The 57,338-nt window shown below is 72.1% G+C and carries 48 protein-coding genes (1 of these 48 running past the window's edge); 30 read left to right on the forward strand and 18 right to left on the reverse strand.

Going from position 1 to position 57,338, the window contains the following annotated elements; genetic code table 11:
• From ACIRVH_RS41205 to ACIRVH_RS41245, 9 genes are all read left to right on the forward strand, one after another.
• The coding region (locus ACIRVH_RS41205) for an alpha-glucosidase C-terminal domain-containing protein (protein WP_403964880.1) at positions 1-318 on the forward strand (318 nt) is incomplete at its 5' end.
• Between the two features lie 30 nt (positions 319-348).
• Positions 349-1,710, forward strand: coding sequence for a maltokinase (locus ACIRVH_RS41210; protein ID WP_403964882.1), 1,362 nt, complete (start codon positions 349-351; stop codon positions 1,708-1,710).
• Between the two features lie 4 nt (positions 1,711-1,714).
• Entirely contained in the window at positions 1,715-3,922 is a 2,208-nt protein-coding gene (gene glgB, locus ACIRVH_RS41215; protein ID WP_403964884.1) for a 1,4-alpha-glucan branching enzyme, read from the forward strand.
• A 90-nt stretch (positions 3,923-4,012) separates the two neighbouring features.
• Positions 4,013-5,101 (forward strand): glutamate--cysteine ligase, encoded by a 1,089-nt coding sequence (locus tag ACIRVH_RS41220; protein WP_403964886.1) that lies wholly within the window; start codon positions 4,013-4,015, stop codon positions 5,099-5,101.
• Between the two features lie 189 nt (positions 5,102-5,290).
• The gene (locus tag ACIRVH_RS41225; protein ID WP_403964888.1) at positions 5,291-7,195 is read left to right on the forward strand and encodes an AMP-dependent synthetase/ligase; all 1,905 of its coding nucleotides are present in this window, start codon (positions 5,291-5,293) and stop codon (positions 7,193-7,195) included.
• A 148-nt stretch (positions 7,196-7,343) separates the two neighbouring features.
• Positions 7,344-7,778 carry an ATP-binding protein gene (locus ACIRVH_RS41230; RefSeq protein ID WP_403964890.1) on the forward strand — a complete coding sequence of 145 codons (435 nt, stop codon included), beginning with the start codon at positions 7,344-7,346 and terminating at the stop codon, positions 7,776-7,778.
• A 219-nt stretch (positions 7,779-7,997) separates the two neighbouring features.
• Entirely contained in the window at positions 7,998-9,374 is a 1,377-nt protein-coding gene (locus ACIRVH_RS41235; protein WP_403964892.1) for an NAD(P)/FAD-dependent oxidoreductase, read from the forward strand.
• A gap of 96 nt (positions 9,375-9,470) precedes the next feature.
• Complete coding sequence (locus tag ACIRVH_RS41240; RefSeq protein WP_403964894.1) at positions 9,471-9,680, forward strand: DUF4287 domain-containing protein; 210 nt, start codon at positions 9,471-9,473, stop codon at positions 9,678-9,680.
• Positions 9,681-9,798: 118 nt separating this feature from the next.
• Entirely contained in the window at positions 9,799-12,015 is a 2,217-nt protein-coding gene (locus ACIRVH_RS41245; protein ID WP_403964896.1) for an FUSC family protein, read from the forward strand.
• A gap of 7 nt (positions 12,016-12,022) precedes the next feature.
• On the opposite strand, the gene ACIRVH_RS41250 is transcribed toward ACIRVH_RS41245, so the two are convergent.
• Positions 12,023-12,841 carry a SigB/SigF/SigG family RNA polymerase sigma factor gene (locus ACIRVH_RS41250; protein WP_403964898.1) on the reverse strand — a complete coding sequence of 273 codons (819 nt, stop codon included), beginning with the start codon at positions 12,839-12,841 and terminating at the stop codon, positions 12,023-12,025.
• 395 nt (positions 12,842-13,236) lie between these two features.
• Between ACIRVH_RS41250 and ACIRVH_RS41255 the strand changes: the two genes are divergently transcribed.
• Entirely contained in the window at positions 13,237-13,695 is a 459-nt protein-coding gene (locus ACIRVH_RS41255; RefSeq protein WP_386578654.1) for a cyclic nucleotide-binding domain-containing protein, read from the forward strand.
• A gap of 4 nt (positions 13,696-13,699) precedes the next feature.
• Here ACIRVH_RS41255 and ACIRVH_RS41260 read toward each other — a convergent pair whose 3' ends face one another.
• Positions 13,700-15,010: an MFS transporter gene (locus ACIRVH_RS41260; RefSeq protein ID WP_403964901.1), complete on the reverse strand. Its 1,311-nt coding sequence runs from the start codon at positions 15,008-15,010 to the stop codon at positions 13,700-13,702.
• A gap of 111 nt (positions 15,011-15,121) precedes the next feature.
• Positions 15,122-15,736 carry a LysE/ArgO family amino acid transporter gene (locus tag ACIRVH_RS41265; RefSeq protein WP_403964903.1) on the reverse strand — a complete coding sequence of 205 codons (615 nt, stop codon included), beginning with the start codon at positions 15,734-15,736 and terminating at the stop codon, positions 15,122-15,124.
• Positions 15,737-15,802: 66 nt separating this feature from the next.
• On the opposite strand from ACIRVH_RS41265, the gene ACIRVH_RS41270 reads away from it, so the two are divergent.
• Complete coding sequence (locus ACIRVH_RS41270; RefSeq protein ID WP_403964905.1) at positions 15,803-16,687, forward strand: LysR family transcriptional regulator ArgP; 885 nt, start codon at positions 15,803-15,805, stop codon at positions 16,685-16,687.
• A gap of 9 nt (positions 16,688-16,696) precedes the next feature.
• On the opposite strand, the gene ACIRVH_RS41275 is transcribed toward ACIRVH_RS41270, so the two are convergent.
• Positions 16,697-17,404 carry a TetR/AcrR family transcriptional regulator gene (locus tag ACIRVH_RS41275; protein ID WP_403964907.1) on the reverse strand — a complete coding sequence of 236 codons (708 nt, stop codon included), beginning with the start codon at positions 17,402-17,404 and terminating at the stop codon, positions 16,697-16,699.
• A gap of 127 nt (positions 17,405-17,531) precedes the next feature.
• Between ACIRVH_RS41275 and ACIRVH_RS41280 the strand changes: the two genes are divergently transcribed.
• Positions 17,532-18,752 (forward strand): saccharopine dehydrogenase family protein, encoded by a 1,221-nt coding sequence (locus ACIRVH_RS41280; RefSeq protein WP_403964909.1) that lies wholly within the window; start codon positions 17,532-17,534, stop codon positions 18,750-18,752.
• Positions 18,753-18,852: 100 nt separating this feature from the next.
• On the forward strand, positions 18,853-19,101 hold the full coding sequence (locus ACIRVH_RS41285; protein ID WP_403964911.1) for a WhiB family transcriptional regulator: 249 nt from the start codon (positions 18,853-18,855) through the stop codon (positions 19,099-19,101).
• Positions 19,102-19,277: 176 nt separating this feature from the next.
• On the opposite strand, the gene ACIRVH_RS41290 is transcribed toward ACIRVH_RS41285, so the two are convergent.
• Genes ACIRVH_RS41290 through ACIRVH_RS41305 form a run of 4 tightly spaced genes read right to left on the reverse strand, consistent with a single transcriptional unit; the run spans position 19,278 to position 24,089 of the window.
• The gene (locus tag ACIRVH_RS41290; protein WP_403964913.1) at positions 19,278-21,113 is read right to left on the reverse strand and encodes a sensor histidine kinase; all 1,836 of its coding nucleotides are present in this window, start codon (positions 21,111-21,113) and stop codon (positions 19,278-19,280) included.
• Positions 21,110-21,814: a response regulator transcription factor gene (locus ACIRVH_RS41295; RefSeq protein WP_403964915.1), complete on the reverse strand. Its 705-nt coding sequence runs from the start codon at positions 21,812-21,814 to the stop codon at positions 21,110-21,112. The genes ACIRVH_RS41290 and ACIRVH_RS41295 overlap by 4 nt, the downstream gene beginning before the upstream one ends.
• A 20-nt stretch (positions 21,815-21,834) precedes the next feature.
• Positions 21,835-22,605 (reverse strand): L,D-transpeptidase family protein, encoded by a 771-nt coding sequence (locus tag ACIRVH_RS41300; protein WP_403964917.1) that lies wholly within the window; start codon positions 22,603-22,605, stop codon positions 21,835-21,837.
• Between the two features lie 56 nt (positions 22,606-22,661).
• Positions 22,662-24,089 (reverse strand): M1 family metallopeptidase, encoded by a 1,428-nt coding sequence (locus tag ACIRVH_RS41305; protein WP_403964919.1) that lies wholly within the window; start codon positions 24,087-24,089, stop codon positions 22,662-22,664.
• 164 nt (positions 24,090-24,253) lie between these two features.
• Between ACIRVH_RS41305 and ACIRVH_RS41310 the strand changes: the two genes are divergently transcribed.
• Positions 24,254-24,604: a DUF488 domain-containing protein gene (locus ACIRVH_RS41310; protein ID WP_403964921.1), complete on the forward strand. Its 351-nt coding sequence runs from the start codon at positions 24,254-24,256 to the stop codon at positions 24,602-24,604.
• A 2-nt stretch (positions 24,605-24,606) separates the two neighbouring features.
• On the opposite strand, the gene ACIRVH_RS41315 is transcribed toward ACIRVH_RS41310, so the two are convergent.
• Positions 24,607-26,280, reverse strand: coding sequence for an FAD-binding dehydrogenase (locus ACIRVH_RS41315; RefSeq protein ID WP_403964923.1), 1,674 nt, complete (start codon positions 26,278-26,280; stop codon positions 24,607-24,609).
• 55 nt (positions 26,281-26,335) lie between these two features.
• Positions 26,336-26,962 (reverse strand): TetR/AcrR family transcriptional regulator, encoded by a 627-nt coding sequence (locus tag ACIRVH_RS41320; protein WP_403964925.1) that lies wholly within the window; start codon positions 26,960-26,962, stop codon positions 26,336-26,338.
• 113 nt (positions 26,963-27,075) lie between these two features.
• On the opposite strand from ACIRVH_RS41320, the gene ACIRVH_RS41325 reads away from it, so the two are divergent.
• The 3 genes from ACIRVH_RS41325 to ACIRVH_RS41335 all read left to right on the forward strand — a co-directional run bounded on the left by ACIRVH_RS41325 (position 27,076) and on the right by ACIRVH_RS41335 (position 29,849).
• Positions 27,076-27,705 carry an alpha-ketoglutarate-dependent dioxygenase AlkB gene (locus ACIRVH_RS41325; protein WP_403964928.1) on the forward strand — a complete coding sequence of 210 codons (630 nt, stop codon included), beginning with the start codon at positions 27,076-27,078 and terminating at the stop codon, positions 27,703-27,705.
• A gap of 91 nt (positions 27,706-27,796) precedes the next feature.
• Positions 27,797-28,543 (forward strand): MBL fold metallo-hydrolase, encoded by a 747-nt coding sequence (locus ACIRVH_RS41330; RefSeq protein WP_403964930.1) that lies wholly within the window; start codon positions 27,797-27,799, stop codon positions 28,541-28,543.
• 31 nt (positions 28,544-28,574) lie between these two features.
• Entirely contained in the window at positions 28,575-29,849 is a 1,275-nt protein-coding gene (locus ACIRVH_RS41335; RefSeq protein ID WP_403964932.1) for a DUF4032 domain-containing protein, read from the forward strand.
• A 27-nt stretch (positions 29,850-29,876) separates the two neighbouring features.
• On the opposite strand, the gene ACIRVH_RS41340 is transcribed toward ACIRVH_RS41335, so the two are convergent.
• Positions 29,877-30,743: a universal stress protein gene (locus ACIRVH_RS41340; protein WP_403964935.1), complete on the reverse strand. Its 867-nt coding sequence runs from the start codon at positions 30,741-30,743 to the stop codon at positions 29,877-29,879.
• Between the two features lie 199 nt (positions 30,744-30,942).
• Between ACIRVH_RS41340 and ACIRVH_RS41345 the strand changes: the two genes are divergently transcribed.
• The 3 genes from ACIRVH_RS41345 to ACIRVH_RS41355 are packed head-to-tail and all read left to right on the forward strand — an operon-like array spanning position 30,943 to position 34,444.
• Entirely contained in the window at positions 30,943-32,619 is a 1,677-nt protein-coding gene (locus ACIRVH_RS41345; RefSeq protein ID WP_403964937.1) for an FAD-dependent oxidoreductase, read from the forward strand.
• On the forward strand, positions 32,616-34,097 hold the full coding sequence (locus tag ACIRVH_RS41350) for an ATP-binding protein (RefSeq protein ID WP_403964939.1): 1,482 nt from the start codon (positions 32,616-32,618) through the stop codon (positions 34,095-34,097). Before ACIRVH_RS41345 ends, ACIRVH_RS41350 begins: the two co-directional genes overlap by 4 nt.
• The gene (locus ACIRVH_RS41355) at positions 34,094-34,444 is read left to right on the forward strand and encodes a UBP-type zinc finger domain-containing protein (RefSeq protein WP_403964941.1); all 351 of its coding nucleotides are present in this window, start codon (positions 34,094-34,096) and stop codon (positions 34,442-34,444) included. Before ACIRVH_RS41350 ends, ACIRVH_RS41355 begins: the two co-directional genes overlap by 4 nt.
• 72 nt (positions 34,445-34,516) lie before the next feature.
• Here ACIRVH_RS41355 and ACIRVH_RS41360 read toward each other — a convergent pair whose 3' ends face one another.
• The 5 genes from ACIRVH_RS41360 to ACIRVH_RS41380 form a co-directional block, all read right to left on the reverse strand.
• Entirely contained in the window at positions 34,517-35,737 is a 1,221-nt protein-coding gene (locus tag ACIRVH_RS41360) for an SGNH/GDSL hydrolase family protein (protein WP_403964944.1), read from the reverse strand.
• Complete coding sequence (locus ACIRVH_RS41365) at positions 35,734-38,085, reverse strand: glycosyl hydrolase family 95 catalytic domain-containing protein (protein ID WP_403964946.1); 2,352 nt, start codon at positions 38,083-38,085, stop codon at positions 35,734-35,736. Before ACIRVH_RS41365 ends, ACIRVH_RS41360 begins: the two co-directional genes overlap by 4 nt.
• A gap of 12 nt (positions 38,086-38,097) precedes the next feature.
• The gene (locus ACIRVH_RS41370) at positions 38,098-39,900 is read right to left on the reverse strand and encodes an alpha-galactosidase D (protein ID WP_403964948.1); all 1,803 of its coding nucleotides are present in this window, start codon (positions 39,898-39,900) and stop codon (positions 38,098-38,100) included.
• A 36-nt stretch (positions 39,901-39,936) separates the two neighbouring features.
• Positions 39,937-41,124: an ROK family protein gene (locus ACIRVH_RS41375; RefSeq protein ID WP_403964950.1), complete on the reverse strand. Its 1,188-nt coding sequence runs from the start codon at positions 41,122-41,124 to the stop codon at positions 39,937-39,939.
• 155 nt (positions 41,125-41,279) lie between these two features.
• The gene (locus tag ACIRVH_RS41380) at positions 41,280-43,040 is read right to left on the reverse strand and encodes a M4 family metallopeptidase (protein WP_403964952.1); all 1,761 of its coding nucleotides are present in this window, start codon (positions 43,038-43,040) and stop codon (positions 41,280-41,282) included.
• A gap of 335 nt (positions 43,041-43,375) precedes the next feature.
• Here ACIRVH_RS41380 and ACIRVH_RS41385 point away from each other — a divergent pair, with 335 nt between their 5' ends.
• The 8 genes from ACIRVH_RS41385 (at position 43,376) to ACIRVH_RS41420 (ending at position 52,601) form a co-directional block, all read left to right on the forward strand.
• The gene (locus ACIRVH_RS41385; RefSeq protein WP_403964954.1) at positions 43,376-44,569 is read left to right on the forward strand and encodes a serine hydrolase domain-containing protein; all 1,194 of its coding nucleotides are present in this window, start codon (positions 43,376-43,378) and stop codon (positions 44,567-44,569) included.
• Between the two features lie 51 nt (positions 44,570-44,620).
• Entirely contained in the window at positions 44,621-45,898 is a 1,278-nt protein-coding gene (locus ACIRVH_RS41390) for a CAP domain-containing protein (RefSeq protein ID WP_403964956.1), read from the forward strand.
• Positions 45,899-45,954: 56 nt separating this feature from the next.
• A complete protein-coding gene (locus ACIRVH_RS41395) occupies positions 45,955-46,632 on the forward strand; it encodes an AIM24 family protein (RefSeq protein WP_403964958.1) in 678 nt (225 codons plus the stop codon).
• A gap of 153 nt (positions 46,633-46,785) precedes the next feature.
• Complete coding sequence (locus ACIRVH_RS41400; RefSeq protein WP_403964960.1) at positions 46,786-47,826, forward strand: tetratricopeptide repeat protein; 1,041 nt, start codon at positions 46,786-46,788, stop codon at positions 47,824-47,826.
• A complete protein-coding gene (locus tag ACIRVH_RS41405) occupies positions 47,823-48,848 on the forward strand; it encodes a polyprenyl synthetase family protein (protein WP_403964962.1) in 1,026 nt (341 codons plus the stop codon). The genes ACIRVH_RS41400 and ACIRVH_RS41405 overlap by 4 nt, the downstream gene beginning before the upstream one ends.
• Before the next feature lie 226 nt (positions 48,849-49,074).
• The gene (locus ACIRVH_RS41410) at positions 49,075-50,682 is read left to right on the forward strand and encodes a protein kinase (protein ID WP_403964964.1); all 1,608 of its coding nucleotides are present in this window, start codon (positions 49,075-49,077) and stop codon (positions 50,680-50,682) included.
• Between the two features lie 123 nt (positions 50,683-50,805).
• Positions 50,806-51,840 (forward strand): hypothetical protein, encoded by a 1,035-nt coding sequence (locus ACIRVH_RS41415; RefSeq protein ID WP_403964966.1) that lies wholly within the window; start codon positions 50,806-50,808, stop codon positions 51,838-51,840.
• A gap of 107 nt (positions 51,841-51,947) precedes the next feature.
• Entirely contained in the window at positions 51,948-52,601 is a 654-nt protein-coding gene (locus tag ACIRVH_RS41420) for a DUF2238 domain-containing protein (protein ID WP_403964968.1), read from the forward strand.
• A gap of 16 nt (positions 52,602-52,617) precedes the next feature.
• Here the strand turns inward: ACIRVH_RS41420 and ACIRVH_RS41425 are convergent, their stop codons facing one another.
• Positions 52,618-53,601 carry an aldo/keto reductase gene (locus tag ACIRVH_RS41425; RefSeq protein ID WP_403964970.1) on the reverse strand — a complete coding sequence of 328 codons (984 nt, stop codon included), beginning with the start codon at positions 53,599-53,601 and terminating at the stop codon, positions 52,618-52,620.
• Positions 53,602-53,738: 137 nt separating this feature from the next.
• On the opposite strand from ACIRVH_RS41425, the gene ACIRVH_RS41430 reads away from it, so the two are divergent.
• Positions 53,739-55,472: a cholesterol oxidase substrate-binding domain-containing protein gene (locus ACIRVH_RS41430; RefSeq protein WP_403964972.1), complete on the forward strand. Its 1,734-nt coding sequence runs from the start codon at positions 53,739-53,741 to the stop codon at positions 55,470-55,472.
• Between the two features lie 20 nt (positions 55,473-55,492).
• Here the strand turns inward: ACIRVH_RS41430 and ACIRVH_RS41435 are convergent, their stop codons facing one another.
• Complete coding sequence (locus tag ACIRVH_RS41435; RefSeq protein ID WP_403964974.1) at positions 55,493-56,380, reverse strand: SDR family oxidoreductase; 888 nt, start codon at positions 56,378-56,380, stop codon at positions 55,493-55,495.
• Positions 56,381-56,547: 167 nt separating this feature from the next.
• Here ACIRVH_RS41435 and ACIRVH_RS41440 point away from each other — a divergent pair, with 167 nt between their 5' ends.
• Positions 56,548-57,338, forward strand: partial view of a LysR substrate-binding domain-containing protein gene (locus tag ACIRVH_RS41440; protein ID WP_403964976.1) — the 5' portion only. It continues 109 nt past the right edge of the window; 791 of the gene's 900 nt are visible here — the first part of the coding sequence; the start codon lies at positions 56,548-56,550; the stop codon falls past the right edge of the window.

Raw genomic sequence — 57,338 nt, forward strand, 5'->3', positions numbered from 1 at the left:
ATGATCGAGATCCGCAAACAGAACCCCGCCTTCGGACTCGGCACCTACACCGAACTCCAGTCCTCCAACCCCGCCGTCCTCGCCTTCCTCCGCGAATACGGCGACGACCTGGTGCTCTGCGTCCACAACTTCTCCCGGTTCGCACAGCCCACGGAACTCGATCTGCGGGTCTACGACGGACGGCACCCCGTCGAGCTGATCGGCGGCGTGCGCTTCCCCGCCATCGGTGAACTGCCCTACCTGCTGACCCTCGCGGGCCACGGTTTCTACTGGTTCCGGCTCACCCGAGTCGCATCCCGCATCGGCCGCCGCCGCTGAGCGTCGGCGCCGAGGAAAGGACGCGTCACCATGCCGAAGACCATCACTCCCCGGCCGAGGGCCGCGACCACCGACCGGCCCCTGGCCTCGCTGAGCGGGCTGCTGCGCGAATGGCTGCCCCTGCAGCGCTGGTTCGCGGGCAAGGACCGGCCTGTCACCGATCTGTCGCTGCTGTCCATGAGCGAGCTGTTCCCGGGATGTCTGCACCTGCTGGTCCACGCCTCGCACGCGCCCGTGCCCACTCCCGGCGGCACGCCGCCGCCCGGCGACTGCTACCAACTGCTCCTGGGCGTGCGCGAGCACCTCGCACCACGGCTGGAACGGGCGTACGTCGGCCGTGTCGAGGAGGGTCCGTTCGCCGGCCTCGCCGTGTACGACGCGCTGCAGGACCCGCGCTCTGCCCATCTGCTCCTGGAGCGGCTGCGGCAGCCCGGCACCTCGGGTCCACTGTGCTTCGAGAAGGCCCCGGGCGTCCATCTGTCCGGCGGGCTCCCGCCGCGGCTGCTGGACGCCGAGCAGTCCAACTCGTCGATCATCTACGGCGACGCGTACATCCTGAAGCTCTTCCGGCGCATCCAGCCGGGCGTCAACCCCGACCTCGAGGTGCCGGGTGCGCTGGCCGCGCAGGGGTGTGAGCGGGTGCCGGCGCCGGTCGCCTGGTTCAGCACAAGTGCTCCGAGCCCGGCCACGCTGGGCGTCCTGCAGCCGTTCCTGCCGGACGCCACCGACGGCTGGACGCTGGCGCTGCGCGCGCTCGCCACGGGTGACGACTTCACCACCGAGGCCCGGGAGCTGGGCCGGGCCATGGCCGAGGTGCACCTCGCGCTGGCCGACGCCTTCCCGCCGGCCGGGCCGGGCGAGAACGGCCGTACCGCGGAGGCGATGTGCGCGCGGCTGGACGCGGCCACGCACGCGGTGCCCGCGCTGCGGCCCTTCGTGCCGGGCCTGCGGGCCGCGTTCGGCGCGCTGGCCACGTGCGACACCGGGCCGCCGGCCCAGCGCATCCACGGCGATCTGCACCTCGGGCAGGTGCTGCAGGCGGGGCGCGACTGGTTCGTCATCGACTTCGAGGGCGAGCCGTCCCGGCCGCTGGCCGAGCGGCGGGCCGCGCAGTCCCCGGTGCGTGACGTGGCCGGGATGCTGCGCTCCTTCGACTATGCGGCCCGGCAGCGCCGCCCCTGGCGTCCGGAGTGGGCGCGCCGCTGCCGCGAGGCGTTCTGCGCGGGCTACGCGGCCCGCGCCGGGTGGGATCCACGCAAGAAGCACGCGCTGCTGCGCGCGCACGAGACCGACAGGGCGGTGTACGAGGTGCTGTACGAGGCGAGACACCGTCCGGACTGGCTTCCGGTTCCGATGGCCGCGATCCAGCGGCTCGCGGTGTGGGGAGGCTGACGTCATGACACGGAACGACACCGCACTCCCCCGGCCCGCGGGACCCGCTCCGTCCGCGGCCGCCCCGCTCGACCAGGGCGACCGCGACCGTCTGCTGGGCGGTGCGCACCACGACCCGCACGCGCTGCTGGGCGCCCACCCGGTGGCGGGCGGCACGCTGTTCCGGGCGCTGCGCCCGAACGCCCGCAAGGTCAGCGTCGTCGTCGACGGGACGCACAGCGCGCTGGCATCGGAGGGCGGCGGTCTGTTCGCCGCCGTGCTGCCGTACGACGAGATCCCGTCGTACACGCTGCATGTCGCGTACGACGACGGTGAGCAGGAGGCGGAGGATCCGTACCGCTTCCTGCCCGCCCTCGGCGAGCTGGACCTGCACCTGATCCGCGAGGGCCGGCACGAGCAGCTGTGGCGGGCGCTCGGTGCCGAGCCCATGACGCATCAGGGGGTCGCCGGAACCCGTTTCACCGTGTGGGCGCCGAACGCCCAAGGGGTGCGGGTCGCGGGCGACTTCACGTACTGGGACGGCACGCAGTACCCGATGCGCTCGCTCGGCGCCTCGGGCGTGTGGGAGCTGTTCGTGCCGGGCATCGGCGAGGGCGCGCGGTACAAGTTCGAGATCACCTCCCGCCACGGCGACCGGTTCCTGAAGGCGGACCCGATGGCCCGCCGTACCGAGGTCCCGTCCGCGACCGCGTCCGTCGTCACGGTCTCGCGGTACGAGTGGGGCGACGTGGAGTGGATGGCCCACCGGGGCGACACGCCCGTCCACGAGGCGCCGCTCTCCGTGTACGAGGTCCATCTGCCCTCCTGGCACCCGGGGCTGACGTACCGCCAGCTGGCGGACGAACTGCCCGCCTACGTCCAGGAGATGGGCTTCACTCATGTCGAGCTGATGCCGGTCGCCGGGCATCCCTTCAGTGGCTCCTGGGGCTACCAGGTCACCTCCTACTACGCACCCACGCCCCGCCTCGGCTCCCCCGACGACTTCAAGTACCTGGTGGACGCGCTGCACCGGGCCGGCATCGGCGTGATCATGGACTGGGTGCCGGCCCACTTCCCCAAGGACGACTGGGCGCTGGCCCGGTTCGACGGTGAGCCGCTGTACGAGCCCGGGGACTGGCGGCGGGCCGAGCATCCGGACTGGGGCACGTACGAGTTCGACTACGGGCGGACCGAGGTGCGCAACTTCCTCGTCGCCAACGCCGTGTACTGGTGCGAGGAGTTCCACATCGACGGGCTGCGGGTGGACGCCGTCGCCTCCATGCTCTACCTCGACTACTCGCGGGACTCCGGGCAGTGGGCGCCGAACGTCTTCGGCGGGCGGGAGGACCTGGACGCGGTGGCCTTCCTGCAGGAGATGAACGCCACCGTCTACCGGCGCTGCCCGGGCGTGGTCACCATCGCCGAGGAGTCCACCGCCTGGGACGGGGTGACCCGGCCGACGGACAGCGGCGGTCTCGGCTTCGGGCTGAAGTGGAACATGGGCTGGATGCACGACTCGCTGGAGTACATCCAGCACGAGCCGGTGCACCGCAAGTACCACCACAACGAGATGACCTTCTCGATGGTGTACGCCTACACCGAGAACTACGTCCTGCCGATCTCCCACGACGAGGTCGTGCACGGCAAGCAGGCCCTGGTGTCGAAGATGCCGGGCGACTGGTGGCAGCGGCGGGCCAACCACCGCGCCTACCTCGGCTTCATGTGGGCCCACCCCGGCAAACAACTGCTCTTCATGGGGCAGGAGTTCGCCCAGGGCGCCGAGTGGTCCGAGGCGCACGGTCCCGAGTGGTGGCTGCTGGACGAGGACTACCACTCCGCAGGGGACCACCGGGGCGTACAGCATCTCGTGCGGGACCTGAACGCGCTGTACCGGGCCACCCCCGCGCTGTGGCAGCGGGACACGGATCCGGGCGGTTTCCGGTGGGTGCAGTGTGACGCGGCGGACGACAATGTCTTCGCGTTCCTGCGGTTCGACACCGAGGGATCTCCTCTGCTGGCGGTGTCCAACCTCTCGCCCGTGGTCCGTGGCGACTACCGTCTCTGGGTCCCTGACGAGGTCCCCGCCTGGCAGGAGGCGCTGAACTCGGACGACGCGCGCTACGGCGGCAGCGGTGTCGGCGTCGGCGCTCCGGGAGCGATCAAGCCCGAGGACGGGTTCCTCCGGCTCACGCTGCCGCCGCTCGCCACTGTCTGGTTGACGCCCGTGCGCTGAACCCACAGGTGTCGGCTGCCCGCTCCGGGGGGCAGTCAGGGTCGTACAGACCTACGACTGCTCCTCGTCACCAACAGAAGGGCGGCCCGCGTGCGCACTGTCGGAGTGGAGGAGGAACTCCTTCTGGTCGACCCGGACAGCGGGGAGCCGAAGCCGCTGTCGGCCGTGTTCCTCGCCCGTGCCACCCAGGACGATCCCGGACAGGACGTCTTCCAGAAGGAGTTGTTCGGGCAGATGCTGGAGTTCGCCACGCATCCGCAGGCGGACATGGCGGACCTCGGCGCCGAGATCGTGCGCTGCCGCAAGGAGGCGTCCCGGCTGGCCGGCGAGATCGGCTGCGCGGTCGCCGCGCTCGCCACGTACCCGATGCCGGTGACCCCCTCGCTCACCGTGCACGAGCGCTACCAGTGGATGGCCGGGCGGTACGGGATGACCGCCCAGGAGCAGCTCGTGTGCGGCTGCCATGCGCATGTTTCGGTGGAGTCCGACGAGGAGGGCGTCGCCGTCCTCGACCGCATCCGGCCGTGGCTTGCGGTGCTCCTGGCGCTGAGCGCCAACTCGCCCTTCTGGCAGGGCCGGGACACCGGCTACGTCAGCTACCGCGGCCGGGTGGTGCGGCGTTGGCCGCAGGCGGGGCCGAACGAGCTGTTCGGCTCGGCCGAGCGGTACCACCGGCTGGTGCGGGACATGGTGGCCAGCAGGGTCATCCTCGACCGGGGGATGCTGTACTTCGACGCACGCCTGTCCGCGAGTTACCCGACGGTGGAGATCCGGGTGGCGGACGTGTGCCTGCGCGCGGACACCACCGTCCTGATCGCCACGCTGACCCGTGCCCTGGTGGAGACGGCGGCCCGCGAGTGGCGGGCGGGCCGGCCGCCACTCGACCACAGTGTGAGCATGCTGAGGCTCGCCGCCTGGCAGGCCGCCCAGTCCGGCCTGGACGAGGACCTGTTGGACCCCGTGACCATGCTGCCCCGGCCCGCGGCGGAGGTGCTGTACGCGCTGCTGGAGCACACCGGGGACGCGCTCACCGACAGTGGTGACGCGGCCGGCGTCGAGGAGGCCGTCGCCAGGGTGCTGCGCCGGGGCAACGGCGCTCGCGAGCAGCGGCTGCTCATGGAGCGGACGGGCAGCCTGCGGGACGTCGTGACCGCCTGTGTGCGGCACACCCAGGACTGAGGGGCGGTCCGCCGGGGGCCTGGTTCAGGTGACTCGTGTGCTCAACGGCCGCTGGACACGCACAGATCATCAGCGGATCACGACTTGCCTGTTCCTGGCCCCGAAACCGCTTGCCTGGGCTACATTCGAGCACCGCCGGCAACTGAGCCGACCGGCGGAGTCACCCTCCGTACACCTCGGGAGCAGCGCATGCGCGACGACGCCCTCGCTCCACCAGCCGTTCCGTCGATGACCGGCGGGCTCGCCGACAGCATCTTCGAGACCGCGGACCGCAATCCGACGCTGCCCCTCCTCGCGCGGCGCACGGACGCGGCGCCCGGCGTGTGGGAGGAGGTGACGGCGGTCGAGTTGCGGGACGAAGTGGTCGACCTGGCCAAGGGCCTGATCGCCTCGGGGATCTCCCCGGGCCACCGGGTGGCCGTGATGGCGAGGACCCGTTACGAGTGGACGGTGTTCGCCCACGCGCTGTGGACCGTCGGCGCGGAGGTCGTCCCGATCCACCCGTCGTCCTCGCGGGACCAGGTGGAATGGATCCTGCGGGACGCCAACTGCGTGGCCGTGGTGGTGGAGGACGAGCAGGGCATCATGACGGTCGGCACCGTGTGTGCGGGGCTGCCGCGGCTGAAGCACGTATGGCAGCTGGACGCGGACGCGTCGGCCCGGCTGGCCGAGCAGGGTGCGCTCGTTCCGCTGACCACGGTGGAGTCGCTGCGCCGGATCGTGCTGCCGGACGCGACGGCGGTCATCGCCTACACCTCGGGCACCACCGGCCGGCCGCTGGGCTGCGCACTGAGCCACCGCGGTCTGGCCCACCCGTGCGACATCCTGCTCGCCGGCTGGGGGCACACCGCGGCGCCCCCGGGCGAACAACCGTCGGTGCTCGCCTTCCTGCCCTTCTCCCATGTCTACGGGCTCATGATCCAGGTGATCTGCGTGCGCGGCGGGGTCCTGATGGCGCACGAGCCGGAGATGACGGCGGAGGCCCTCGCCTCGGCGCTGCGCACGTTCCGGCCGACGTACCTGTACGGCGTGCCGTCGGTGTTCGAGAAGCTGTACAAGACCTTCCTGAGGACCGCTCAGCAGGCGGGCCGGGGTGCGCTGTTCGAGCGGGCGGCCCAGACCGCGCGGGACTTCGCCGAGGCGGAGGAGCGCCGGCGGCTGGGCCTCGGGCCGGGTCCCGGGTTCGATCTGCGGCTGCAACACGCCCTGTACGAGCGGACGGTGTACCGCAGGCTGCGGGTCGCGCTCGGCGGGCGCGCCGTACGGGGCACCTCGGGCGGCTCGTCACTCAGCCGGGAACTGTCCCTGTTCTACGAGGGCATCGGGCTGTACCTGCACGACGGTTACGGGCTGACGGAGACCTCCGGCGGGATCACCATGCAGCCGCTGGGCCGGGAGAAGTCCGGGACCGTGGGCCGGCCGCTGCCGGGCACCGAGGTCCAGGTGGCCGACGACGGCGAGATCCTGGTGCGCGGCCCGTCGGTGTTCCAGGGCTATGTCGGCGACGAGGCGCGGACGCGGGCCACGCTGTACGGCGGCTGGCTGGCCACCGGGGACATCGGACGGCTGGACTCCGAGGGCTATCTGACGATCACCGGCCGGAAGAAGGACGTGATCGTCACCAGCAGCGGCAAGAGCGTGGCGCCGGCCCCGCTGGAGCAGCGGCTGCGCATGCATCCGCTGGTGCACCAGGCGGTGGTCGTCGGCGACGACCGGCCCTGCGTGGGGGCCCTGATCACGCTGGACCCGGAGTTCCTCGCGCACTGGCGGGCCGGCCTGGCCCTGCAGGGCGAGTCGCCGAGCCGGGAGGCCCGGGAGGAGAACGCGCTCAGGGAGGAGATCGCGCGGGCGGTCGCCTCGGCCAACAGTGCGGTGTCCCGCTCGGAGTCCATCAGGGTCTACCGCGTCCTCGCGGAGCCGTTCGCACCGGACAACGGGCTGCTGACGCCGTCGATGAAGCTGCGCCGGGACGCCATAGCGCGCCACTACGCCGCCGAGATCGACGCCATGTACGAGGCCCGGTCGCGCGCGGCCCGGCGGCCGGGTCCCGAGGAGCCGGCCGACTGGGACGAGTCGGACAACGTCTTCCGCTAGAAGGTGCAGGCAGGGAGCCCCGGTGGCCGGGCGGACGGGTAACCCGGCCCGGCTGGGGGAACCCGCAGCAGTGGAGCGATCAGCAACGACGACCGCCCTGGCCGCGAGGGGCCGCCGGCCCCGACCGGACGGGGCCGGGGAATGCGAGATGGCGACGGAGCCGCGAGGGGACGACACACCGCCCTCGGAGGAGTGGGCCGAGCGGGCGTTCTCCTTCCCGGGCGAGCTGCGCAATGTGACGGGGGCGCGGCTCGCTGCGGAGGAGTTCCTGTGCGCCCTCGCCCGGGACGCGCCGCCCGGCACGCCCGAGTACTGGGACGACATCCTGCTGGTCGTCACGGAACTGGCTGCCAACGCCGTTCAGTACGCCCCCGGGCCCTTCGGTCTGCGGATGCGCCGCACCTTCGACGGGGTGCACGTGACGATGCACGACACCAGCACCACCCGGCCCGAGCCACGGCCCTTCCAGCCGAGTGCGGGCGGCGGCGGCATCGGCTGGCACCTGGTGCACACGCTGTGCAGTCAGGTGAGCGTCGTCGTCGAGGACCAGGGCAAGGACATCCACGTGTTCCTGCCCTGGTGACGGGGAGCGCCGCACACGTGGTGTCCATGAGTACGACGTGTATCTGTGCGAGATCGGGTTACTACTGGCCTCAGCAGGGGCATGCTGGTGCCCACGCGTTCGTCTGCCTGCCGCACCCAGCTGGCGGAACGGCTCGGGGCACGGTGGGATCGGTGTGGCCGCAGCGATCCCGGGCACGCGAACGGCGTCGAGTCGGACCGCCTGGAGCCGCAGAGAGGGATGAACACCGTGACACGACCCAGGATCCTGGTGGTTGGCGCAGGCTTCGCCGGAGTCGAGTGCGTCCGCCGCCTGGAGCGGAAGCTCACCCCGGACGAGGCCGACGTCACGCTGGTGACGCCGTACGCCTACCAGCTCTACCTCCCCCTACTGCCCCAGGTCGCCTCCGGTGTGCTGACACCGCAGTCGATCGCCGTCTCGCTGCGCCGCAGCAAGAAGTACCGCACCCGGATCATCCCGGGCGGTGCCATCGGCGTGGACCTGAAGTCCAAGGTCTGTGTCGTCCGCACCATCACCGACGACGTCGTCAACGAGCGGTACGACTACATCGTCCTGGCGCCGGGCAGCGTGACCCGCACCTTCGACATCCCGGGGCTCACCGAGCACGCCTTCGGGCTGAAGACCCTCGCCGAGGCCGCCTACCTCCGCGACCACGTCATCTCGCAGCTGGACCTCGCGGACGCCAGCGACGACCCGGCCGAGCGGGCCGCGCGGCTCCAGTTCGTGGTGGTCGGCGGCGGTTACGCGGGCACCGAGACCGCGGCCTGTCTGCAACGCCTCACACACGCGGCCGTGCAGCGCTATCCGCGTCTCGACCCGAACCTGATCAGGTGGCACCTCATCGACATCGCGCCCAAGCTCATGCCGGAGCTGGGCGACAAGCTGGGCCGCAGCGCGCAGGAGATCCTGCGGCGGCGCGGCATCGACGTCTCGCTGGGCGTGTCGATCGACAAGGCGGGAGCCGAGGAGGTCACCTTCACCGACGGCCGGGTGGTGCCGACGCACACCCTGATCTGGACGGCCGGTGTGGTGGCGAGCCCGCTGATCGCCACGCTCGGCGCGGAGACGGTCCGCGGCAGGCTCGCGGTCACCACCGAGATGACCCTGCCCGGTCACGACGGGGTGTTCGCGCTCGGCGACGCGGCCGCCGTGCCCGACAAGGTCAAGGCCGAGGAGACCGCGGTCTGCCCGCCCACCGCCCAGCACGCCATGCGCCAGGGCCGGAAGGTCGCCGACAACGTCATCGCGACGCTGCGGGGCGAGCCGCTGCTGCCGTACGTGCACAAGGACCTGGGCCTCGTCGTCGACCTCGGCGGCAAGGACGCCGTGTCCAAGCCGCTGGGCATCGAGCTGCGGGGCGTGCCCGCGCAGGCGGTGGCCCGCGGCTATCACTGGTCGGCGCTGCGCACCAACGTCGCCAAGACCCGTGTCATGACCAACTGGCTGCTGAACGCGGTCGCCGGCGACGACTTCGTCCGCACCGGTTTCCAGTCCCGCAAACCGGCCCGACTGAAGGACTTCGAGTACACGGACACCTATCTGACACCGGAACAGGTCCGCGCCCGGGCGGAGGGTGGCGACGCCGCGAGTTCGTGATGTGACCCAGACCACCGGAGATCGCTGATCACTTCCCGGTCGGTCGGCGGTCTTACCCGGTGATCAGCACACGACACACGGATGGGACACACCGCCATGACCGAGAAGACCGTGAAGGGCCCGGCGAGCTACTTCCCCTCGATCGAGAAGAAGTACGGCCGTCCGGTCGCCGAATGGCAGGAGCTGATCCGTTCCTCGCCGCTGACCAAGCACATGGAGCTGGTGGCCTGGCTCAAGTCCGAGCACGGCCTGGGACACGGCCACGCCAACGCGCTCGTCGCGTACACGCTGGCGGAGGGCGAGTAGCAGGTCGGCCGAGGGCGGTCGGGCCGGGCCGCCGTGCCATGCTGGGGCGGAGATCAAGTTCTGGCACGGGAGAGAGCACGGCGGCGTGAGGGCAGCGGTTCGGTCGGGGTGGGCACGGATGCGGGACCGGCTCGCGGCGTCCGATCCCGGGCTGCTGCGGCTCACCGCGGGTCTGCGCACGGTGGCCGCCATCGTCCTCACCCTTGCCGTGCTGGCCCTGCTGCGGGTCCCGGTCCCGCAGCTCGTCGCGGGCGCCATGGCGTCGATGGTCGCGACCTTCGCCCTCCGCGAGAAGCAGCGCTCCCAGCAGGCCGTCACCCTCGCGCTGGGCCTGCCGGTGGCGCTCGCCTCGGTGTCCCTCGGGGCGCTGCTGAACCAACGGGTCGTCGTGGGCGACCTGTTCTTCGTCGCCCTCATCTTCTGTGCCGTCTACGGCCGCCGGTTCGGCGACCGCGGCACGGCGCTGGGCCTCATCGGCTTCCAGATCTACTTCCTCTCCCTGTTCGTGCACGCGACCACCGCCACGCTGCCCGCCCTGTACGGCGTGATCACCGTGGCGTTCATGTGCAGTGCCGCAGCCCGCTTCGTCCTGCTGCCCGAGACCCCGGCGGGCACCCTCGACCGGCTGCGCCAGGCCTTCAGGGCCCGGCTCGGGCAGCTGATCGCGGCCCAGATCGAGCTGCTGGACGCCGGTCCCGACGAGGTCGAGAAGGTGCTGGCGCACCTGCGCACCGGCACCGCCCGGCTGCACGAGACGGCGCTGATGATCCAGGGCCGGCTGGAGGAGGGCACCGCCGACGAGGCGACGGCACGCTTGCTGCAGCGCCGGGTCGCCGACGCCGAGATCGCCGCCGAGCGGCTCGGTCTGCTGCTGCTCACCGCCCGCAGCGCCGAACGGACGGACACGCTCACCCTGCATCTGCCCGGCGCACCCCTGCCGTCCGGCGGCGAGCTGCCGGTGCGCGACGAGGCGACGGTGGTGCTGCGCCGGGACCTGGAGGCGCTGCGCCTGCTGGTGCTGCGCCCGGTCGGCGAGGCCTCGGGGACCGCGCTGGCGCAGGTGCGCAACCGGCTGCTCGGCTATCGCGAGGAGGAGAACCTGCCCAAGGCGTCCCCTGCCGTACAGGACGTCTTCCGGGGGCTCGGCGAGGCCGCGCGGGCCGTCCTCGGGCTGCGGGTTGCCATGGACGGGCCGCAGGACGAGTCCGACGACACACCGGCGACGGCCCGGTCCCGCGAGGAGCTGGACGCCGAGGACGCGGCCATCGAGAGCGGCGAGGAGGCCGAGCCCGCGAAGCCGGAGCCGACCGGGCTCGGGCGGCCCACCACCCGGGCCGCGGTGCAGGTGGCCGTCGGTTCGGCCCTGGCCATCGCGGGCGGTGAGCTGCTGTCCAGCCAGCGCTGGTACTGGGCGGTGCTGACCTGCTGGATCGTTTTCCTGAACACCGCGTCCACCGGCGAGATCCTGGTGAAGGGCTACCGGCGGCTGGTCGGCACGGTCCTCGGCGTGGTGGCGGGCATCGGGCTCGCGGGACTGGTCGGGCACCACACCTGGACGGCGTTCGCGCTGGTGCTGGTGTGCATCTTCGCCATGTTCTTCACCGCGCCCCTGTCCTACACGCTGATGTCGTTCTTCGTGACGGCGATGCTGGGGCTGCTGTACACGCTGCTGAGCACCTACAGCGTGTCGGTGCTGGTGCTGCGCGTGGAGGAGACGGCGCTCGGCGCAGCCTGCGGGATGATCGCGGCGGCCGTGGTCCTGCCGGTCCACACCGACCGGCGCACCAACGACCTGCTCGTCGACGTCCTCGACAAGCTGGCGGACGTCACCCGGGCCGCCATGGACCAGCTGAGCGGCGCGCCGCCGGCCGACCTGGTGGACCAGGCCCGCGACCTGGACCAGGCGCTGGCCGACCTGCGCGCCGCCACCCAGCCGCTCACCCACCCGATCGCCCCGCAGCGCGGCCGCCGGGACACCGCCCGGTACGTGGTGGCCCTGCTGGAGACCTGCGCCTACCACGCACGGTCGCTGGCGGCCACGGCCGAACTCCTGCCGACGCACCCGTCGATCGCGGCGGATCCGCGGCTGCGCGGGGCCGGCCGGCGCATCGTGCACAACATCGAGGCGATCGCCGCGCACGTCGCCGACCCCCGCTCGACGGCGGGGATCGAGACCGGCCCCAGCATCGCGTCGATGCTGGAACCCGGCACCCTGCGCACCCCGCGCTACGGCCGGGTGACCGACCGGGTGCTGCGGCATCTGCAGCGCCTGGACGAGGCGGTGTCCGGTCTGGCCCGGCCGCTGGGCATCGCGCGGGAGCGGTCCGGGAAGTGACGGCCGGTCACCCGGCGGTCCGGCCGCACTGCCGCTGCCCCAGTGCCACGGCACGTACGCGCGCGCAGCTGCGGTTGATGAGCCGGGAGACGTGCATCTGGGAGATGCCGAGCCGGTCGGCGATGCGGCTCTGCGTCATGTCCTCGAAGAAGCGCATGTAGAGGATGGCCCGCTCCCGTTCGGGCAGCCGGCGCAGCCCCTCCTTGGCGGCCTCGCGGTCGACGACGACGTCGTACGAGGAGTCCGTGGCGCCCAGCGTGTCGGCCAGGCTGTGGCCGTCTTCGCCGGGGGACGGCTCGGCGTCCAGCGAGAGGGTGCTGAAGCTCTCCAGCGCCTCCACGCCCTCGGCGACCTGGTCCTCGGTGAGGCCGGTGTGCGCGGCGATGTCGGCGGCGGTGGGTTCGGGCGCGCCGGGGTGCTGGGTGAGTTCGCGGCGGGCCAGGCGCACCCGGTTGCGCAGCTCCTGCACCCGGCGCGGCACCCGCACGGCCCACATCCGGTCCCGGAAGTGCCGCTTCACCTCGCCGGTGATGGTCGGGACGGCGTAGCTCTCGAAGGCTCCCCTGGAGGGGTCGTACCGGTCGATGGCCTTGACCAGGCCGAGCGCGGCCACCTGGCGCAGATCCTCGGTGGACTCCCCACGGTCGCGGAACCGGCCGGCGATCCGGTGGGCCATGGGCAGCCACTCGGTCGCCAGTTCGTCGCGTACGGCGTCCCGTTCGGGGCCGTCGTCCAGTTCGACGAGCCGCGCGAAGAGGGCCGCGGTATCGGGGGCGTCGTCATGGGTCCGCCGCGCTGCGGCGACGGATACGGTGTCGGTCAGCATGCGCAATCGCTCCTGAACAGTCGTTTTCAGGTCCTGGACGGAAGCAGGGTGCGCCTGCCCGCCCGCGCAGGCGGCAAACACGGCGTGCGAGCACTTCGGCCACCGGTGTGTCGTCCGGAGTGAAACGAGTCACGTGACCCGCTCTCGATTGGATGAATTCCGGGAAGATGGTTTACCGTTCATCCATAAGTGGTGACGGAGTCGACCGGAACCGTCCTCCCTTACCACCGCATACGGCCCTGGCTGGTCTCCCCCGTCCAGCCAGGGCTTTTTCATGCCTCCGCGGCACATCGCCGACAGAAACCCGCTTCCTTCGAGGTGCCCCGGACGGCAGCAGCGGCTGAAATGGGCTGGGGGAAACCACCCGAACCGCTGCCGGCGAGGAGTCCCGCGCCATGACCAAAGCGATAAAACTGCTGACCGCCCTCCCGCAGGCCCAGCGCGAGCGGCTGATGGAGCTGGCCAAGGAGGTGTCCTTCCCTGAGGACACCCGCATCTTCGAGGCGGGCGGCACCGCCGACCGCTTCTGGGTGGTCCGCTCCGGCGCGGTCCACCTGGACCAGCAGGTCACCTCCCGGCAGCGGGTCACCGTGGCCACGCTCGGCGCGGGCGACATGCTCGGCTGGTCCTGGCTGTTCCCGCCGTACGAGTGGGACTTCGGCGCCGTGGCCTTCAGCAACGTCCGGGCGTACGAGTTCGACGGACCGTCGGTGCTCGCGCTCTGCGTGGAGGACCCGCTGCTCGGGCTGTCGCTGGTGCGCACGGTCGCCGAGGTCCTCGCCCACCGCCTGGAGACGACCCGCGGCAAGCTGATGGAGCAGTACACGATCCGGCGGCGCAGCGGCCCCCTCTAGGCCCTCAGATCCGATAGCGCCGCAGCGCCGGGACCGCCGCGGCGAGCCCCAGCATGACCACCACCACCAGCGCGCCGCCACCCGCCACGGCCGCCCTGGGGCCGAACGCCGAGCCCGCGGTGCCGTGCAGCACGTCGGCCAGGCGCGGACCGCCCGCGACGACCACGGTGAACACCCCCTGCATCCGGCCGCGCATCTCGTCGGTCGCGGCGGACAGCAGGATCGCCCCGCGGAACACCATGGAGACCATGTCGGCGACCCCGGCCGCGGCGAGGAAGGCCACGGCCACCCAGAGGTTGCCGCTCAGCCCGAACCCGGCGACGGCCACGCCCCAGCCGACGACCGCGCCGATGACCATCCAGCCGTGCCGCCGCGCCCGCGAGAAGACGCCGGAGAACAGACCGCCGAGCACCGCGCCGACCGGGATACCGGCGAACAGCACACCGAGCGCCAGCCCTTCGCCGTAGGAGCCGTACGTCTGCGCGGCCAGCTGCGGGAACAGGGCGCGGGGCATGCCGAAGACCATGGCCACGATGTCGGCCAGGAACGAGAGCAGCAGCACCTTGTGCCCGGAGATGTAGCGGAACCCGGCCGCGATCTCGCGCACCCCGGCCCGGCGCACCGGCACGTCGCCCAGCGGCGGCAGCGCGGGCAGCCGGAACACCGCCCACACGGTGACGCACAGCGCCAGTGCATCGATCAGGTACAGCTCGGGCAGCCCGATGACCGGGATCAGCGCACCGGCCAGCAGCGGACCCGCGACGAGGCCGGTCTGCATCACCGTCGAGCCGAGCGCGCCCGCCGCCGCGAGCTGCTCGGCCGGGACGAGGCGGGCGACGGAGGCGGTGCGGGCCGGGGAGTTGAGGCCGAAGAACGCCTGCTGCACGGCGAGCAGCAGCATGAGGACCACGACGGAGTCCAGGCCGGTGACGGCCTGGGTCCAGAACAGCACCGAGGTCACGGCGATCCCGCTGTTGGTGACCAGCAGCAGCTTGCGCCGGTCCACCGTGTCGGCGACCGCCCCGCCCCACAGCGCGAACACCACCATGGGCACCAGACCGGCGAGGCTGGCGTAGCCGACCCAGGCCGAGGAGTGGGTGATGTCGTAGATCTGCTTGGGTACGGCGACGGCGGTCAGCTGGCTGCCGACGGCGGTGACGATGGTCGACGACCACAGCCGCCGGTAGGCGGGGATGCGCAGCGGCCGGGTGTCCATCGCCCAGCGGCGCCAGCCGCGCCGGGGCGGGGCCTGAGCGGCCGGGCGGCCGTCCTCGGTGTCGGCGTCGGGTTCGGTGCTGCTCTCGCTCGTGTCCACGGGCTTCCTGGTTGCTCGATACATCTTTCGATTTCGAGCCTCACTATGGCAGCAACTTTCGCGCCTGCCGAACGGGTTGTTCCTGGATCCGGCCGCTCAGGATCCGGTGCCTCAGGATCCGGCGAGGAGCGTGGCGCCGAGCGCCAGCATGGTGACGGCGACCAGGCCGTCCAGGACCCGCCAGGCGGTGGGCCGGGCGAGGAAGCGGCCGAGCAGTCGCGCGCCGAAGCCGAGCGCGGCGAACCAGCACAGGCTCGCGAGGGCGGCGCCGAGCCCGAAGGTCCAGCGCAGCGGGCCGCGGTCGGCGGCGAGGGAGCCGAGCAGGAACACGGTGTCCAGGTAGACGTGCGGGTTGAGCCAGGTCATCGCCAGGCAGGTCAGGATCGCGCGCCGCCGTGAGCCGACCGCCTCGCCCTCCGCGCGCAGGCCGGTACCGGGCCTGAGGACGCGGCGGGCGGCGAGGGCGCCGTAACACAGCAGGAACACGCCGCCGATGAGCCCGACGGCCCGTACCGCGCCCGGCCAGGCCACCACCACCGCCCCGACCCCGCCGACGCCGAGGGCTATGAGCAGCGCGTCGGACAGGGCGCAGATGCCGACCACGGCGAGAACGGCGTCGCGGCGCACTCCCTGGCGCAGGACGAAGGCGTTCTGGGCGCCGATGGCGACGATCAGGGAGAGGCCGGTGCCGAATCCGGCGGCCGCGGCGGTCAGTGCGTGGTTCATACCGTCGACGTTAGGCAAACGATCAGTGCAGGTACAGCTAAAGATTCTTACGTATCCTTAGCGCTCGTGATGGAGGAGCTTCCCCTGGAGCAGGTGCGGACACTGCTCGCCGTGGTGGACGAGGGCACGTTCGACGCGGCGGCCGCGGCCCTGCATGTGACGCCGTCGGCGGTCAGCCAGCGGGTCAAGGCGCTGGAGCAGCGCACCGGCCGGGTGCTGCTCCAGCGCACCAAGCCGGTGCGCCCGACGGAGTCCGGGGCGGTGCTGGTCCGCTTCGCCCGGCAGCTGGCCCGGCTGGAGCGGGACGCGCGCGGCGAGCTCGGCCTGAGCGGTGCCGGCGAGCCCACGCGGGTGTCGGTCGCGGTGAACGCGGACTCGCTGGCGACCTGGTTCCTGAGTGCTCTCACCCGGGTGGAGGGGCTCTGCTACGAGCTGCACCGGGAGGACGAGGCCCATACGGCGGCGTTGCTGCGCGAGGGCCTGGTGATGGCGGCCGTGACCTCCTCGCCCGACCCGGTGCCGGGCTGCACGGTCCGCGCGCTGGGCCGGATGAGGTACGTGGCCGCGGCCGCACCGGGGTTCGCCGAGCGGTACCTGGACGGGCCGCTGCGGGATCTCCTGCCGGAGGCTCCCGTCGTGGTCTTCGACCGCAAGGACGAATTCCAGGACGCCTTCGTACGGCGGCTGGGCAGCACGGGCGCCGGCCGGCTGCGGCACTACGTGCCGTCCTCGGAGGGCTTCGCCGACGCGGTCACCGCGGGCCTCGGCTGGGGCATGATCCCGGAGCCCGAGGCCCGGCCGCTGCTGGACGAGGGCCGCCTCGTCGCGCTCGCCCCGCGGGAGTGGTTCGACGTCCCGCTGTACTGGCAGCAGTGGAAACTGGACTCCCCCGCACTGGCGGCCCTGGCCGAGGCGGTGACGGCGACGGCGGCCGAGGCACTGCGCCGGTGACGGTGACGGTCAGGGCGTCTGCGGGTCGAGCCGCCCGGCCGCGCTGTCCAGCAGCATCTCCAGGGCCGTCGGGTAGGCGCTGGTGACCATGCGCCGGGCCAGCAGCGGGGCCGCCTCGGCGATGCGGGGGTGGGTGGCACGGGGCAGCCGGGCGTAGGTCGAGTGCCACTTGTCCTCGTCGGCCCGCTGGGAGGCGCTCGGCAGGGCCAGGGAGGCGGCGTCGAGGGCCGCGAAGGCCAGCGTCTGGTCGATGAAGGCGTGGTAGACGCGGACCGTCTCCGGCAGCGAGAACCCGGCCGTGCGCAGGACGTCCAGCACCGCTTCGTCTGCGGCCAGTTCCTGGGCGCGCCCGGTCACCCGGTTGGCCGTCAGCAGCGCCGCCTGCGGGTGCGCGACGTACGCGGCGTGGATGCGCAGCCCGATCGTCCGCAGGTCCGCCCGCCACTGTCCCGTCGGCTCCCAGCCCGCCAGGGCCTGCCCGATGAGCGCGTCACCGATGGCCAGGGTCAGGTCGTCCATGCCCCGGAAGTACCGGTAGAGCGTGCTGGGATCGCAGTCCAGGGCGAGACCCAGGCGGCGCGCGGTGAGTCCGGTGCTGCCGTGCTCCCGCAGCAGACGGAGCGCGGTCTCCACGATCAGCGGCTCGGACAGCACGGTGCCACTGCGGGTCGGACGGCGCCGGCGGCGCTTCTCCTCGGGCACCACGGGCTTGGGCACGACGGATCCTCCCTGCGAGTCCTTATGCCAACGCCATTGACCTTACGCCATGCCCCGGCGTTGGATTCCCGGCAAGGCGCGCCTGCCCCGTCCCCGTTACGTTCGTGTCAGGCAGGGAGTTTCAGATATGCGTGTACTGCTCGTGGGAGCCGGCGGTGTGGGCACCGCCATCACCCGGATCGCGGCCCGTCGCCCGTTCCTCGACCTGATGGTGGTCGCCGACTACGACCCCGCACGGGCCGAGGCGGCGGTCGCGGCCCTCGGCGACGCCGGGAGCCGGTTCCGCGCCGAGCGCGTGGACGCCTCCGACGAGGCCGGGGTGGCCCGGCTGCTCGCCCACCACGGCTGCGACGTCCTGCTCAACGCCACCGACCCGCGCTTCGTCATGCCGCTGTTCCGCGCGGCACGCGCCGTCGGCGCCGACTATGTCGACATGGCGATGTCCCTGTCCCGCCCGCACCCCGAACGGCCGTACGAGGAGTGCGGGGTCAAGCTGGGCGACGAGCAGTTCGCGCTGGCCGAGGAGTGGGAGAAGGCGGGCGCGCTCGCCCTGGTCGGCATGGGCGTGGAGCCGGGACTGTCGGACGTCTTCGCCCGCCACGCGGCCGACGAACTCTTCGACACCATCGAGGAGATCGGCATCCGCGACGGCGCGAACCTCACCGTCGACGGCTACGACTTCGCGCCCTCCTTCAGCATCTGGACCACCATCGAGGAGTGTCTGAACCCGCCGGTCGTGTACGAGACCGGGCGCGGCTGGTTCACCACGCCCCCGTTCAGCGAGCCGGAGGTGTTCGACTTCCCCGAGGGCATCGGCCCGGTGGAGTGCGTGAACGTCGAGCACGAGGAGGTGCTGCTGGTCCCGCGCTGGGTCGGCGCGGAGCGCGTCACCTTCAAGTACGGCCTGGGCAACGAGTTCATCGAGACCCTGAAGACCCTGCACCGGCTGGGACTCGACCGCACCGAGCCGGTGACCGTGGCCGGACCGGACGGGCCGGTCTCCGTCTCGCCGCGGGACGTGGTCGCCGCGTGCCTGCCGGATCCGGCGACGCTGGGCGACCGGATGCGCGGCAAGACCTGCGCGGGTACCTGGGTGCGCGGCACGAAGGACGGGGCGCCGCGCGAGGTGTACCTGTACCACGTCGTCGACAACCAGTGGTCCATGGCGGAGTACGGCTGTCAGGCGGTGGTGTGGCAGACGGCGGTCAATCCGGTGGTCGCCCTCGAACTCCTCGCCACCGGCGCCTGGTCGGGCACCGGCGTCCTCGGCCCGGAGGCCTTCCCGGCGCGTCCCTTCCTCGACCTGCTGACCGAGTACGGCTCCCCGTGGGGTGTCCGGGAACAGTGACGCGGCCGGTATCCGCTGTTTCACCGCGCATCGACAGGTGACCCGAAGGCGAGTACGCATCTTCCAGGGGCAGGTACGACCTCGATCGCAGGTGACGTTGATGGACGACTGGCGAGACCGCGCCGCATGCCGCCGCGAGGAACCCGACCTCTTCTTCCCGATCGGCAGCACGGGACCGGCACTGGTGCAGGCACAGCGGGCGAAGGCGGTGTGCGGCCGCTGCGGCGTCCGCGAGGAGTGCCTGCGCTGGGCACTGGACACCGGACAGGCCGCGGGCGTCTGGGGAGGCATGACGGAGACGGAACGCCGCGCCCAGGCCCGGCGCATGAGGGTACGGCGCCCGCGCTAGGACGAGGCCGTCCGGAGGGAGAAGCTTGCGGGAGCGGCGGCCCGCCGGGCTGCCCCGCTCGCCGGCCCGCAGGTCCGCGCGCGATCCTGCTCAGCTTCTTGGACCACCCCTCCGGGGGCTCCGACACCTCCTGCTCAGGCTGACCGTTTCGGCCGAGGAGACGTCCCGTGGTCGGATCACGGGACGTCCACCGGCGGCGGAGCGGCCGGCAGCCGCAGGGTGAACACCGCGCCCGCGTCCGGCTCGCTCGCCGCCTCCGCCGTACCGCCGTGGGCCGCGACCAGGTGGCGGACGATCGGGAGGCCGAGGCCGCTGCCGCCGGTGCGGCGGCTGCGGGACTTCTCGGCGCGCCAGAACCGGTCGAAGACGTGCGGCAGGTCCTCGGGGGCGATGCCCGAGCCGGTGTCGGTGACGGTCAGCAGGACCGACTCGCCGTCGCGGCGGGCGGCCAGGGTGATCGTGCCGTCGGCGGGGGTGTGCCGCAGCGCGTTGGACACCAGGTTCCCGAGGGCCTGCCGCATGCGCACGGGGTCCGCGTCCAGCCAGGCGGCGGCGTCGGCCCCGGTGCGCAGGGCGACCCCGGCGGCGTCGGCGGCGACCCGGTGGGCGGCGGCGACCTGGTCGAGCAGGTCGCCGGCGTGCAGCGGCTCGCGGTGCAGGCGCAGGGTGCCGGCGTCGGCGGCCGCGAGATCCTGCAGGTCGTCGATGATCCGCTGGAGCACCAGCGACTCCTCGTGCAGGGAGGCCAGCAGGGCCGGGTCCGGGTCGACGACGCCGTCGCGGACGACCTCCAGCCAGCCGCGGATGTTGGTGAGCGGGCTGCGCAGTTCGTGGGCGATGTCGCTGACCATCGCCTTGCGCTGGGCCTCCAGGCGTTCGCGTCGCTCGGTCAGGTCGTTGAACGCCTCGGCGAGGATGCCGGTCTCGTCCCGGGTGGTCACCGGCACCCGCACATGCAGTTCGGGCGGCTGCTGCGCGGCCGCGGTCAGCGCGCGCAGGGGTCGTACGAGCCGTACGGCGACGACGGCGGTCACGGCGACGGTGACGGCGAGGACCAGCCCGGCCGCCCCGACCACCTTGGCCTTGTTGCCCGTGGACATGTCGAAGCGGGAGGGGTTCTGGTCCCCGATGCCCAGGAACAGCTCGGCGACCGGGGCGACATACGGCTCCAGCTGGATGCGGCGGGCGCTCAGCACGCAGCTCTGCGACGCCTGGACGGCGGCCTTGCTGTCGGCCACCCGGGGGGTCTTGCCCACCAGGAAGCCGCCGGCGAAAGGATTCCTCGCGCTGGGGTCGAAGGTGAGGAACAGCCGGCCGCCGATGTCCAGCCCCGCCCGTTTCAGGCACGGCCGGGCCAGCGCCGTGAGGTCGGTCAGGGCCTGCTCCTCCGTCGCTGTGGGGGTGTTCAGCTGCCCGTCCCCGCACTGCTGCGAGGCGTAGGAGATGTCGGTGCCCTCCGGGGTGCTGATCACGGGACGGCCGCTCGGGGTCCGGACGACCGTGCCGTCGACGCCGAAGTGCTCGTAGCACTGCCTGCGCTTGGCGGCCAGCGCGTCCAGCCGGTCCCGCTCCTCGGCCGTGACCCGGTACGGCCCCACCACCCGGGGGTCGATGCCGCTGAGCCGGCTCCCGGAGTCGGTGTAGGTGTCGGTGCGCAGAGGGTCGACGGTGGCGGCGGGCCGGGGCGGCAGCGGAGTGCCACGCGGCGCGGAGTCGGCGACCAGGGTGCCGTCGGCGTTCGTCAGGGCGATGCGCCGGCCGGTGCCGCGGGCCAGGTCACGGACCGTGCGCTGGACGCCCGGCCAGTCCGGGTGAGCGGCCGCGTACCCGCTGAGCTGGGCGAGGATGCTGTTGTCGGCGGCGAGGTCCTGGCCCTGTTCCTCCTTCAGGGCGCTGGTGGTGGTCGTCACCGCGAGCCAGGCGGTGGCCGCCACCGAGCAGACGGCGATGAGGGCCGAGACGAACAGCAGCCGGACGAGCAGCCGTTTGCGCAGCGGTACCCGGCGCTTCACGGCCGGCCGCCGGTCAGCTTGTAGCCGACGCCGAACACCGTCACCAGGCGCACCGGCCGCCGCGGGTCGGCCTCGATCTTTCGGCGCAGGTTCATGATGTGCACGTCGACGGCCCGCTCGGTGGAGGCCCGGTCGAAGCCGTGCGTGCACTGCAGCAACTGCCGCCGGGAGAACACCCGGTCCGGCTCCCCCGCCATGGCCAGCAGGATCTGGAACTCGGCCGGCGTGCACTCCACCGGCTTCCCGTCGCAGCTCACCTCGTGCCGTACGGGGTCCACGCCGATCCCCCCGGCCCGTACGACCGGATCGTCGCCGCGGACGCTCCCGCCGCGGCCGCTGCGCCGCAGGACCGTACGGATCCGGGCCATCAGCTCGCGCGGGCTGTACGGCTTGGTCATGTAGTCGTCGGCGCCGAGCTCCAGCCCGAGCAGCACGTCGTCCTCGGCGGCGCGGGCGGTGAGCATCACCACGGGGATGTCCGGGTCCTCGCCGCCGCGCAGCACCCGGCACACCCCGAATCCGTCGATGACCGGGAGCATCAGGTCGAGCACGACCAGGTCGGGTCTCAGGCGCCGGGCCGCGTCGAGCGCGGCGGAGCCGTCGTGCACCACCGTGGCGGTGTGCCCCTCGGCCAGCAGGGAGCGGCGGATCAGTTCGGCCTGCTTCTCGTCGTCCTCGGCGACCAGCACATGTGCGCACACGAGTTCGGATCCTAGGCCGCTCAGAGAGCGAGCCAGTCGGCGTACCCCATGACGACCACCGGATGCCGCTCCGGATCGAGGGTGCGCAGGAGGTCCTTCATGTGGGACTTGGCGACGCTGACGCAGCCGTGGGTGGGGCCGCCGTGGTCGACGTGGAACCAGACTCCGCCGCCCCGGCCCAGACCCAGGGGGCGGGTCCAGTCCAGGGGCGAGGTACCCGGCCTGCGGTTGTAGTCGATGGCGACGACGTAGTCGAAGGACCCGGCGAGGGGCTCGCCCTCGAAACCGGTGCCGGGCGAGACGAAGCCGCTGGAGTGGTGGTAGGGAAGCCTGCTGCCCGGGTCGGCCAGCAGGCCTCCGGCGTCGCTGAGGGTGTAGACGCCGACCGGGGAGCGCAGGTCTCCGGCCGTGTGGTGGGCGCTCCAGCCGTGCAGCGCGTTGTAGGCGCGCCACTCGGTGCCCGGCTGCCAGCCGGTGGCGGTGCGCTCGTGCAGCACAACCGTGGACAGCGGGGAGTTCCTGCCGCGCCCGGTGACGACGACGGCCTGCCGGGAGCGGTCCGGTATCGCGGCGTGGATCTTGGGGCCGAGGCCGGCTATCCGCCGGGGTGCCGACTCCACCACGGGCTCGGACGTGGGGGTGGGCGTGGGGGTGGAGGTCAGCGTGGGGGTGGCTGTCGGCGCCGGGCGGGCCGCGGGGGTGCGGCGCTCGGTCGCCTCGGCTCCGCCGCCGCAGCCGGTGAGCAGCAGCGGGGAGACGAGGAGAGCGACGGCGGCTCTGCGATCGATCATGGGTCGACCCTGGCCGACACATGTTTGGAACCCGTCAGGTTCAGGCAGCAGAGCCTCTAGGCCTTGCTCGGCTTGCCCTTCGTGTAGAGCCAGGTGTGGAAGAGACCGTCCAGGTCCTTGCCGGACACCCGCTCGGAGAGCTTCACGAACTGGGCCGTCGTACCGTGCCCGGCCCGGTGCTCGGTCGCCCAGGCGCGCAGAATGCGGAAGAAGTCCTGGTCGCCGACCGCCTTGCGCAGCTCGTGCAGGGCCATCGCGCCGCGGGCGTAGACCGGCGTGTCGAAGATGTTCTTGCCGCTGCCCGGGTCGCCGGGCGGGAAGGCCCACAGGCCGTCGTTCGCCGGGCGGGCGTAGAGCGCGTCGAAGTTCTTCTGGGCGCTGTCGCCGCCGTGCTGCTCGCTGTAGAGCCACTCGGCGTAGGTCGCGAAGCCCTCGTTGAGCCAGATGTCCTTCCAGGTGGTCAGCGATACGGAGTCGCCGAACCACTGGTGGGCGCTCTCGTGGACGAGGGTGCTCAGGTCGGGCGCCGAGTCGTAGACGGGCCGGCTCTGGGTCTCCAGGGCGTAGCCGACGTCGGGTGCGTGGTCGACGATGGAGCCGGCCGCGCGGAACGGGTACGGCCCGAACAGCTTGCTCTCCCACTCCAGCACGGAGGGCAGCTTCTTCAGCACCGGCGCGGCCGCGCGCGCCTCCCGGGCGTCGACGGCGTTGTAGACCTGGATGCCGTCGTGGGTGGTGTACTGCTCGACCTTGAACTTGCCGACGGTGGCGGTGGCCAGGTAGGCGGCCATGGGCTCGGCCTGGTGCCAGCGGAACGTGGTGCGGCCGTCCGCGGTGTGCTGACCGCGCAGGACGCCGTTGGCGACGGCGGTGCGCCCCTTCGGGACCGTGATCGTGAAGTCGTACGACGACTTGTCCTTGGGGTGGTTGTTCCCCGGGAACCACGTCATGGCGCCCTGGGGCTCGCCCGCGACGAACGCCCCGTCGTCGGTGCGGATCCAGCCGTCCGCGGAGCCGTCCGGGTCGGTGACCACCTTGGGGGTGCCGTGGTAGGTGACGGTGACCCGGAACTCCTGGTCCTTGCGCAGCGTGTGGCGCGGGGTGACGACGAGTTCCTGGCCGCTGCGGCGGAAGCCGGCGGCGGTGCGGTCGACGGTGACGCCGGTGACCTTCAGACCCTTGAGGTCCAGGTCGAAGCGGGTCAGCTTCTGGGTGGCGCGGGCGGTGAGGACCGCCTTGCCGTCCAGGTTCCGGGAGGTGGTGTCGTAGCGGAGCGTCAGGTCGTAGTGCTTGACGTGGTAGCCGCCGTTGCCGCTGAGCGGGAAGTAGGGGTCACCCGCGCCCGAGGCGCCGATGGTGCCGGCCGACGCGGTCCCGGCGGCGCCGAGCAGTGCCGCCACGGCGACGGGGACGGCGGCGAGGACCGCCTCACGGCGGAGGACCGCGGTGCGTCGTGGTGAGGTCTGTCTGTGCACTGCCGTCATGGGCGCTCCTTCGGGGGTGGCGATGATCATTCGTCCACAGACTAGGACCGCGACTGTCCCCGTTTCCCCCTCATTCAGGTCAAGTCACGCCGCGTTGCCGCCCGATGCCGCGGGGCGGCCGAAGTACGCTCACAGAGCCGTCCGCGACCGAGAGGAGCCAGACCGTGAGCGTGCGCGTGCGCCGGATCTACGAGCCGCCGGAGCCCGACGACGGCCTGCGGGTGCTGGTGGACCGGCTGTGGCCGCGTGGCCTCGCCAAGGAGGCGGCGCAGATCGACGAGTGGCCCAAGGGACTCACGCCGTCGACGGAGCTGCGCCGCTGGTACCACGCGGGTGAGGCCTCGTACGAGGAGTTCCGCGGCCGCTACGAGGCGGAGCTGACCGCTCCTGAGGCCGCCGAACTCCTCGACGGCCTCAGGAAGTCGGCCCGCAAGGGGCCGGTGACGCTGCTCACGGCGTCCAAGACGCCGGAGCAGAGCCATGCCACGGTACTCGCGGACCTGCTGAAGGGCTGACGTCAGCCCGTCTGCTTCGCCGCCGCCCGGCCCGCCGCGCGCCCCGAGAACAGGCAGCCGCCGAGGAAGGTGCCCTCCAGGGCGTTGTAGCCGTGGACGCCTCCGCCGCCGAAGCCGGCCACCTCGCCCGCCGCGTACAGGCCGCCTACGGGCGTGCCGTCGGGGCCGAGGGCGCGGGAGTCGAGGTCGGTCTGGATGCCGCCGAGGGTCTTGCGGGTCAGGACGTGCAGCCGGACGCCGATCAGGGGGCCCGCTGCCGGGTCGAGGATGCGGTGCGGGGTCGCGACCCGCCCGAGGCGGTCGCCGATGTAGCGGCGGGCGTTGTGGATGCCCTGGACCTGGGAGTCCTTGCTGTACCGATTGGCGATCTGCAGGTCGCGGGCCTCGATCTGGCGGCGCACCTCGGCCGCGTCCAGCAGGGGCTTGTCCGTGAGGCCGTTCATCTTCTCGACCAGCCGCTCCAGGCTGTCCGCGGTGACGAAGTCCGCTCCCTTGTCGAGGAAGGCCTGGACGGGTGCGGGGGCGCCCTTGCCGAGCAGCCGGTTGCGCAGCACGGCACCCCGGTCCTTGGCGGTGATGTCGGGGTTCTGTTCCGAGCCGGAGAGCGCGAACTCCTTCTCGATGATCTTCCGGGTGAGGACGAACCAGGAGTGGTCGTACCCGGCGATGTCCTCGGTGGTGCGCAGGTACTTCAGGGTGCTGAGGGTGTCGTAGCCGGGCAGACAGGGGTCGGGCAGACGGCGGCCGAGGGCGTCGAGCCAGATGGAGGACGGTCCGGGCAGGATGCGGATGCCGTGGCCGGGCCAGACGGGGTTCCAGTTCTGCAGGCCCTCGGTGTAGTGCCACATGCGGTCCCGGTTGACCAGGCGCACGCCCGCCTCGGCGCTGATGTCGAGCATGCGGCCGTCGACGTAGGCAGGGACGCCGGTGACCATCTCGGCGGGGGGCGTGCCGAGCCGCTCGGGCCAGTAGCGGCGGACGATGTCGTGGTCGGCGCCGATGCCGCCGGTGGTGACGATCACCGCCTGGGCGGTGATTTCGAAGTCGCCGACGCGGTCGCGGTTGGAGGCCACGCCGCGCGGCGCGTCGTCGTCGGCCAGGACTGTGCCGCGCACCCCGCGGGCCGCGCCGTCCTCGAGGACGAGTTCGTCGACCTGGTGGCGGTGGTAGAAGGTCAGCAGCCCGTCCCGGGCGGCCTGCCGGGCGTACCGGACGAAGGGTTCGACCACGCCGGTGCCGGTGCCCCAGGCGATGTGGAAGCGGGGTACGGAGTTGCCGTGCCCGTCGGCGCGCAGGTCGCCGCGCTCGGCCCAGCCGACCGTCGGCAGCAGCGTGATGCCGTGCCCTTCCAGCCAGGACCGCTTCTCGCCGGCCGCGAACTCGACGTAGGCGCGGGCCCAGCGCACCGCCCAGGAGTCCTCGTCCTCCAGGCGGTCGAACCGGGCGCTGCCCCGCCAGTCGTTCCAGGCGAGGTCGAAGGAGTCCTTGATGCCGAGGCGCCGCTGCTCGGGCGAGTCGACGAGGAAGAGCCCGCCGAAGGACCAGAACGCCTGGCCGCCGAGGTTGGCGGCGTTCTCCTGGTCGACCAGGGCGACGCGCCGGCCCCGGCTGGTGAGTTCGTGCGCCGCGACCAGACCGGCGAGGCCCGCTCCGACGACGATGACGTCCGCGTCCATGGCGTCCGTTCCTTCCTTCCGCTTGCTTCTGCTTGCGTCTGCTTCCGTGTGCGGCTCATGCCGGGGTGCCGCTGCCGTCGGTCAGCAGGGCCGTGAGCAGTTGCCCCAGCCAGGTGCGGGCCGCGTCGACGTCCTTGTCCAGCAGCAGCTGGGTGGTGACGCCGTCGTAGGCCGCGACCACCGCGCGGGCGGCGCCGTCGGCATCGCCGAGCACGGCGGGCAGTTCGGTGTGGCCGCGGGCCCTGAACAGCCGGTCGGCGATGGCCTCCCGGAGCCGGGTGCGGTGGTCGAGGAGGGCGTGTGCGACGGCCGGGTCGCGGGCCGCGTGCACCAGGAAGTCGGTCTTCACCAGCAGCCAGTCCACGTCGAGGAGCAGCACATCGGTGACCCGGTCCACGGAGGCGGGCACGTCGAGGTCGGGTCCGTCCTGGGCGAGGGCGTCGGCCACCTGGGCCGCGATGAGGTCGGCGCGCTCCTGGTAGAGGGCGAAGAACAGCTCGTCCAGGGTGGCGAAGTTGGAGTAGAAGGCGCCCCGGCTGTAGCCGGCGGCCTCGCAGACCTCCTCGATGGAGACGCGGCCGAAGCCCTTGGCGGCGAACACCGCGAAGGCGGCGTCGAGCAGGTTGGCCCGTGTCCGCGCCCGCCGCTTGGTGACCCGCCGGGCCGTGTCCTGCGCCGTCATCACCGAGACCTCCGTCGCCCTCCGTTCGATACAGGAATGTATCCGATACATCTGTGTATCGAAAGACTCTCCATGATGGGAACATATTTTCGATTCAGGGGTACGCTGGATCCATGTCCACGCAACTCCAGGGCTCCCTGTTCGACCAGACCGACGAGCTGCGGCTCGGCCCCCTCGACGGACTGCACCGGACCGAGCTGGGCCGGGGCGCCTGGATCGACGTGCTGCCGGGCTGGCTGAGCGGCGGCGACGCCCTGTTCGAACAGCTGGCGGCCGAGGTCCCGTGGCGGGCGGAGCGCCGCACGATGTACGACAACGTGGTGGCCGTACCGCGTCTGCTGGCCTTCTACGCGGCACAGGACCCGCTGCCGCACCCCGTCCTGGACGAGGCCCGCACGGCCCTGTCCGCGCACTACGCCGCGGAGCTGGGCGAGCCGTTCACCACCGCCGGGCTGTGCTTCTACCGCGACGGACGGGACAGCGTGGCCTGGCACGGCGACCGGATCGGGCGGGGCGCCCGGCAGGACACGATGGTCGCGATCCTCTCCGTCGGCGCGCCCCGGGACCTGCTGCTGCGGCCGGCCGGAGGCGGCGGCACGACGGTCCGGCGACCCCTCGGGCACGGCGACCTCATCGTGATGGGCGGCTCCTGCCAGCGCACCTGGGAGCACTGCGTCCCCAAGTCCGCCCGCGCGACGGGGCCGCGCATCAGCATCCAGTTCCGGCCGCACGGCGTGCAGTGACCGGCCCGTAACAGCCGCCCTCTTGCGGAGGACGGTGCGCCATCTGGTTGGCTGTCCCCGACGACCAGTCGCTCTGGGCCTCGGGGAGATCATGCAGGCAGACGTACGCCAAGTCGCCGACGGCACCTACCTGGTGCACGGCCACAACACCAACTGGGTGATCCTCAAGGACGGCGACGCCGTCACGCTGGTGGACACCGGGTACCCCGGGGACCGGCAGGGCGTCCTCGAATCCCTCGCCGTGGTGGGCAGTTCGCCCGAAGCGGTCGCCGCCGTCCTGATCACCCACGCGCACAACGACCACGTGGGCTCTGCCGAGTACCTGCGCAGCACCTACGGCACCCCGGTCTACCTGCACCCGGCGGAAGTCCCGCACGCGCGCCGGGAGTTCCTCCAGCAGGCCACGATCGGCGACGTCGTGCGCAACTCATGGCGGCCCGGTGTGGTCCCCTGGGCGGTGCACGTGATCCGGGTGGGCGGGATCGAGCACAACCCGGTCACCGCGCCCGAGCCGTTCCCGGCCGAGGGCGCGCTCGACCTGCCGGGCCGGCCCGTCCCCGTGCACACCCCCGGCCACACGGACGGCCACTGCGTCTACCACCTGCCCGACGCCGGCATCGTCATCTCCGGCGACGCCCTGGCCACCGGCCACGCGACCTCGCGGCTCAAGGGCCCCCAGATGCTGCACGACTTCTTCCACCACGAGCGCTCCCGGGCCGTGGCCTCGCTGGACCTGATCGGGGCGCTCGACGGCGACACCCTGCTGCCCGGGCACGGCCCGGTCCACCGGGGCTCCGTGCGGGCCGCCGCCGAACAGGCCAGGGAACGCGCCTCCTGAGGACACCGGGTAGGGCCTTAGGGTTCGTCCCATGGCCTTGCAGATCAGCGCCACGAACCCGGAGCACCCCGCGCTCCTGCTCGAACTCCCCTGGGCCGTGCCCCTGGAGGAGTGGCCCGAGGAGTACCTCGTACCGCTCCCCCGGGGCATCTCCCGGCACGTCGTGCGCTACGCGCGCGCAGGCGACGAGGTGATCGCGGTCAAGGAGCTGGCCGAGCGGCCGGCCCTGCGCGAGTACGAGCTGCTGCGCGACCTGGACCGGCTGGGCATCCCCGCGGTCGACCCCCTCGCGGTGATCACCGGCCGCACGGATCGCGAGGGCGCCCCGCTGGAGCCGGTGCTGGTCACCCGGCATCTGCGCGGCTCGCTGCCGTACCGCTCGATGTTCGAGACGACCATGCGCCCGGCGACCATGCACCGTCTGATGGACGCCCTCGCGGTGCTGCTGGTCCGGCTGCACCTGGCCGGGTTCGCCTGGGGCGACTGCTCGCTGTCCAACACGCTGTTCCGCCGGGACGCGGGCGCGTACGCCGCGTACCTGGTGGACGCCGAGACCGGCGACCTGCACCCCCGGCTCAGCCCCGGGCAGCGGGAGTACGACCTCGACCTGGCCCGGGTGAACATCAGCGGCGAGCTGCTGGACCTGGAGGCGTCGGGCGCGCTGCACCCGTCCGTCGACCCCGTCGAGTTCGGCCACGAGATCTGCACCCGCTACGGCGGCCTGTGGCAGGAACTGACCCGCACCTCGGTGTACCCGGTGGGCAAGTACCACTACATGGAGCGCCGGATACGACGCCTGAACGACCTCGGCTTCGACGTCGCCGAGATGCAGATCGAGCACTCCTCGAACGGCGACACGGTCACCTTCGTGCCCAAGGTCGTCGACGCCGGCCACCACCAGCGCCAGCTGCTGCGGCTGACCGGCCTCGACACCGAGGAGAACCAGGCCCGGCGACTGCTGGGCGACCTGGAGAGCTGGATGGCCACCCAGGACGACTACGCCCCGGGCGACCCTCCCCCAAGCTCTCGGCTTCGCTCGAGCAGGGGGGATCCCCATGCCGCCCGCCCGGAGGTCCTCGCCCACCGCTGGATACGCGACGTGTTCCGGCCCACCGTCCGCGCCGTCCCGCTGGAGCTGCGCGGCACCATGGACCCGGCCGAGATCTACCACGAGCTGCTCGAACACCGCTGGTACCTGTCCGAGCAGGCACAGCACGACATAGGCCTCGACACCGCGGTCGAGGACTACATCGCGCACGTTCTGCCGAAGGCCCGGGCGACCCTGGAGCCGACGACCCCCGACTAGATCACGCGTACCGGTCCTCGTAGCGGGTCACTCGTGCGGGACGACGGCGACCGGGCACTCGGCGTGGTGCAGCACGCCGTGGGCGACCGAGCCGATCCGGGCGCCCACCGCCGTGCGGTGCGCACGCCGGCCGACGACCATCAGCTGGGCCCCGCCGGCCACCGAGAGCAGCACCTGTCCCGCGCTGCCCATCTCGATGTGCTCGGCCACGGGCACCTGCGGGAAGCGCTCGCGCCACGGCTGGAGCGCCTCGCTCAGGGCCTTCCGCTCGTACGGTTCGAGCCCGCCGACGTCGTCCAGGAGCTTCAGCGAACCGGGGCTGTAGGCGAAGACCGGCGGCATCGTCCAGGCCCGGACGGCCCGGACGGTGGCGCCGCGGGCGGCCGCCGTCTCGAACGCGAACCGCAGCGCCGCCGCGCTGTCCTCCGGACCGCCCTGCTGGCCGACCACCACGTCCCGTCCGGCCGCCTCCGCCGCCGGCTCGTTCCCGGCACGCACCAGGACCACGGGCCGGTCCGTCCCGGCGATCACCTGCTGGCCGACGGAGCCCAGCAGGAACCCGACCACCGTGCCGTGCCCGCGCGAGCCGAGCACCAGCATCTCCGCCTCCGCCGCGGCGGCGACCAGCACCTCGACGGCCCCGCCCTCGACCACCTCGATGCCCGTCCGCAGCTCCGGATGCCGCGCGGAGAAGGCCCGCACGGCGTCCGACACGCCGTCCGACACCCAGCCGTGCTGGGTGTCCCGGTCCGCCGCGTGCAGGCCCTCGTGGAAGCGCCAGGCGTGTACGACGCGCAGGGGCAGCCCTCGGCGTACGGCCTCCCGGCCCGCCCAGTCCAGCGCGGCCAGGCTCTCCTCCGTACCGTCCACCCCTGCCGTGATCGGGCGTGTCATGCGCGGGCCTCCCAGCCTTCCGTGTCCGTGGGGCCAGTCTTCACCACACCGCGGTCCTGCCGCCGGTGGCTGTCCGTCGGGGCCGTATCCCGGAGCGAACCGGGGCGATCGAACATACGATGGGCGGGAACCGGCGCGGTGGGCTGCGCTCCAGATGGTCCACCGTCCCGTGGAACCGAACGCTCGGGGTGGGAGACGCATGACACAGGCCGCCGACGCAGCGCGGACCGTCATCCTGACCGTGGACGACGACCCGGGGGTCTCCCGCGCCGTCGCCCGTGACCTCAGGCGGCGCTACGGCGAGTCGTACCGGATCGTGCGCGCCGAGTCGGGCGAGTCCGCCCTGGAGGCGCTGCGGGAGCTGAAGCTGCGCGGCGACCTGGTGGCCGTGATCCTCGCCGACTACCGGATGCCGCAGATGAACGGCATCGAGTTCCTGGAACAGGCACTCGACGTGTATCCGGGGGCGCGGCGCGTGCTGCTCACGGCGTACGCGGACACCAGCGCGGCGATCGACGCGATCAACGTCGTCGATCTCGATCACTATCTGCTCAAGCCGTGGGACCCGCCGGAGGAGAAGCTCTATCCGGTGCTGGACGACCTGCTGGAGGCGTGGCGCCACAGCGACTACCGGTCCGTGGCCACCACCAAGGTCGTGGGGCACCGGTGGTCGGCGCGGTCGTCGGACGTGCGTGAGTTCCTGGCCCGCAACCAGGTGCCGTACCGCTGGTACTCGGTGGAGGAGCCGGAGGGGCAGCGGCTGCTGGCGGCGGCCGGGCAGGACGGGCAGCGGCTGCCGCTGGTGATCACCCCGGACGGCTCGGTGCTGGTCGAGCCCGAGGCGCCGGAGCTGGCCGCACAGGTGGGCCTGGCGACAACGCCCACGGCGGACTTCTACGACCTCGTGGTCATCGGCGGCGGTCCGGCCGGACTGGGCGCTGCCGTGTACGGCGCCTCGGAGGGGCTCAGGACCGTGCTGGTGGAACGGTCGGCGACCGGCGGGCAGGCCGGGCAGAGCTCCCGGATCGAGAACTACCTCGGCTTCCCGGACGGTGTCTCCGGTGCCCAGCTCACCGACCGGGCGCGGCGGCAGGCGGCCAAGTTCGGCGCCGAGATCCTGACCGCCCGCGAGGTGACGGGGCTGGAGGTCAACGGCGGGGCCCGGATCGTACGGTTCGCGGACGGCTCGGCGATCGCGGCCCACAGCATCATCCTGGCGACCGGCGTGCAGTACCGGCAGCTGGAGGCCCAGGGCTGCATCGACCTGACCGGCTGCGGGGTGTTCTACGGCTCCGCGCTGACCGAGGCGGCCGCCTGCCAGGGGCACGACGTGTACATCGTCGGCGGCGCCAACTCGGCGGGCCAGGCGGCGATGTACCTGTCCAGGTTCGCCAAGTCGGTGACGCTGCTGGTGCGCGGTCCCGACCTGTCGGCGTCGATGTCGTACTACCTGATCCAGCAGATCAACGAGGCCCCGAACATCTCGGTGCGCAGTCACACGGTGGTCGACGCCGCGCACGGCTCGACCCGTCTGGAGCGGCTGACGCTGCGTCATGTGGCGAGCGGTGAGAGCGAACAGGTCGACGCCCAGTGGATGTTCGTGTTCATCGGCGCGGCTCCGCTGACCGACTGGCTGGGCGACACGGTGCTGCGCGACGAGCGCGGTTTCATCCTCGCCGGGCCCGATCTGACCGCCGACGGGCGGCCGCCGGCCGGCTGGGAGCTGGACCGGCCGCCGTACCACCTGGAGACCAGCATTCCCGGCGTGTTCGTGGCGGGCGACGCACGCGCCGAGTCCGCCAAGCGTGTCGCGTCCGCCGTCGGAGAGGGAGCCATGGCCGTGATGCTCGTCCACCGGTATCTGGAGCAGTCATGAGCGGGCAGTTGATGCCGTGCAGCCCGAAGGAGATCGGCTCCCTGTTCCTCTTCGAGAAGCTGACGCCGGAGCAGTTGGGCCGGCTGTGCAGCGAGGGCCGGGTGGAGCTGTTCCAGCCGGGCCCGGTGTACACCGAGGGTGACCCCGCCACCTGCTTCTTCGCGATGATCGAGGGCACGGTCGTGCTCTCGCGGCGCGTCGGCGGCGACGACGTGGAGGTCACCCGCACCTCGCAGCGCGGAGTGTACGCGGGCGCCATGCAGGCGTACCTGGGTGACCGGGTGCGGCAGGCGTACAACAACTCGATGCGGGTGACGGAGCCGACGCGGTTCTTCGTGCTGCCGGCGGACACCTTCGCGGACATCATGAGCGAGTGGTTCCCGATGGCCGTGCACCTGCTGGAGGGGCTCTTCTTCGGTTCGAAGAACCTCCAGGCCACCGTCGGGCAGCGGGAGCGGCTGCTGGCGCTCGGCTCGCTGTCGGCCGGTCTCACGCACGAGCTGAACAACCCGGCGGCGGCGGCCGTCCGGGCCACGTCGACCCTGCGGGAGCGGGTCGCGAAGATGCGGCACAAGCTCGCGGTCATCGCCGAAGGCCCGTTCTCCCGGGACGCGTTGGCGGGCCTGATCGAGATCCAGGAGCGCACCGCCGAGCGGGTCGCGAAGGCTCCGGCGCTCAGCCCGCTGGAGGCCTCCGACCGGGAGGACATGCTCACGGAGTGGCTGGAGGACCACGGCCTCGACCACGGCTGGCAGCTGGCGCCGACCTTCGTGCAGGCCGGGCTCGACATCGACTGGCTGGAGCAGGTCGCGGCGGCCGTGGACGAGGAGATCCTGCCCGGGGCGATCGGCTGGCTCAACTACACCATCGAGACCGAGCTGTTGATGACCGAGATCGAGGACTCCACCACGCGTATCTCGCATCTGGTCGACGCGGCCAAGCAGTACTCCCAGCTGGACCGGGCGCCCTACCGGGTGGTGGACGTGCACGAACTCCTCGACAGCACGCTGCTGATGCTGTCGGGCAAGATCGGCTCACGCATCCGGGTGGTCAAGGAGTACGACCGCACGCTCCCGCCGGTTCCCGGCTATCCGGCGGAGCTGAACCAGGTGTGGACGAACCTCGTCGACAACGCGGTGTGCGCCATCAACGGCTCGGGCGGGGAAGGCACGTTGACCGTGCGGACCGCGCTGGACAACGAGCGGTTGCTGGTGGAATTCCGGGACACCGGACCGGGAGTCCCGCCGGAGATCAAGAGCCGTATCTTCGACCCGTTCTTCACGACCAAGCCGGTCGGTGAGGGCACCGGTCTCGGCCTCGACATCTCGTGGCGGATCGTCGTGAACAAGCACCACGGCTCCCTGCAGGTCGAGTCGGTGCCCGGCGACACCCGTTTCCAGGTGCTGTTGCCGCTGACCGCCGAGACGCCGGACGACGAGGCGTCCGCCCTGACGACCACCTCCGAGGAGGCAGTATGAGCGACGAGGCCACGATCGACCCGAGCGTTCCGCCGAGCGGTACCGGGTGCGTGGAGTGCGACGAGGCCGGCGGCTGGTGGTTCCATCTGCGCCGGTGCGCGACGTGCGGGCACATCGGCTGCTGCGACGACTCCCCCGCCAAGCACGCCACCGGCCACTACCGGGAGACCGGGCATCCGGTGATCCGCAGCTTCGAGCCGGGTGAGGGCTGGTTCTGGGACTACGCCAAGAACGAGCTGTACGAGTCGGGTCCCGAACTCGCGCCCCCGGTCAGCCATCCGGCCGACCAGCCGGCACCCGGACCGGCGGGCCGGGTGCCGGCGAACTGGGCCGAGACGCTGCGCTGAACCGTCGGCGGATCGGCAGGGAGACACGGCATCGGGTCCGGCCGGGTCGGGATGACCGGCCGGCCCCGGCTGTCAGCGGGCGCAGTCGAGGCTGTCCGGGTCGACGGAGTCGGCCAGCGCCTGCATGCCCTTGTCGTTGGGGTGCAGATGGTCGCCGTTGTCGAAGAAGGGCAGGATCCGTTCGCGGACGTAGGGACTGCGCAGAATGCCGTCGAAGTCGGTGACCGCGTCGAACTCCCCGCTGGTGCGGATGAACCGGTTGACGTCCTCGCGTACGGCCTCGGCGGCCGGGTCCCATTCGGACCAGCCCTCGAACGGGCCGACGGTCCCGCCCACCACGCACTTTCCGGCCGCGTGCGCCCGCCGGAGGATCTCCCGGTATCCGGCGATCAGGTCGGCCGCGGTGACGCCGGTGTGGGCCTTGAGGTCGTTCACCCCCTCGAAGAGGAAGACGGTGCGTATGCCGGGCAGGGCGAGGACGTCCCGGTCCAGCCGGTGGAGGGCGCTCTGCCCGGCACCGTCCGCGAGCACCTTGTTGCCGGAGATGCCCTCGTCGGCCACGCCCTGGACGGCCGTGCCGGCCCCGCTCAGGCGCCGGGCCAGGTAGTCGGGCCAGCGCCGGTTGAGGTCGGTGGTGGACTGCCAGCCGTCCGTGATGGAGTCGCCGAGCACCGCCACGGCACCGGCGGCCGCGTTCTGCGGGCGTACGGAGACGGCGTCGAGGTACCACCAGGATCCGGTCGTCCCGGTCCAGTTGGCCGCACCGGCCTCGGCGGTGTGGTCCCCCTGGGCGAGGTACGACGTCTGCATCGCCATGCCGTGGCCGGTGGCCGGGCCCGCCGCGTCCGGGGTGTGGAGGCTGACGATCAGGTTGACGGCCGCGGGGACCTTTCCGGGCAGCGGGTCGCTCCATGCGACGGCACCGGCCGGGACGGTGACCGTGCGGGCGCCGCCGAAGGTCAGCCGCCGGTTGCTGCCCGGCCGGAGTGCGGCGCCCTCGCTCTGCAGCCCGGCGTAGACGCTGTCCAGGGTCAGCGGGCGGTCGCCGAAGGCGTTGGACAGGCGGATGCGCAGGTCGCTGCCGCCGACGCTGGTGTGCACGACCAGCCGGTATGCGCTGTCGGCCGTGCCCTCGCCCAGCCGGTCGGCGCCGGCCGCCCAGGTGACGACTCCAGAGCCGCGGGTGGTGGGTCCGGGCTGCGGGCCGGCGGCCCTGGCGGGTACGGACTGGCAGGCGACGGCCACCAGCAGGACGGCGGCGATCCGGCAGACGCGCCCGAACCGGCCGGTCATCGCGCGAAGTCCTTCAACGTGACGGACTCACCGGGCTCGAGGCGGACCGTCCGGGACGTGCCTGCGTATCCCACGGAGGTCATGGTGCCGCCGATGCTGCGGATCCGCACCTCGGTGGGTTTCCCGTCCCGCCAGCGCAGGTCGACGACGAAGCCGCCGCGGGCCCCGGCGCCGGTCAGCGACCCGTCGGCGGCCCAGGCGTCCGGCAGGGCGGGCAGGAGTTCCAGGTGGCCGGGGCGGGAGTACAGCAACATCTCCACCGCGGCGGCCGGGGTGCCGAAGTTGGCGTCGATCTGGAAGATGCCCCGGCCCTGCTCGACCTGGTAGATGTCGAAGAGGTTGGGAGCGGTGCCGTTGCCGCCGCCGGTGGACGGGCGGAGGTTGTTGACGATCAGCCGGTAGGCCTTGCCGGGGTTCTTCAGCCGGGCCCAGCACAGCGCGCGCCAGGCGTTGGCCCAGCCGAAGCTGTCCATGCCGCGGGCGGTGAGCAGGGCGGTGGCGCCGGCAACGATGTCGGCGGGGGTGGAGCCGTCGGGGCGGATGCGGTCACCGGGGAAGAGGCCGATCAGCGGGGACAGGTGCCGGTGAGTGGTCTCGCCGAGGTTGTCGGGGGACATCCACTCCTCCAGCCAGCCCGTCTTCGGGCTGACGACCGGGAGGTAGAGGCGGTCGCGGAGCGCGCCGATGGCATCGGCGTACCCGGTGTCCCGGCCCAGCTCGCGCGCGGCGGTGCGGAAGTTGCCGAAGAGCGCCCGGACGAGCTCCTGGGCGTAGGTGATGCCCTTGGCGTCGAGCGGGCCCTGTTCCGGTGACCAGTCGCTGTCGGCGATGAGGACTTCCCGGCCGGTGTCCGGCAGGGTGTGGGTGAGCAGCCGCGCCTCCCAGAACTGGCAGGCGCCCTTGAGGAGCGGGTAGATCTTCTTCAGATGGGCGCGCGACGCCGTGAACTCGTAGTGCTCCCAGAGGGAGTTGCACAGCCAAGCGTTGCCCGCCGGGTGCCACCACCAGCCGCCTCCGCCGTACGGGTTGGTGGAGATGGCCACCGTCCAGCCCGCGTTCCTGCCGCTGGAGTTGCGGTAGCGGTTGCGGGAGTCGTCGAAGAGTCTCCTGGTGAGGTCGGTCCAGGAGGGGAGCTGGGCCACGCAGTAGTCGGTGAAGGCGTCGAAGCAGGGCGAGAGGCCCGCCCGGTCGGCCATCCAGTAGTTCATCTGGATGTTGATGTCGGTGTGGTAGTCACCCATCCAGTCCGGGTCGTTGCCGTCCAGCCACAGTCCCTGCAGGCCCATCGGCAGGCTGCCGCGGGAGCCGGAGATCATCAGGTAGCGGCCGAACTGCAGGTAGGCGGCCTCGAGTTCGGGGTCCGGTGTGTCGTCCAGGGCGCGAGCCTTGATCCGCTCCCAGGTGTCCAGGGCGCGCTGCCGGTCCGACGAGGTGCCGAGCCGGACGTCGAACCGCCCGTACAGGGCCTGGTGGTCGGCGACGTGGGTGCGCAGCAGCGTGTCCGCCGGGTGGCCGGCGGCCGCGTGGACCTTGGCGCGGGCGAGGGCCTCGGGGTCGAGGGAGGGGTCGCGGTAGTGGGCGGCGGCGTCGGGCGCGTAGTCGGTGCCGCCGCTGAGCACCACGGTCAGGTCCTTGCATCCGGAGAAGGTCACGCGGGTGCCGTCGACACGGACGGTGCCGCCGCTGCCGTACGCGGTGACCGCGGCCGCGTACCGCAGTCCGTTGCGGAAGGACCCGGCGAAGGACGTGGCGCTCGACGTCTTCTCGCCGTGCGTGCCTTCGAGGGTCACGGTGCCCGTGTAGCGGCCGCCGCCCTTCTGGGTGAGGTGCAGGACCACCACGTCGTCGGGGCGGCTCGCGAACAACTGCCTCTGGTACGTCACTCCGGAGCGGACGTACGACGTCGTCACCACACCCTGGGCGAGGTCGAGGGAGCGACGGTAGCCGGTGACGGCGCCCAGGTCGTGGTCCGGGATGTCGACGGTGAGGCGGGCGAGCAGGGTGAGCGAGCCGAAGTCGTCGCGGCCGTAGGGGAACTGGCCGTCGGAGTCGAGGGTGTCGTTGAGCCCGCCGGTCCACAGGGTGGCGTCGGTGACGAGCAGGACGTCCCGTCCGGGATCGTTGGTGGCGAGGGCGCCCAGCCGGCCGTTGCCGACGGGCAGTCCCTGCTCGATCAGCGAGTGCTCGTCGGCGGGGGCCCGCCACCACAGCTGGTGACGGGGGTCGGGCGCGGCGGTCTCGGTGGGTCGCTGCGGGGCGGCGGTCGCGGTGAAGGACGGCAGTGAGGCGAGGGCTCCGGTGGCCGCGGCGAGGGCGAGGAAGCCGCGTCTGCTGGGCGGATTCTCCATGGCGGGCTCCGATCACAGGCGGGGGGAAGCGGGAACGTCGATGCGGTCGATGTCCGGTGCGTAGTCCGAACCGCTGTCGAAGGTGAGGGTGTTGGCGCCCGCCTTCAGGGTGACGGGCACGCTCACCGTCTCGACGCTGCCCCAGTCGCCGGTGGAGGGGAACTTGTGGCGGGTGGCGCCGCCGGAGTCGGCGGACACGTTCACCGAGCGGGCGTCGCCGCTGACGTAGGCGACCTTGATCAGGTAGGTGCCGGGCCTGTCGACTACGACGTTGTCGAACCGGATCTTGCCGCCCAGGTACAGGTTGCCGACCTTCTTGCCGCCGGAGCAGGCGGAGCAGTCGGCGACGGACGCATTGCCACTGAGGGTGTTGCCGGCGGACTCGGCCTCGTAGCCGGTGGTGTGCAGGGCGCTGCCCTGCGGGGTGACGGTGAACAGGCGGGAGCCGTGGGCGGGCAGGGCCTCGGTGATCTTGTTCTTGTACGTGCCGAGGTTCTCGTGGTTCCAGAGGTCCCGCACGGCCACCTTGCCGGTGAAGCCGAGGGCGGACCAGTCGGCGGTGACGGCGGCCGGCGAGTCGGCGAGGTTGAACAGCGCGACGGTGTGGCTGCCGTCCGGGTTCTTCGCGGCCCACACCTGCTGCGGGTCGGAAGGCGTGACCGGCCGGGCGGGCGGCATGTCGCCCTGGTCGACGGCGATGACCTCCTTGTTGGTCAGCAGGGAGAGGCCGTAGCTGTCGAGCCTGGTCAGGTCGTCGCCGGTGTAGAGCGGGGACTTGGCGACGGCCCACAGGGTGGCGTAGGTCTGCCGTTCGGCCTTGGTCAGGCCGTCCATGGCGCCGTTGCCGACGTCGAGGGAGTCGAGGTCGTTCCAGCCGCCGGGGCCCGCGTGCCTCGTCCAGCCGGGGGTGTCGTCGAAGCGGTCGTCGACGGAGTTCTCCCAGCTGACGAGGGTGTTGCAGTAGCACTCGACGTCGGTGTCGACGCGCCAGCCGTTGGAGTACTTCTTCCAGTCGGCGGCGTGCCCGATGTCCAGGGACCAGGAGATCTCCAGGTGGACGGGCCGGCCGGTGGCGGCTATGGCCTTCTGCCAGGCGGCGACGTCGACAACGTTGTCGTGGTTGTCGCCGCTCTTGAAGGATCCGGGGCCGACGCCGTCGAGCTTGAGGAAGTCATAACCCCAGTCGGCGAGCGCCTGGGCCTGGGAGTCGACGTACTTCTGGGTACAGGGCTTGGTGAAGTCGAGCTTGTAGGCGCTGTCCCAGCCGTTGGTGGTGCGCAGGTCGCTGTGGACGATGTCGGCGGTGGTGCAGCCGTCGGCGTGCCGGATCGGCACCTTGCCGTCGCCGTAGGCCTCCTTCTCCAGGCCGACCGGCAGGTAGATGCCGGCCTTGAGGCCCTTGGCGTGGATGTGGTCGGCGACCGCCTTCATGCCGTGCGGGAAGCGGACCGGGTCGGGTGTCTGGCGGGCGTACTGGTCGAACTCGGGCTTCCAGGTCTTGTCCCGCCACCAGCCGGCGTCGATGTTGACGTATGCGTAGCCGTACTTCTTCAGCTTGGCGGCGAGGGCGTCGGTCTGCTTCAGGACGTTCGCCTCGGTGAGGTAGCTGTAGTCGCCGTCCGGGTTGAGCCCCGGGTACTTGGACGACTGCATGCTCCAACTGGACCAGCCCATATAGGGCTTGGCGGCCGGACTCGGCGCGGCGTCGGCATGTGCGGCGGCCGGTGCGGTGGTAGCGAGGCCCGCGGTGAGGGCGAGGACGACGGCGGCTCTGAGCCCGCGTGCGGACAGGACGGAATACGAGGGTGACCACATGGGCCGTACCTCCTGGGTGGGTTCGGGTCGGGGCGCTCAGCCCTTTCCGCTGCTGGGGGCCGAGGTGATGAAGGACTGGATCGCGGCGGCCGCGGCGCCGCGCGCCCACTCCTCGAAGGGGAGCGGGCGGGTCTGCACGTCGCACTGGGCGGCCGAGCCGAACGCGGCCGCGGTGAACGCCTCGCGGATCTGCTCGGCGAAGAGGTCGTAGGCGGCCAGGCCCTCGCCGGAGATGATCACGCGCTCGGGCCCGAACAGGTTGGCCACGGTGGCGATGCCCCGGCCGATGGCTTCTCCGGCCCGCGCGTAGGCCTCGCGGGCCCCGGCGACACCCTGGTGGGCGAGGGCCACCGCCTCGGCGCTGTCGGCGACTTGACGACCGGTCACCTCGCGGACGCGGGCGACGATGGCGGCATCCCCGGCGATCGCCTCGACACAGCCGCGGTTGCCGCAGTGGCAGGGCGCTCCCGCCGGGTCGATGACGATGTGGCCGATCTCCCCCGCCACTCCGTGCGCGCCCGCGACCACCTGTCCATGGACCACGAGTCCGCAGCCGATGCCCGCGCCGACGGTGACCACGGCGAAGTCGCTGAGGCCCGCTCCGGCACCGAACCACTGCTCGGCGACGGTCAGCGCGCGCACGTCGTTGTCGACGGTGACCGGCAACCCGCCGGTCATTCCGGCGAGTTCGGCGAGGGGTACGTCCCGCCACGCCAGGAAGGGCGAGTAGCGCACCACGCCCTCGGTCCGGTCGACGTCGCCGGAGACGGCGATGCCGAGCCCGAGGACGGGGGCGCCCGACTCGGCGGCGTGGCCGAGGAGTTCCTGGACGAGGTCCGCGAGCGAGGCCAGCACCTTGCGGGTCACCCGGTCCGGCAGGGGGACGCGCCGGGCGAGGCGGATGCGGCAGCACAGGTCGGTCAGTACGGCGATCAGCTCGTCGCCGGTCACCTTGACGCCGATGAACAGGGCCCGTTCGCCGTTGACCCGGACCAGGCCGGCGGGCCGGCCGAGGGCGGGGCGGGCCTCCTCGTCGGCGCCCTCCACCAGGTAGCCGGCCTCCAGCAGGGGGCGGACGGCCTTGGTGACGGCGGCCGGGGACAGCCCCGCGCGACGGCCCGCCTCCAGGCGGGTCAGCGGGCCGTGGGACAGGACCGTCGTGAAGACCTGCGAGGCGGCCGGTGTGTGGGCCGGGAAGGACTCGGCGGCGGGGGTCGAGCGCATGGCCGGGAACCTATGGCCATTATTTTCCGCTGTCAATAAAAGAAACAGCGGTTGTTGCGGGGGAAGTTGACCCAACCACGGCTCACGGTTCCGGACATGCGGATGCCCCGCGCGAGGCGGGGCATCCGGTGGTGCCGGTGTACTGCTGCCGTCCGTCAGTGGGCGGACGACGGCGTGTTGGCGGCGGTGACGTTCACCGCGGCCCACGCCTTGTTCACCGTCTTGTACTCGGTGCTGGTCGAGCCGTACAGGTCCTTGGCCGCCTTCAGCGTCGCGATGCGCGCCTGGTGGAAGTCGGTGGTGGAGACCATGTAGCGGGTCAGCGCACGGTAGAAGATGGCGGTGGCCTTGGTGCGGCCGATGCCCTTCACCGTGGAGCCGTCGTACGTCGGCGAGTCGTAGTGGACGGTGCCGATCGTCTTCTTGCCGCTGCCCTCCGCGAGGAGGTAGTAGGCGTGCGAGGAGACACCGGAACCGGCGTGCACCTCGGTGTAGTACGTGTCCGGCGACCAGTAGTCGATCGTGCCCTCGAGCTTGTCGAGCGACGGGTGGTCGAGGCGGCGCAGGAACTTCTGGTCGAGGCCCAGCTTCTCCCCGATCAGGTAGTCCGGCGTGTCCTTAGTGTTGTTCGCGTAGAACTCCACGTTGGAGCCGAAGATGTCCGCGAGGGACTCGTTCAGCGAGCCGGGCTCACCGTACTGGTTGCCGTCCGAGTCGACGTAGGTCGGCTCGAGCTTGGCGGTGGCCTCCACGACGCCGTGGGTCAGCTCGTGACCGGTGACGTCGAGGACGACGAGCGGCTTCTTGAACATCGTGCCGTCGCCGTCGCCGTACAGCATGCAGTTGCAGGTCGGGTCCCAGAACGCGTTGGCGACCTTGTTGCCCCAGTGGACCATCGCGCGAGCGGCCTTGCTGTTGTTGGCAATGCCCTTGCGGTTGAAGGTCTTCTTGTAGAAGTCCAGGGTCTTGGTCACGCCGTACTGGGCGTCCGCGGCCGCGCTGGCGCGGCTGCTGGTCTTGTTGTTGCCCCACACGTTGGTGGTGCTGGTGAACTTCGTGCCCGCGCCGAAGCTCTCCGTGTACTTGCCCTTGGCGTCCCGGGTCTCGGTGCCGTACCGGCTCGGGTCCTTGAGCTGGTAGTGGCCGCGCGAGGTCGCCGTGGTGGTCAGACCGACGTTGCCCACGAAGAGGGTCTTGCCGGTGCCGTGCGCGGTCGACGGGTAGCTCGTCGCGCCGGAGACACCCGAGCCGAGCAGACCGGCGGAGGCGTCGGAGCCGATGCCGGTGGCCGGGTCGATGGTCTCGCCGCGCTTGCGCAGCGTGTCGACCAGCTTCGGCGACAGGAACTGGTCCGCGTCGGGCGTGTTGCTGCGCACCTTGCCGGTGACGGCGTCGATGACGACGGTGCTGGAGGCACCCTTGTCGGTGACCGTCACCTGGTAGGCGAGGGCGGAGGCGCCGCCACGGGCGTCGACGACCAGCTGGGCGTCGCCCGCGTCGCCCTTGGCGACCTGGGCGGCCTTCGCCGCGGCCTGACCCGCGGTCAGCTTGGCCGTGGTGCTGGCGGGCTTGACGGCCTTGCCGACCGCGCGGGTGACACCCGTGTAGGCCAGCTGCCGGTTCAGGTGGACGATGAGGTCGCCACCAAGAACGGGCATTCCGTTGTGAGTACGGACGAAGCGGACGTGGCGTGCACCCTCGGGGTCGACCATCACGTCCTGGACGTGAAGCTCGTCGCCCTTCGAGACGCCCGTCGCCGCGTTATGGGCGAAGGCCGCGGTACGCGCCGCCTCCACCACCAGCGTGGCCGTCGAGGCGGCGGACGCGGCGGACCGCTCCACCCCCGTGGAGGGACCCGCGAAGGCCGTACCGGCCAGGCCCGTAGCAGCCGTCGTCACCGCGACGGCAACCGCCACGCTGCGTATGTGCGGTCTACGCAATCTGATCAGGGTTCCTTCGTTCGAAGACAGCTGGGATCACCAACCGCCTTGAGACATGGCACTGTTGGGCGCCATGGGAGCTGGTCGGGCTCCGAGGAGTAACCCTTACGGATGAGTCATGCGCACGTAAAGCCGGAATGATCCATTTCGCGGTTTTCTATGACAATCCTTTACGAATGCCTGCCGCGGGAGTGATCACGATACGGCCAACTGTGTGTCGGCTGTGGAGACGTTGCCCGAATCCCCTAGGTTCCCAGGCCGGAATGTGACCGATGTCGCATCAGAATCCACATGGATGGAGTGAGGGCCGGATGGTCTCAGCAAGGGTGAGCAGGGGTGCGGTACTCGGAGCGGTCGTGCTGTCGCTCGTCGCGGTCCCGGCGCGGGCCGCGACCGCACAGGCGGACGCGCCCACGCCGGCGGAGCTTCCGGCGCCCGACACCACGGGCCTGGACGCGGTGCTGCGCTCGGCGGTGGCACAGGGCGCCCCCGGTGCGCTGGCCCGGATCGACGACAACGGCAGCACCTACCGGCTGAGTCGGGGCGTCTCCGACCGCGGCACCGGGCAGGGCATCAGCACCGACGACCGCTTCCGCATCGGCAGCGTCACCAAGTCCTTCTCGGCCGTGGTCCTGCTGCAGCTGGCCGACGAGCACAAGCTGGACCTGGATGCCCCGGTCAACCGCTACCTGCCCAAGCTGCTGCCGGACGACCGCATCACGGTCCGGCACATCCTGAGCCACCGCAGCGGCCTGTACGACTACAGCGACGACATGTTCGCCAAGAGCGTGTCCGGCTTCGAGGCGGTGCGGAACAAGGTCTACACCTACCAGCAGCTGGTCACGCTCTCCCTGAAGAAGCCTCGCACCAACGAGCCCGGCGCCGCGTACTCGTACTCCAACACGAACTTCGTCGTGGCGGGCATGCTCATCGAGAAGCTCACCGGGCACTCCGTGAAGACCGAGTACGAGAATCGCATCCTCAAGCCGCTGAACCTGACCGACACCTTCTACGTCCACCCCGACACGAAGATCCCGGGCCGGTACACGCGCGGGTACCTCACCCCGGACACGGCCGGCGCCCAGCTCGTCGACGCGACCGCGCAGACGGTGTCGTGGGCGCAGAGCGCGGGCGCGATCATCTCCAGCGCGCGCGACCTGAACACGTTCTACTCGGCGCTGCTGCGGGGGAAGCTGATGTCCTCTGCCCGGCTTGCGGAGATGGAGCGGTTCACCCAGGTCACCAGCACCACGGCGTACGGGCTCGGGCTGCGGCGGCGGGATCTGTCGTGCGGGGTGTCGGTGTACGGGCACACGGGGGCGGTGCAGGGGTACTACACGTACGCGTTCGCCTCCAAGGACGGGAAGCGGAGTGTCGCCGCCGTGGCCAACACCTCCAACAACTCGAAGGTGCTGAACACGATGGCGGGGGTGCTGGAGTCGGCGTTCTGCGGCAAGCCGGCGCAGAGCGGCTCGGCGGTGATGGAGGGGGATCTGAAGGAGTAGGGGTTCGTCGTCGCCGGAACCTGCCCGGGCCTGCCGTGCGTTCCTTGTGATGTGACGAGCGAGTTGGCTCCCGGAGGGAATCTGGCGCTGCCGGGCGGCGCGCTGGTGTTGCGGGTCGCCGGGCCCTTCGACGTGTCCGCCCTCGTCACGGACGGGGGCGGGAAGGTCGGTGGGGACGGGGACTTCGTGTTCTACAACCAGCCGGGTGCGCCTGGGGTGCGGCTGCGTGGCGACACACTGCACGTCGATCCGGCGCGGCTGCGGGCCGGGGCCACCCGGGTCACCGTCGCCGTCAGCGCGGCCGAGCCGGGCACGCCTCTCGGGCGGTTGCCTGCGCCCCGGCTGGAAGTCACCGACGGATCCGCGCGCACCACTTTCGCACGCTTTGTCCCGCCGCAGCCCGGGCCGGAGACGGTGCTGCTGCTCGCCGAGCTGTACCAGCGGGGTCCCGGCTGGAAGCTGCGGGCGATCGGGCAGGGGTATGCCGACGGGCTGGCGGGGCTGGCCCGGGACTTCGGGGTGGACGTCGTGGACGACGGTCCGCAGGCGGGGCCCGCTCCGGATGCCGACGGCTTCCTCGGGCCGGTCAACTCCGCCCGGGCCCGGGCCGGCTCCCCGCCGGTGGCGCTCGACGCGCGCCTCGGCTCCGCCGCCCGGGTGCACGCCGAAGCGATGGCCGCCGCCGGCCGGCTCACCTCCGAGGGCCTGGACGGCGTCTCGGTCCACCAGCGGATCACGGCAACCGGATACGCGTACGTCACCGTCGGCGAGCACCTCGTGTCCGGGCCGCGCACCCCGGCCGAGTTCGTCGCCTACTGCCTGGACACCGGCCAGGCCCGGCACACCCTGCTCGACCCGGGCTTCACCCATCTCGGCCTGGCCCACGCCGACGCGGGCGACCGGTACTGGACCGCGCTGTGGGCCAGGCCGCTGACACAGGACGAGCTGTCCCGGACGGTGGCCGAGGTCGTCGCGCTCACCAACGCCGAGCGGGCGCGGGCCGGGCTGGCTCCGCTGGCGGCCGATCCGCCGCTCGCACGGGCCGCGCAGGCGCACTGCGCGGACATGGTGGCCCGCGACTTCTACGCGCACACCTGCCCCGACGGCAGCCGACCCTGGGACCGGGCCGCCAGGGCAGGCTCCCGCCGGCGCGCCATCGGCGAGAACATCGCCTGCGGTCAGCGCTCCCCCGCCGAGGTGGTCGACGGCTGGATGAACAGTCCGGGTCACCGCGCGAACATCCTCAAACCGGACTTCACGCACATCGGTGTGGGCTTCACCGGCGGCGGCCGGGCGGGCACCTACTGGGCCCAGCTGTTCGGTGGCTGACCCGGCACATGCCGTGATCTTGGCGGAGCGACACCTTCCGGGACACCATGCCCCGCATGAAGGGTGATCTGTTTTCCAGTCAGCACATCGTGAGTCCGGCCGCCGAGCCGGGCATGACCGTCGAGAACGCCAAGTGCATCAAGTACGCGGTCAACGGCGAGATGTTCGCCCGCCAGGGCGCGATGATCGCGCACCGCGGCGGTCTCCAGTTCGAGCGCAAGGGCCAGGGCGTGGGCGGCATGCTCAAGCGCGCGGTCACCGGTGAGGGGCTGCCACTGATGGCGGTTCGCGGGCAGGGCGAGGTGTGGTTCGCGCACGAGGCGCAGAACTGCTTCATCGTCGAGGTGGAGCAGGGCGACCAGTTCACCGTCAACGGCCGCAACGTCCTGTGTTTCGACCCGTCGCTGTCGTACGAGATCAAGACCGTGAAGGGCTCGGGCATCGCCGGCGGCGGCCTGTTCAACAGCGTGTTCAGCGGACAGGGCCGGCTCGGCCTGGTCTGCGAGGGCAACCCGCTGGTCATACCGGTCTCGGCCCAGTACCCGGTGTACGTCGACACGGACGCGGTGGTCGGCTGGACCGCGCATCTCCAGACCTCCCTGCACCGTTCCCAGTCGTTCGGCTCGATGCTGCGCGGCGGTTCAGGCGAGGCCGTCCAGCTGATGCTCCAGGGCGAGGGGTACGTCGTGGTACGGCCGAGCGAGGAGACCCCGCAGAAGGTCCAGCAGCACTGACACCCCGTGACGTGATCTACGCCTCACGGGCAACCCCCTTTGCCGTACCGGCGTCTTGACCGACAACAGACCATGCCCTGACCCCCGGGGTCAGGGCATGTTTTCGGCACGCTATACACATCATGTATACACACCGTGTATAGAAAGGGATGCATGTACGGCAAGGCTTTCGCCCCGGAGTACCAGGGCGCCCTGACCACCCTGTCCGTGAACTCCTCGCTCGTCGACGTACTGAGCGAGGGCACCGAGCGCCTGCGCGAGGCCGAACGGTCGGGCCGCCCCGACGAGGCGGCCCGCTGCGGTCTCGCCGTCGCCGAGGCGCACCGGCGGCTCGGCCAGGTGCGGGACGCCGACCGGGCCTGGAAGGCGAGTTACCGGTCCGCCCGGGAGGCAGGGGACACGGCCGCGATGGCGTGGGCGCTGTGGAGCGGCGGCACCCTCGCCCGGCAGCGCGGCGCGTTCCCACTGGCCTGGCGGCTCCTCGGGCTCGCGGCCGAACTCGGCGAGCAGGGCGGCGACATCGTTGTCCGCGGTTACTCGCTGGCGGGCCTCGCGGAGACCGGCCGTATCCAGGGCGACTACGAGGCGGTCGGCCGGCTGCACGAGCAGCTGCTGGCCGAGGCCCGCAGGCGCGGGGAGGCCCGGCACACGGTGTGGGCCCTGGAGGGCATCGCACAGATGCACCGCAACACCGGGGAGTACGACAAGGCGTACACGCTCTTCGAGGAGGCGGCGGAGATAGCCGAGCGGGCCGAGGACCGGCGCGGCCACGCCTGGGCGCTGCGCGGGCTCGCCGACATCCTCTCGGTCCGCGACAAAGACACCGAGGGGGCGCTGGAGCTGCTGGCCCGGGCCGAGGTGACCTGCCGGGCGATGACCCTGTCCAGCGCACTCGCCTACAACCACAAGATGCGCGGCAACGTCTTCTACCGGGCGGGGCGGTACGCCGAGGCGCGAGACCTGTACGAGTTGGCCCTGGAGGAGTTCCGGGCGATGAGCGAGCCGCGCGGCGAGGCGCTGGCCCGGCTGGGTCTGGCCAAGTCGCTGGCCCATCTGGGCCACGACCGCGCCGAGACGGCGGCCGAACTCGCCGACCTGGCCCGGGTGCTGGAGCGCAGCGGACTGAGGCACGCACGGGAGATGGTGGCTCGGGCGCAGGCGGAGTTCGGCCTGGACGCGGAGGTCGTACGGTGACCCCGCTCGGCTCGGCGGTGCAGACGCCACCCTCGGCTCCGGACATCCTCGACCGTTGCCGGGAGTTGGTGCGCCCCGCGCTCACGGAGGCGGTGGGGCGGCTGCACCCCTGGGTGGCCGAGATGGCCGCGTACTCCTTCGGCTGGTGCGAGGTCGGCGGCGCTCCCGCCGCCGCTCCGGGCGGCAAGGGCGTACGGCAGGCGCTGGCGGTGCTCGGCGCCCGGGCGGCCGGCGCCGACGGGCGGGCCGGGGTGCCGGCTGCGGTCGCGGTGGAACTGGTGCACGCCTTCTCCCTGCTCCACGACGACATCATGGACGGCGACGCCACCCGGCGCCGGCGCCCCGCCGTCTGGAAGGCGTACGGCACGGGTCCCGCGGTCCTCGCCGGGGACGCCCTGTTCGCGCTCGCCGTGGAGACCCTGGCCGCCGAGCCGGGCGGCCCCGGTGCCGTACGGCTGCTGTCCACGGCCCTCGCCGATCTGGTGCGCGGGCAGGCCGACGACCTGCTGTTCGCCGCGCGGCCCTTCGGCGGGCCGGAGCGGGTCACGCCCGAGGAGTACCGGGCGATGGCCGAGCACAAGACCGGCGCGCTGCTGGGCTGCGCCGCGGCGCTCGGGGCCACGCTCGGCGGGGCGCCCGAGCCGGTCGTCACCGCACTGGACCGCGTCGGGCGGCATCTGGGCGTCGCCTTCCAGCTGGTGGACGACGTGCTGGGCATCTGGGGCGACCCGGCCGTCACCGGCAAGCCGGCCGGCGGCGATCTGCGCGAGCGCAAGAAGACCTTCCCGGTGCTGGCCGCGCTCGACTCCCCCGCGGCCCGCCACCTGCCCGCGCTGCTGGGCCGGCCCGGTCGGACCGAGGAGGCGGCCGCGCTGATCGAGCAGGCGGGCGGCCGCACGGCGGCACTGGCCGAGGCCCGCAGACACACCACCGCCGCGCGTTCCCTGCTCACGGAAGTCCCGCCGCCCGCCGCCGAGGAGATGCTCCGGCTGCTGGACTTCCTGGTGACCCGCGACCTCTGAAGCCGCGTTGACCCCGGACCCTCCGAACGCGGCGGCGCACCCGGGCATTTACCGTCGGTTACCCGCAGGTCGATGCCCGGTCATGCGCCGTTATCCCAAACTCGCAAGCGCTTTCGACGAGTTGAATAAAAGGCAGGAACGGGGCCGGAGTTTCGGATTCTTTGAACACTCACCCGCGCACCCCGCGTACCTGTGAGAAAGGACGAGTCAGGGGTTTCAGCGAGGGATGACCATGGTCAAGGCGCACGTCTCCGCACACGAGCTGGTCGCCGGCCGGTACCGGCTTCTCGAGGTCTTCACCCGGGAGACGAACCGGCTGTGGTGGTACGCGGAGGACGTGACGGCGAACCAGCCCCGCCTGGTGGCACAGACCGGCCTTCCGGACACCTGCGACCCGGACACCCTGCGCCGCGCCACGGCCCGGGTCGTCCGGACCTCCGAGACCATGCGGCTCCTGTGCCCCGGCCAGGTCGCCACGGTCGTCGACGCCGTCGTGGAGGCGGGCACCCTGTGGACGGTCACGGACTGGATCGACGGCACCCCTCTCGGCGAACTCCTCGACCGGGAAGGCCCGTTCAACCCGGCGCGGGCGGCGCGGATCGGCCTCGAACTCCTCGACGTGCTGCAGGCCGCGCACGACGAGGGCATCACCCACGGCGAGCTGAGCCCCGGCCAGGTCTTCGTCCGGGACGGGGGCCCGGTCGTGGTCGCCGGGTTCGGACTGGCGGGCGCGACGCTGGTTCCGAGGCTCACGGCACCGTCGTACGCCTCGCCGGAACAGGCCCGCGACGAGCGCATCGGACCGGCGGCCGACCTGTGGGCGCTGGGCGCGATCCTCTACACGGCGGTCGAGGGGCGCCCGCCGTTCCGTGACCGGGGCCGGCCCGACGCCACGCTGAAGGCCGTGGACCGGCTGCCCCTGCGCACCCCGCTGCGCACCGGCCCGCTCACCCAGTCCGTCCAGGGACTGCTGCGCAAGAACTCGCGGGAGCGGCTGACCCGGCCGGTGGTCCGCGAGGCGCTGATCCGGGCCCTCGACGAGGACGCCGACGCGGACCGCGACCCCGCGCCCGCGCCGCGGCTGCGCAACGCCTACGCGGCCGTCCGGCATGCGGGCCCGGAACGCGGCCGACAGATGATGGTGGCCGGGACCGCGCTGGCCGTCGTCACCGTCGCGGCGGCCGTCCTGGCCGTGACCCACCAGCTGCCCGGCACCTCCACCGCGGCCGGGACGCCGCGGCCCACCGCCACGGCCGCCCCATCGGCCGACCGCCCCGAGAACAACACCCCCGGCCCGAGCGCCAGCCCCAGCCCCAGTACGAGCACGAGCACCGGGCCGAGCCCCAGCGGCTCACCGTCCCCGGCCCTGCCCGCCGGCTTCCACCGCTACACCGCCCCGGAGGGCTTCTCCGTGGCCCTGCCGGACGGCTGGAGGCGGCTGGCCACCACACGCGGGGCCGACCACGCCTACCGCATCACCTTCGGCACGAACGCCGACTCCACGACCCTCGCCGTCACCTACAGCGAGCAGGCCGGCCCGGACCCGGTCGCCGTGTGGCGGGACGAGGTCGAACCGGTGCTGGAGCAACTCCCCGGCTACCACCGGGTCGGCAGCATCCGGGCCACCACCTACCAGGGCCACCGGGCTGCCGACCTGGAGTGGCTGTCCGGATCCGGCGACGCACGGGTGCACACCTTCGGGCGCGGATTCCTGCTCGGCGGCGGGCGCAGCTTCTCCCTGCGTTTCACCACTCCGGACCAAGCCTGGGACGATGCCGGCAACCAGCTCGCCCTCAGGACCGTGCTGCAGACCTTCCGCGAGACCAGGAGCTGACCGGCGCCCCGCACCGGACGGGCAGGGCCGTCAAAGCACTGCCAATGGGTGGATATAGGCTGTCCAGTCGCACTCGCGCACCGAGTGCGGTCCCGCCCAGACATGCCTCCAGGAGAGCCATCCGTGACCCTTGCGATCGACCCGTCCGAGACGTCCGCGCCGACCGCGGCGCCCCTGTCCGACCTCGTGGCGCGGGACGCACGCGAGTTCGGCGTCTACGCGCGCACCGGCGGCTGGGCCTTCGCGCTGATGGTGGCGCGCAGCGTGCGGCCGGGCGGGCAGGCCGCCGGTGAGACGCCGAAGGTGTCGGCTAAGGAGTTCGCGGAGCTGGCCAGCTGCTCGCCCGAGCGGGTCATGCGCTACTACAAGGCCTGGGACCGCGCGGCCGACGACGGGCTCGTCCCGCACTTCGAGGCGCTCCACCCGGGCCAGGACGTCGAGCTGCCGGACGCCGACGTGTGGCTGAGCTACTACGTCTCCCGCAACAGCGCCACCTCCGAGCGCGGCACCGCCATCGCCCAGGCCGCCGAGGCCGAGGGCATCCGCCCCACCAAGGCTCTGGAGGTCGCCGAGAACCCCACCGCGCTGCGCGCCGCGATCCTCGCCGACCCCTCCACCGCCCGGGCCGCCCGCTCCGCGCTGCTGGACCGGCTCAAGGAGGACACGCACCTGCAGGCCGAGCTGGCCCGGGACGTCGTACGCACCGACGACCTGAAGAAGGCCGTGGCGAGCGAGAGCCGCTCGGCCGACCGGATCGGCTACGTCCGGCAGATCGCCGAGTCCGGCCGGATCAGGACGCCGGCCGGCCAGACCGTGGACGCGCCCGTCGAGCTGCGCGAGGAGGCCGAGCGGCATCTGTCACTGATCGACGAGCTGGAGGACGGCGAGGACACCGGCGAGTGGGCCACCGAGGCCTACGACACCCTGAAGTCGCTCGTCGCCGAGACGGTCGAGGCCGACCCCGAGCTGCGGGTCCAGGAGCGGCGGACGAAGTTCTACAGCAGCCTGCAGAAGGCGACCCGGGCGTTCGAGGAGCTGACCTTCGACGACGCCCAGGACTTCTACGAGGACGACATGGTCCAGCGCCTGGAGGAGCTCCAGCAGGCCATCGGCAGCTGCCTGACCGCGCTGCGCGGGGCCACGGGCAGCCAGTCGTAGGGCCGGCGGACATCCTCAGCCCGGGCTGAGTAGCGGTACTCATGCCCGGGCCGTCGGCCGCCGCCACCATGGGGGCTCCTTCCTCTCCTCCTGCAAGGAGCCCCGCCATGACCGCAGTGCACCCCGCCCCGCTGCCCGCACCGCGCCGTGTGCCGCCCGCCCTGTTCGCGGGTGTGGTGGCCGTGGGCCTCGCCGTGTCGGCGTGGGACGTGCACGACCGCACGACCTGGTTCCTGGAGACGGTCTGGGCGCTGGTCGGGCTGCCCCTGGTGGTGCTGGTCTGGCGGCGCTTCCCGCTGACCGGGCTGCTGTGCGGGCTGCTGGCCGCGCACGCTCTGGTCCTCGCGGTCGGCGGCCACTACACCTACGCGCAGGTGCCGGCGGGCGACTGGGTGCGGGACACCTTCGGTCTGTCCCGCAACCCGTACGACCGGTTCGGGCACCTGATGCAGGGCTTCGTCCCGGCCGTCCTCGTCCGCGAACTGCTCACCCGCACCTCGCCGCTGCGCGGCAGCCGCTGGCTGGCCCCGCTCACCGTGTGCGCCTGCCTCGCCTTCAGCGCCTGCTTCGAACTGCTGGAGTGGGCGGCCGCCGTGATCGGCGGGCACAGCGCGGACGCCTTCCTCGCCACCCAGGGCGACGTGTGGGACACCCAGTGGGACATGTTCTGTGCCCTGATCGGCGCCGTACTGTCGCTGCTGCTGCTCAGCAGGGTGCACGACCGTCAGCTGGCCGCGCTGGAAGCCCGTACGGCCGGCTGACCGCCCCGGACGGCACCTACCAGCGCTGTTCCACCTGGTCCTTGATCCGGCGCTCGTACAGGTCGCGGATCGCGGTGAACGTCTCGTCGGGCAGCGGCGGCAGCTTGGCGGCGGCCGCGTTGGCCCGGGCCTGCTCCGGGTGGCGGGCCCCGGGGATGACGGTGGTCACGCCGGGCTGCTCGGCGATCCAGCGCAGGGCCAGCTGGGCCGGTGTGTACCCCTCGGGGGCGAGCGCGGCGAACTCGGCGGCCGCCTCGACGCCGGTCGCGTAGTCGACGCCGGAGAAGGTCTCGCCCTGGTCGAAGGCCTCGCCGTGCCGGTTGTAGGTGCGGTGGTCGTCGGCCGCGAACACCGTGTCCTCGGTGTACTTGCCGGACAGCAGTCCGGAGGCGAGCGGCACACGCGCGATGATGCCGACGCCCGCCTCCCGTGCCGCCGGGAGCACCTCGTACAGGGGCTTCATGCGGAACGGGTTGAGGATGATCTGCACGCTCGCCACGTTCGGCCGGGCGATCGCGGTCAGCGCCTCGGCGCAGGTCTCCACACTCACGCCGTACGCGGCGATCCGCTCCTCGGCCACCAGGGTGTCGAGGGCGTCGAACACCTCGTCCGAGGAGTAGACGGGGGTGGGCGGGCAGTGCAGCTGCACCAGGTCGAGGCGGTCGACGCCGAGGTTGCGGCGGGAGCGGTCGTTCCAGGCGCGGAAGTTGTCCAGGACGTAGTTCCCGGGGATCTGCTCGACCCGGCGGCCCATCTTGGTGGCCACGAGCACGTGCACATCGGGCCGGCCGCCCAGGAAGGCGGCGATGGTCGACTCGCTGCGTCCGTCGCCGTACACGTCGGCCGTGTCGAAGAAGGTGACCCCGGACTCGGCCGCGGCCTCCAGGACGGACAGGGCCTCCTTGTCGTCCACGTCGCCCCAGTCGGCGCCCAGCTGCCATGTGCCGAGTCCGACGACCGATGCCCGCTGACCCGACCTGCCGATTACGCGTTCGTCCATGGCGTCAGTGTGTCACCAGGCCTCGCATCCCGCGGAACACGTGGCTCCGGTGGGAGCCCGCGCGTGTTTCACCCGCATGGGTGATTGAGGACTCGACGGAACGCCGGTCGCCGTAAAGCGGCCCTTAGCGTGAGTCCGTGATCGATCGTTCAGTGAGTAACTTCCTTTCCCGCAACGGCGGTTCGGTTCCCGTGACCCGCCGCGGCTTCCTGCGCACCGCCGCCGCGCTGGCCGCCGTACCGGTGCTGGTCGCGGCCGATCCGGCCCTCGCCGCGGCCGAACTCCCGGGGTTTCCGGCCGAGGTGGCGCTCCACCGCTCGGCGTACCGCAACTGGGTGGGCGAGATCACCGCGGACGGGCTGTGGGCCTGCGCGCCCTCCACGCCGGAGCAGGTGCTCTCCGTCGTCAACTGGGCGTGGCGCAACGAGTGGCGGGTGCGTGCGCGGGGCAGCTCGCACGGCTGGTCACCACTGACCATCTCCGACGGCACGACGGCGGACGCCCGCGTCCTGCTGGTCGACACCGCACCCCATCTGACCGGTGTGGCGCTGGAGTCCGCGTCGGCGGTGCGCGCCGGCACGGGCGTGACCCTCGAAGCCCTGCTCACCTTCCTGGAGGAGCACGGTCTGGGCCTCACCGCCACACCCGCTCCCGGCGACCTCACCCTCGGCGGCGCCCTGGCGATCGACGCGCACGGCACGGCCGTGCCGGCCGACGGTGAGCACCCGCCGGCCGGCACGACGTACGGCTCGCTGAGCAACCGGGTGCTGGAGCTGACCGCGGTCGTGTGGGACGAGGCCGCGGGGGCCTACGTCCTGCGGACGTTCCACCGCACCGAGGCGGACTGCGCCGCGCTCCTGGCCCAGCTCGGCCGGTCCTTCGTCACGGAGGCGGTCCTGCGGGTCGGCCCGGACAGCAACCTGCGCTGTGTCAGCCGTACCGACATCCCGGCCTCCGAACTGTTCGCCGCGCCCGGCTCCCGCGGGCGCACCCTGGAGACGTTCCTGCGGCGTTCGGGCCGGGTCGAGACGATCTGGTTCGCCTTCACCGAGTTCCCGTGGCTGAAGGAGTGGAGCGTCACCCCCGTCAGACCGCTCACCTCACGGCACGTCACCTCGCCGTACAACTATCCCTTCTCCGACAGCGTGCCGCCCCTCGTGGCCGACCTGGTCGGGCGCATGTTCACGGACGCGGCCTGGTACCTGGCGCCGGCGCTCGGCAACGCACAGCTCGACGTGGCCGACCTGGGGCTGGCGACCACGCTGTCGGCCGATCTGTGGGGGCGGTCGAAGAACACCCTGCTGTACCTGCGGCCCACCACGCTGCGGGTGACCGCGAACGGGTACGCGATCCTCACGACGCGGGCCGGGGTGCAGCGGGTGGTGCACGAGTTCACCAGCCGTTACCGGGAGCGGCTCGAGGCGTACGCGGCGCTGGGCCGGTTCCCGGTGAACGGCTCGGTGGAGATCCGGGTGACCGGCCTGGACGACCCTGCCGACACGGGCGTCGAGGGCGCCCGCGCCCCGCTGCTGTCCGCGCTGCGGCCGAGCGGGGCCCACCCCGGGTGGGACACCGCGGTGTGGCTGGACGTGCTGACCCTGCCGGGGACACCGTACGCGGAGGCGTTCCTGCGCGAGCTGGAGCGGTTCCTGCTGGACACGTACGACGGCGGGTACGCCCTCGCGCGCGTGGAGTGGTCCAAGGGCTGGGCGTACACCGAGGACGCCGTCTGGAGCGACCCGGAGGTGCTGGGTTCGGCCGTGCCCGGCTCGTTCGAGGACGGCGTGTGGGAGCAGGCGGTCGGGATCCTCGACCGCCTGGACCCGCACCGGGTGTTCGGGAACGACTTCCTCGACGGTCTGCTGCGCTGACTTCGCCTGGAAGCCGCTGACTACGCCTCGAAGTAGTGGCCCTCGTCGAGGTCGGCGAGGAGGCCGGGCCCCTGCGGCTCCCAGCCGAGGAGCCCGCGGGTCCGCGTGCTCGACGACGGGCAGTCGGCGCCGGCGAACCGGCCGAGCCAGCCGAAGTGGTCCTGGGCCCCTTCGCCGGGGACGCTGACGACGGGTACGTCCAGGTGCCGGCCGATGACCGCGGCGATGTCCCGGAAGGGCACCCCTTCCTCGTCGGTCGCGTGCAGCCGGGTGCCCGCCGGCGCGGACTCCAGGGCCAGCCGGTACAGCCGGGCCGCGTCCGAACGGTGCACGCCCGTCCAGCGGTTGGCGCCGTCGCCGAGGTAGGCCGACACGCCCTTCGCCCGGGCGATCCCGATCAGGCGCGGTACGAACCCCTGATCGCCCCGGCCGTGCACGGAGGGGGCGAGCCGGACCAGGCAGGCACGCACCCCGCGCTCGGCCAGCGCGAGCGTGGCCTCCTCCGACGCGGTCCGGTGCCCGCCCGGCGCGGGCCCGTCCTCCTCGGTGACCGCACCGTCCGCCCGGACGATCCCCGTGCCGGAGGTGACCAGGAAGGGCTTGCCGGAGCCGGTCAGAACGGCGCCCATCGCCTCGACGGCGCGCAGGTCGGTGGCGCCCGCGGCGTAGATGTCGGTGAAGTCGTGGATGAAGGCCAGGTGGATCACGCCGTCGGCCGCGGCCGCGGCGCGGGCCAGCCCCTCGGGGTCGTCCAGGCTGCCGCGGTACGCCTCGGCCCCCGCCGACTTCAGCGAGGCCTCGGCCGCGTCCGAGCGGGCGAGGCCGACGACCTCGTGCCCGGCGGCGATGAGTTCGGGAACGACGGCTGATCCGACGAACCCCGTGGCACCGGTGACGAAAACACGCATGGTTGATCTGCTCCTCGGATGCTGGGCGGGAATGACTTCATCGTTGGTCCGGGGCCGCCTCCAGGTCCAAAGCCTGTTTCGCATGACGCAATGCAGATCAGGCATCACCGCAGGTCAGAACTGTTGCGAGCATCCGAGAAGGGCGCACGTGGCAGTACGCTTGAGGCATGACCGACGCGGCCGCCCCCATGGATCTCGACCTTCGGCTGGTGCGGTACTTCACGGTCGTGGCCGAGCACCGGCACTTCGGCCGCGCCGCGACCGCCCTGCACATCGCCCAGCCGTCGCTGAGCCGTCAAGTGCGGCGTCTGGAACAGCAGTTGGGCGCCCGGCTCTTCGACCGCACCCCGCAGGGCACCCGGCTCACCGAGGCCGGAGAGGCCTTCCTGCCGCGTGCGAAGGCGCTGTTGCGCGCCGCGGCCCAGGCCGCCGCCGTCGCCCGGGCCGCCGCCGAGCCCAGCCGGATCACCATCGGCTTCACCACGGGCGTCTTCGTCACCCCGGCGGTGCGCGACCTGCGGCGCAGGTTCCCGGAGGCCGACGTGCGGACCGCGCATCTGCGTTGGAACGAGGCACGGGACGCACTGCTCGACCACCGCGTGGACGCGCTCGTGGCCCGGCTGCCGTTCGTCACCGAGGGCCTGCGGGTGACGGTCCTCTACGACGAACCGCGGATCCTGGTCGTCCCGCGCGACCACCGGCTGGCGGGCAAGGAGTCGGTCACCGTGGACGACATCGCCGACGAGCCGCTCCCCCGGGTACCGGACCGGCTCTGGGACGCGTTCTGGCGCATCGACCCCCGGCCCGACGGCAGCCCGGCCCCGGACGGCCCGTACATCGACGACATCGAGGACAAGTTCGAACTCGTCGCCTCCGGGCAGGCGGTGGCGATCGCGGCGGGCGTCCCCGCCCTCCGCATCCGCCCCGGCCTCACCTCGATCCCGCTGCACGGCGTCGA

The sequence above is a fragment of the Streptomyces sp. NPDC101165 genome, assembly GCF_044768135.1.
In the GTDB taxonomy this organism is placed as follows: Bacteria; Actinomycetota; Actinomycetes; order Streptomycetales; family Streptomycetaceae; genus Streptomyces.

Coding starts and splice junctions, on each gene's coding strand:
- ACIRVH_RS41305 (WP_403964919.1), bottom strand. CDS start 24,089: ATGACGGCAGTGCACAGACAGACCTCACCACGACGCACCGCGGTCCTC.
- ACIRVH_RS41410 (WP_403964964.1), top strand. CDS start 49,075: ATGACCATGGTCAAGGCGCACGTCTCCGCACACGAGCTGGTCGCCGGC.
- ACIRVH_RS41235 (WP_403964892.1), top strand. CDS start 7,998: ATGAACACCGTGACACGACCCAGGATCCTGGTGGTTGGCGCAGGCTTC.
- ACIRVH_RS41355 (WP_403964941.1), top strand. CDS start 34,094: ATGAGCGACGAGGCCACGATCGACCCGAGCGTTCCGCCGAGCGGTACC.
- ACIRVH_RS41345 (WP_403964937.1), top strand. CDS start 30,943: ATGACACAGGCCGCCGACGCAGCGCGGACCGTCATCCTGACCGTGGAC.
- ACIRVH_RS41425 (WP_403964970.1), bottom strand. CDS start 53,601: ATGGACGAACGCGTAATCGGCAGGTCGGGTCAGCGGGCATCGGTCGTC.
- ACIRVH_RS41325 (WP_403964928.1), top strand. CDS start 27,076: ATGTCCACGCAACTCCAGGGCTCCCTGTTCGACCAGACCGACGAGCTG.
- ACIRVH_RS41375 (WP_403964950.1), bottom strand. CDS start 41,124: ATGCGCTCGACCCCCGCCGCCGAGTCCTTCCCGGCCCACACACCGGCC.
- ACIRVH_RS41280 (WP_403964909.1), top strand. CDS start 17,532: ATGCGTGTACTGCTCGTGGGAGCCGGCGGTGTGGGCACCGCCATCACC.
- ACIRVH_RS41230 (WP_403964890.1), top strand. CDS start 7,344: ATGGCGACGGAGCCGCGAGGGGACGACACACCGCCCTCGGAGGAGTGG.
- ACIRVH_RS41210 (WP_403964882.1), top strand. CDS start 349: ATGCCGAAGACCATCACTCCCCGGCCGAGGGCCGCGACCACCGACCGG.
- ACIRVH_RS41225 (WP_403964888.1), top strand. CDS start 5,291: ATGCGCGACGACGCCCTCGCTCCACCAGCCGTTCCGTCGATGACCGGC.
- ACIRVH_RS41315 (WP_403964923.1), bottom strand. CDS start 26,280: ATGGACGCGGACGTCATCGTCGTCGGAGCGGGCCTCGCCGGTCTGGTC.
- ACIRVH_RS41265 (WP_403964903.1), bottom strand. CDS start 15,736: ATGAACCACGCACTGACCGCCGCGGCCGCCGGATTCGGCACCGGCCTC.
- ACIRVH_RS41245 (WP_403964896.1), top strand. CDS start 9,799: ATGCGGGACCGGCTCGCGGCGTCCGATCCCGGGCTGCTGCGGCTCACC.
- glgB (WP_403964884.1), top strand. CDS start 1,715: ATGACACGGAACGACACCGCACTCCCCCGGCCCGCGGGACCCGCTCCG.
- ACIRVH_RS41285 (WP_403964911.1), top strand. CDS start 18,853: ATGGACGACTGGCGAGACCGCGCCGCATGCCGCCGCGAGGAACCCGAC.
- ACIRVH_RS41370 (WP_403964948.1), bottom strand. CDS start 39,900: ATGTGGTCACCCTCGTATTCCGTCCTGTCCGCACGCGGGCTCAGAGCC.
- ACIRVH_RS41350 (WP_403964939.1), top strand. CDS start 32,616: ATGAGCGGGCAGTTGATGCCGTGCAGCCCGAAGGAGATCGGCTCCCTG.
- ACIRVH_RS41250 (WP_403964898.1), bottom strand. CDS start 12,841: ATGCTGACCGACACCGTATCCGTCGCCGCAGCGCGGCGGACCCATGAC.
- ACIRVH_RS41240 (WP_403964894.1), top strand. CDS start 9,471: ATGACCGAGAAGACCGTGAAGGGCCCGGCGAGCTACTTCCCCTCGATC.
- ACIRVH_RS41255 (WP_386578654.1), top strand. CDS start 13,237: ATGACCAAAGCGATAAAACTGCTGACCGCCCTCCCGCAGGCCCAGCGC.
- ACIRVH_RS41435 (WP_403964974.1), bottom strand. CDS start 56,380: ATGCGTGTTTTCGTCACCGGTGCCACGGGGTTCGTCGGATCAGCCGTC.
- ACIRVH_RS41335 (WP_403964932.1), top strand. CDS start 28,575: ATGGCCTTGCAGATCAGCGCCACGAACCCGGAGCACCCCGCGCTCCTG.
- ACIRVH_RS41385 (WP_403964954.1), top strand. CDS start 43,376: ATGGTCTCAGCAAGGGTGAGCAGGGGTGCGGTACTCGGAGCGGTCGTG.
- ACIRVH_RS41395 (WP_403964958.1), top strand. CDS start 45,955: ATGAAGGGTGATCTGTTTTCCAGTCAGCACATCGTGAGTCCGGCCGCC.
- ACIRVH_RS41360 (WP_403964944.1), bottom strand. CDS start 35,737: ATGACCGGCCGGTTCGGGCGCGTCTGCCGGATCGCCGCCGTCCTGCTG.
- ACIRVH_RS41300 (WP_403964917.1), bottom strand. CDS start 22,605: ATGATCGATCGCAGAGCCGCCGTCGCTCTCCTCGTCTCCCCGCTGCTG.
- ACIRVH_RS41340 (WP_403964935.1), bottom strand. CDS start 30,743: ATGACACGCCCGATCACGGCAGGGGTGGACGGTACGGAGGAGAGCCTG.
- ACIRVH_RS41320 (WP_403964925.1), bottom strand. CDS start 26,962: ATGACGGCGCAGGACACGGCCCGGCGGGTCACCAAGCGGCGGGCGCGG.
- ACIRVH_RS41330 (WP_403964930.1), top strand. CDS start 27,797: ATGCAGGCAGACGTACGCCAAGTCGCCGACGGCACCTACCTGGTGCAC.
- ACIRVH_RS41400 (WP_403964960.1), top strand. CDS start 46,786: ATGTACGGCAAGGCTTTCGCCCCGGAGTACCAGGGCGCCCTGACCACC.
- ACIRVH_RS41365 (WP_403964946.1), bottom strand. CDS start 38,085: ATGGAGAATCCGCCCAGCAGACGCGGCTTCCTCGCCCTCGCCGCGGCC.
- ACIRVH_RS41420 (WP_403964968.1), top strand. CDS start 51,948: ATGACCGCAGTGCACCCCGCCCCGCTGCCCGCACCGCGCCGTGTGCCG.